This is a genomic window from Paenibacillus sp. VMFN-D1 (genome assembly GCF_003386155.1).
GTDB classification, from domain to species: domain Bacteria; phylum Bacillota; class Bacilli; order Paenibacillales; family Paenibacillaceae; genus Paenibacillus_AQ; species Paenibacillus_AQ favisporus.
This window is the reverse complement of sequence record NZ_QRDU01000002.1, coordinates 54,554-111,690: the sequence shown is the minus strand read 5'-3', so window position 1 is coordinate 111,690 and position 57,137 is coordinate 54,554. Positions and strand designations below refer to the sequence as shown.

The window sequence follows — 57,137 nt, the reverse complement described above, 5'->3', positions numbered from 1 at the left end:
TTCTCCCGGTTTGGCGTGCCGTCGACGTAGTGCAAGGTCAGTTTCTTCCCGTCCTTGGTCCGGACGCCGTCCGCTCCCTTGACCCATCCCAGCTCGTCAAGCAGCTGATTGGCTTTGGCGATATCCGGTTTGACCGAGTTTTCCAGCGACGGGTCATAACCGAAGGTGCCCGGGGTTAGCGGGGACCAGGCCCGCTCGTACGTGCCCAGGTACAGCGTTTTGACGATGGCGTCCACATCCACGGCCAGCTGCACCGCCTGCCTTGCCTTCAGCTCGTTCCACGGCGCGCGCTCCTGGTTGAAGAACAGCGTGTACGGCAGGCCGAGCGTATTTGCCTGCAGCAGCTGGAAATTCGGATCCTTTTTCAAGGTCAGGATGTTCTGAGGCGGCACCGTCTCGGCGGCCAGCACCTGCTTGCTCTGCACGCTGCCGATCCGGGTGGCCTCTTCGGGTACGATTTTAAAATCGATGCCGTCCAGGTAAGGCGCCCCCGCATTGGTCACGATCTCCGGCGCCCAGGCGTAGTCCGGATTGCGCTCGACCTTGATGTCGGCATTCTCATCCCACTTGACGAATTTGAACGGTCCCGTGCCGACCGGATGCTGCCCCAGCTGATCCCCGTATTGCTTGGCTGCAGTCGGTGACACAATGCCAAGCAGCGCCTGGCTCAGGTTGCCCAGAAAAGCCCGTGAGGGCGTCGACAAATTCAGCTTGATCGTGTACTCGTCAATGACCTCGGAGGACTTGTAGGGCTGAAGCAGGGCGGCCGCATTCGCCGCCTTGGTGGCGGGATCCAGAATCCGGTCGAAGTTGAACTTGACCGCCTCGGCGTTAAACGGCGTTCCGTCCTGGAACTTGACGTCCTTCCGCAGCTTAAACGTGTAGCTCAGCCCATCGTCTGAAATGGTCCATTCCGTCGCCAGCCACGGCTTGATCGTATTGTCCGGCAGCTGAACGACCAGACTGTCGTAGATGGTGCGGATGACACGGACCGCGACGGCCAGGCCGCTGCGGTGCGGGTCCAGTGTATCCGGCGACGTCGCCAGAGCGTAGGTGAGCTCCCCTCCCTTGGCGGATGCTCCCTGTACGGCCGGTGCCGCCCCGCTATCCGTCTGCCCTTGGGAGGCCGTCTGCTTGCCTCCGCAAGCGGACAGCAGCATAACCATGACCAGCAGAGCGGCTGCTGCCGATTTGCGCCTGTTTTTCGAATAAAACTTCATCTCTCTCAGACTCCCTTCAGATCCATATATCGTTTGCATGCAGGGTGCAGGGACTCCGCAGATTGGCAGAGACCCCGTCCCGTTTAGGACAGCGCTTTTTGCTTCGTATAGCGGTTCTCCGGCACCGGCAGACCCAGATTTCCCCGCAGCGTATCTCCCTCGTATTCCGTGCGGAACAACCCCCGCTCACGCAGAATCGGCACCACCAGCTCGACGAAATCGTCCAATCCGCCCGGCACGCCCGATCCGATAATAAAGCCGTCGGCGGCCTCTTCCTCAAACCACTGCTGCACCAAATCCGCCACCTTCTCCGGCGTCCCGATAAACACCGTCCGCGGCGTCGCTTCCTGCAGCGCTATTTCGCGCAGCGTCAAGTTCTCCTCTTTGGCGCGTCTCTTGATACGGTCGGTCGTGCTGCGGAAGCTGTTCGAGCCAAAGTCACCCAGGTCGGGAAACGGCTCATCCAGCGGGTATTGGGAAAAGTCGTGATGCTCGAAGTAGCGTCCAAGGTATTCCAAAGCCTTCTCAATCGTCACCAGCCCGGCGATTTCCTGGTATTTGCGCTCGGCTTCCTCTTCCGTGCGGCCCACGATCGGCCCGATGCCCGGAAAGATCAGAATTTCCTCCGGAGCGCGCCCGAGTGCGGCTGCCCGCTGCTTCACGTCCCGGTAAAAGGCCTTGGCCTCCTCGATCGTCTCCGGGCCGGTGAACACGGCGTCCGCCGTTTTCGCCGCCAGGCTGCGGCCGCTATCCGAGGAGCCCGCCTGGAACACGACCGGCTGCCCCTGCCGGGAACGAGCAATGTTCAGCGGCCCCTGCACAGAGAAGAACTCCCCTTCATGGTTCAGCCGGTGCAATTTGTCCGGATCGAAGAACACCCCGCTCTCCTTATCCCGCACAAAGGCATCATCTTCCCAAGAGTCCCACAGCCCTTTGACCACCTCAAGATACTCTTCCGCGATCCGGTACCGCACGGAATGGGCCGGATGCGGCCGGCCGCCGAAATTCAGCGCGGTCCCCTCCAGTGGTGAAGTTACCACGTTCCATCCCGCGCGCCCGCCGCTGATGTGGTCGATGGAGGCGAACTGCCTGGCGACCGTAAACGGCTCACTGTAAGAGGTCGACAGCGTGCCGACAAGCCCGATCCGGGAAGTGGCTGCGCCGAGCGCGGACAAGATCGTAATCGGCTCAAACCGGTTCAGAAAGTGCGGAATCGACTTTTCGTTGATATACAGGCCGTCGGCAATGAAAACAAAATCGAACTTGCCCTCTTCCGCCTTCTGTGCCTGCTGTGTATAGAACGAAATGTTTACGCTCGCATCCGAAGGAATTTGCGGATGTCTCCAGGCGGTGTGGCTGCTGCCCACGCCGTGTATGGTGGCCCCCAGTCGAAGCTGTCTGTTTTTGCCCATAGTTCACTCACTCCATCTTTTTTTAAATTTGGATTGATGCTTGGAATAACTCCAAAGATGACCCTCGACGGTTTCAATATTATTTTTCCAATGAGTATAGTCGGGATTATTGCTGATACTGTACCATCTATGCCTTTCGGGCTACAATACCGTATTAAAATCTTCTATTCAGGCTTTTTCATTCTCTATAAGGCTTTAACTTCGGGCTTTTCCGGGTATGTGAAAAACCCCGATCCGTGCTTGGCGGACCGCGGTTCTCAGGGTTGTTTCGAACAGCTCTGTATTATATGTGGAGTACAGGGGGTATGAAATAGAGGTCAGACTGCCTGCTCTTCAGCCGGCGTTAATACGGCGTAACGGGTAAGCTCGCTGCGAAGCTCGGTTAAAGCGGATTCCAGGCGATCTCTCAGCTCTTCCTTGATCTCGAAACCGCCGTTTTCCAGGCGCGTGATCCATCCGTCCACGGCGAATACACCGCCAAGAATATGCGTGCCTCCCAGTGCGGCTACCACCGGCTTCAGCGCATAATCCACGGCCAGAAGATGGGCGATCGTGCCCCCGATAAACAGCGGCAGCACCAGTTTGCCCTGCAGGCCTTTCTGCGGGATGACGTCCAGAATCGTCTTCAGCGCCCCAGAGTAGGAAGCTTTATATACCGGGCTTGCGATAATGACTGCGTCCGCTTCTTCCACGGCCGCAATCACCTGCCGGATCACCGGACTGTTGAAATCTGCGCGGAGCAAATCCTCTGCCGGCAAATCCGCCGCCGAGATGAAATCGATCCCGTATCCGGCCAGCGCCAGCTGGTCCTCGAAAAACTGGGTTAAAGCGAACAGGCGGGACCCATGCGTCGGGCTCCCCACAATAAATGCTATTTTCGTCATCATCATTCCTCCTCATGAGATGGGGTTGAGACTGCCAACTTCACCAATATCCGGACCCCGTGCACCAGGACGTCCTCGTCGAGGTCAAACCGGGGCTGGTGGATCGCATGCACGATTCCCGCTTCCTTGTTCCCGCAGCCGATAAAGGCAAAAGCACCGGGAACGCGGTCCAGGTACCAGCCGAAATCTTCGCCGGCCAGGCTGGGCGGATCGAGGCAGCTCACCCGCTCCTCGCCGAGCACCTGCCGCGCCGCAGCCATGATCCGCTGGACGGCGGCCTCATCATTCACGACGGCGATGCCCTCGCGCAGCTCCATGGCGTAACTTCCGCCGGCCGCTTCCGCGATGGTGGCGGCCAGACGCCGAAGCCCTTCCGTGATCGCCGCGACGGTTTCCTTCCGGAAGGCCCGGAAGGTCCCTCTCAGCTCGCTGTCGGCTGCAATGACGTTCACGGCCGACCCGGCATGCAGCGTGCCAAAGGCGAGAACGGCCGCTTCCGCGGGATTGACCCGGTTCGCCATCAGGCCGTTCACCTCGCTAACGAACCGCGCCGCCATCTGCAGCGCGTCCACCGCCTGGTGCGGGGCGCTGTGATGCCCGGACGCGCCCTGAAACCGGACGGTAAAATGGCTGGAAGCCGCCATTGCTTCGCGCGGATGCACGCCCAGCGTGCCGACGGGCAGCTCCGGCATGACATGCAGCGCGAAGCATTGGTCGACGCCGTCCAGCACACCGTCCTCGATCATGTCGCGGCCGCCCGACAGCAGCCGCCCGTCCAGCGGGCTTCGCAGCGCGCCTTCCTCCGCCGGCTGAAACACGAACCGGATCGTGCCCCGGATCCGGTGACGGTGCGCCGCCAGCGTCCGTGCCGCGCCGAGCAGCATCGCCGTGTGGGCGTCATGGCCGCAGGCATGCATGACGCCTTCATGGATCGAGCGGTACTCGGCGTCGTTCTCCTCTTGGATCGGAAGGGCGTCCATGTCGGCGCGAAGCAGCAGGGTCGGGCCGCTGCCGCCGGTACCGTGCAGCGTTCCGACGACCCCCATGCCAAAGTGCTTGCCGACGCCGCGTCTGACCTCGATCCCCCAGGATTCCAGCAGGCCGGCTACGATCCCCGAGGTGCGGACCACATCGTACAGAAGCTCAGGATGGCGGTGCAGGTCCCGGCGAATCCGGACGAGCTCCTCGCGGAGCCCTCCGGCAAATTCCATCAGTTCATCCGCCTGTGTCAGCCCGATCATCGTCCGCTCCTTTAAGAACGTCCGGCCGCGGCCTTGGCTCGGGCATACCGGTTCTCCGGCACCGCAAGCCCGAGATTGCCGCGCAGCGTGTCGCTCTCGTATTCGGTCCGGTAAATACCGCGTTCCTGTAGAATCGGTACCACCTGGTCCACGAATTCCTCCAGCCCTTTCGGCACGGCGGCCGTAATCATGAAGCCGTCGGCCCCTCCTTCCTCGTACCACTCCTGAATTCGGTCCGCAACCTGCTCCGCGGTTCCGATAAAATTGCCGCGCGGTGTAGCCGACTGGAGTGCCACCTGCCGGAGCGTCAGGCCTTTTTCCTTGGCATCCTTTTTGATTTTGTCCGTACCGCTCTGGAAGCTGTTCTTGCCGAGATCACCGAGATCCGGGAACGGCTCGTCAAGCGGATACTGGGAAAAGTCGTGATGCTCGAAAAACCGACCGAGGTAGTTCAGCGCATTTTCGATCGTCACCAGGCTGGCAACCTCCTGATATTTCCGCTCGGCTTCCTCCGGTGTGCTGCCGATAATCGGGCTGATGCCCGGGAAGATCAGCACGTCATCCGGATTGCGGCCGAAGGAGGCGGCGCGGGTTTTGACATCCTGATAAAAGACTTTTGCATCCGCCAGCGTTTCATGCCCCGTAAAGACGGCGTCCGCTTCCTTGGAAGCGTAGTTTTTGCCGACCTCGGACGAGCCCGCCTGAAAGATAACCGGCTGCCCCTGCTTGGAGCGGGCGATGTTCAGCGGTCCTTTGACCGAGAAAAACTCGCCTTCATGGTTCAAGGTGTGCATTTTTTCCGGATCGAAGAATACCCCGGTTTCCTTGTTCCGCACAAATGCGTCGTCCTCCCACGAATCCCACAGCCCCCGGGCCACTTCCAGAAATTCGGTCGCGATCCGGTAGCGCTTATCGTGTTCGGGATGCTCCTTCTTGCTGTAGTTCAGTGCCGACCCTTCCAGCGGGGACGTCACGATGTTCCAGCCGGCGCGCCCGCCGCTGATCATATCGAGCGAAGCGAACTGGCGGGATACGGTAAAGGGCTCGCTGTAGGAGGTGGATAACGTGCCGACAAGCCCGATGTTCTTGCTGACGGACGCGAGCGCGCTCAGAATCGTGATCGGCTCAAAACGGTTCAGAAAATGCGGGATCGATTTTTCGTTAATATACAAGCCGTCCGCGATAAAGATGAGGTCCATCTTCCCTTCCTCGGCTTTTTGGACCCATCGTTTGTAAATCTCAAAATTGACGCTGGCGTCGGGCTGGGCATCCGGATGGCGCCACATGGAGGTTCCCCCTCCGACACCGTGCAGCAGCGCGCCGAGTTTCAACTGTCTTTTTTTGGCCATCTCTTCCATCCTCCTTATTTAAAAAGCGATTCTATTATGGATAAAAATTCACGTAACCCGTGCCAAGCGTTGCCAAGCGCCGCAGCAGGTATGCTATTCCTCTTGCGGCTTCAAAGTTTTTAAGCTTCAATTGTGACTGCTATGGCTTTAAACGGTTGGCTTTTCGACTTTAGTTCTGCGGCTTTAAATAGCCTGTGCTCCGGCCTTTTTTGCGTCACAAGTCTCTGCAGTAACGTGCCTGGAAAGGGCTTAGACCAATGCTGCCGCCTGCTTAATGCGCTCGATTTGCCCCAGGTGGTTCTCCACGTGCCGGATAAATCCGTTGACCAGATCGGCGACGCTGACGGTTTGACCTCTAGGGTTCACGCCGGTTTTCGCCAGGTCTTCGGGCGTAAGCCGCTGGAGCAGCAGCGTGTTATACGTGAGCAGCGCGTGGAACGCATCGAGGATGTCCGGCGTGCCGCCTTGATTGGCATGCTGGCCGCTGACCCAGGCATCCTGTTCGAACGCTGGCAGCTGCGCTGCCGTGCCCGCAAGAATGTCGCGGATGCGAAACGAGGTTACGATGCTGTGATCGGTCAGGTGCGAGAGGACCTCCTGCACGCTCCATACTTCCGGCGCCCGCTTCCAGGTCAGCTGCTCCTCGCTCAGACCTTCGATGGCTGCGAGCAGTTGACGGTGTGTGCCGCTGAATTTGTCAATTTGAACCTCGCTCATATGAACGCTCCTTCCAACTGATTAGGATACAGGTGATGTTGGCGTGTCGGCGGGCGATGGATGAAACCGGGACAAGGAGAACGGCGCGATATTGTGCGGACTGCGGCCATCCAAGATCAGATCCGCCAGCAGGCTGCCGACCACGCTCGAAAATTTAAAGCCATGCCCCGAAAATCCGCCCGCTGCCCACACTTGCGGGTGCTCTGGATGCCGGTCAATGATAAAGCCCTCGTCGGGCGACATTTCGTATTTACATACCGCTCCCCGCTTCAACCGGCCCGAAGCTCCCGGCATGTAGGCGTCCAAGGCGCGCCTCAAGTCGCCTTCGTCCTCGGGGTGCGAACCAAAGGGTGCCAGCTCCTCGCCCGGCTGCCAGGCATGCCCGGTGTCGTGCCGGCCGATTTTGAGTCCGGCCCCGCCGATGCTCGGAAAGCCGTAATAAGAGCCCTCTGGCGCATTCAGCGTAAACCCGGGGAACCGTCCGTTATCGAAGGCAGGGGTGTTCGTCTCGAACCAGCCCACCGTTTTGCGGACGGCTCGAACCGGAAGGTTCACGAACGGGGACAGCGTGCCGAACCAGGCGCCGGCGCTCAGAACCGCGAACGAGGCATGGTAAGTGCCTTCCTTTGTCGACACAGTGACTCCGTCCTGATGCGCTTCAATGCCCCGGACCTTCGCGTAAGTCAGCAGCTCCGCCCCTTTGGAGAGAGCCAGCTTGCGGTAAGCTCCGACGCAGCGCTCGCTGTGCAGATATCCGGCGGCCGGCTCATACATTGCCTCGAATGAATCCGGCACGTGCAGCTCGGGCCAGCGTCTGCGGATCTCCGCCGCGTCCAGCCATTCGGGATGCAAACCATGCCGCTTGGCCAGTTCGATCCGCTCCCTGTAGGAATACAGGCCGCTGTCGGCGAGGTTCAGCACGCCGGACTGGACGAGCAGCTTCGTCTCGGTCAGGTCCTCGACTTCGTTCCAGAGTCGGTGCGCGCGGATCGCCATTTCCGTATAAACCGGATCACCGCTGTAAGCGTGCCGGATCAGGCGCGGTTCCCCGTGGTGGCTCCCCTCCTGATGCGGCGGGTCAAACGCATCGATCAGCAGCGTCTTCACTCCGCGGCGGGCCAGATAATACCCGGCGCTCATGCCGACCGAGCCCGCCCCTACGACAATGACGTCATACCATTTTCCCATGGCTATTTCGACGCACCCCCGTGGCCGAAATGCGCCAGGGCGTCTTCGGCTAACTGCGTAAAAAAGGCGACGCTGACCGGGAGCGCATTCTCATCCAGGTCAAAGGCGGGGTGATGCCATTCCTGCTTGCCGTTCGTCCCCATGAAGACGAACAACCCGGGAACGGCTTGCTGGTAGACGGCAAAATCTTCCCCGGCTGGCGAAGGAACCGGCACGATCGCCCGATATCCCGCCGCCTCAGCCGCGGCTGTGCCAAGCTCGGCCAGAGCAGGGTCGTTGTCCACCGGCGGCGGCCCTTCGATCCAGCGGACCGCGGCCGTGGTGCCGAAGGCTTCCGCCACGCCCCGGACAACCTGCTCGAACCGCGCCAGCACCTGCTCGCGCACCTGCTGGTCAAACGTGCGGATCGTGCCTTCCAGGAGCGCCTGCTCCGGAATGACGTTCCACGCCGTTCCGCTGTGCAGCTTCGTGACGCTGATCACCGCGCTGCTCAGGGAGCTGATGTTTCGGCTCACCACCGACTGCAGCGCCGTAATGATATGCGAAGCCGTCACGATCGGGTCCAGCCCGGCCTCCGGAACGGCCGCATGCGAGCCCTTCCCCGCGACTTCGACGACGAAGCCGTCGGCCGCCGCCATCAGCGGCCCTTCCTTGATGCCGATCGTCCCAACGGGAAGATCGGGCTTGTTGTGCATGCCGAAGATGGCCTGCACTCCTTCCAGCGCGCCGCTGCCGATGACCTGCTTCGCGCCCTTCGCCTTCTCTTCGGCCGGCTGGAAGATCAGCCGGATGGTGCCGCGAAGCCTGTCTTCACGGGCTTTCAGCGCGTACGCCGTCCCGATCAGGGCGGCGGTATGAAAATCATGCCCGCAGGCATGCATTCTGCCTTCAATCTCGGACGCGAACGGGAGTCCCGTCTCCTCCTGAACCGGAAGCGCGTCGATGTCCGCGCGCAGCGCGATGACCGGCCCGGGCTGCAGGCCGCCGACCTCGGCCACCACGCCGGTGGCCAGCGGAAGGTCCAGGATCCGGATGCCTGCTTCGCTCAGCCAGCCCCGGATCCGGCGCGTCGTTTCATGCTCCTCGCCGGACAGCTCCGGAAAGCGGTGCAGCTCCCGGCGGATTTCGATCAAGCGGTCCACCCCCGCGGCGGAGGGGATCCGTACAGCATCGCTTGGCATGTCGTCATCCTCCTTTTACTTGTGTCTATGGGTACTTAGGCGGATTCAACCCGCACCCTTCCCCGCTCATGGCCTCAAGCCTCCGCTGGCACCTCGGCCAGCGCTTCCGCCAACAGTTCAAACGAACGGAGCCGCTTGTCGAAAGGCTGGATGTTGGTCGTGACGACGAACTCATCGATCCCCGACGCCTGATGAAGCTCAAGCAGCTTCTCGCGCACGGTTTCCTTCGTGCCCTTCAGCACCGAAGGCTCCTGCTCCTCGACCGTATACGGCTCATTGGCCTGGCGGCCGAACTCCTCGGCCTGCTCCAGCGTACCGACTGTCAGTGTACGGCCGCTGGCGAGGTGAATCTTCACCAGCTTGTGGGATCCGGCCAGCTCGGCAGCTTCTTCCACGCTGTCCGCAACGACGACGGACAGCGCTACGATGACCTGCGGCCGGGTTCCGTGCGAATCGTCAAATGCGTCCCGGTAGGCGCGGATGGCCGCCAGCGCGGTCGCTTCATCCCCGTTGATGAACAGGGAGAATACATAAGGCAGCCCCAAGCCGGCTGCGATCTCTGCACTTCCTACGCTGGCGCCCAGCACGTACAGCTCGGGAGCCGTTTCCGGCAGCGGCGTGGCGCGCAGCCCGTGCAGCGGATGGTCCGCTTCCAGCCGGTTGTGGATGTACTTGCCCAGCTCCACGATTTTATCCGTCAGGGAAGCGGAATCCCCGGCTCCGCGCTGCAGCGCCTGTGTGCTCCGCGGCAGCCCTCCGGGCGCGCGGCCGATGCCGAGATCGACCCGGCCCGGCGCCAGGGACGCCAGCACGTTGAAGTTCTCCGCCACCTTATACGGGCTGTAATGCTGCAGCATCACGCCGCCCGATCCGATGCGGATTGTTTCGGTTTTGGCCAGCAGGTAAGAAATCAGTACCTCCGGCGAAGAGCCAGCCACATGATCGGAGTCGTGATGCTCCGACACCCAGAACCGCCGGAATCCGAGCGCCTCGGATTTCTGGGCCAGCCGTATCGTATGCTCAAACGCCTCCGCTGAAGTCTCTCCGGGGTAAACCGGGCTTTGATCCAGAACGCTAATCGTAATGCTCATATGGCTTTCCTCCTAAATGCTGTAGTTCAGTTCCGGCGTAATCCGCTTCAGAAACTGCTTGGTCCGTTCCTCGCGGGGATGGTTGAACAGCTGGGCCGGCGGCCCTTCCTCCACGATGACTCCCCCGTCCATGAACACGACATGGTTCGCCACATCGCGGGCGAAGCCCATTTCATGCGTCACGACGATCATGGTGATGCCTTCTTTGGCAATTTTGCGGATGACCTCCAGCACTTCGCCGACGAGCTCGGGATCCAGCGCCGATGTCGGCTCGTCGAACAGGATCACCTCCGGTTCCAACGCCAGCGCCCGGGCGATGCCGACGCGCTGCTGCTGCCCTCCCGACAGCTGGCTCGGATAGGCGTCCAGCTTGCCCGCCAGCCCGACCTTCTCCAGGAGTGCCGCACTGCGCTTGCGCGCTTCGTCCTTCGGTATTTTTTTGACGATGACGAGTCCCTCCATCACGTTCTCGATCGCCGTCTTATGCTTGAACAGATTGTACTGCTGGAATACCATCGCCGTTTTTTGCCGGAGTGCGTGAATGTCCTTCTTTGCCGCATGCTCCGCATTCATCCGGAAGTCGCCGATGGCAATCTCTCCGCCGCTCGGCTTCTCCAGGTAGTTCACGCACCGCAGCAGCGTCGTTTTGCCGGAGCCGCTCGGCCCCAGAATGACGACGACTTCCCCTTTGTTCACGGTCAAATCAATCGATTTCAGCACCGGGTTCCGGCCAAAAGACTTGGATATATTCGTGAGCTTGATCATGCCACTCCCCCCCGATTGTACAGATTGATGCGTTTCTCCAGCAGCGCCGTCAGCCTTTCGATCAGAAGCGTCAGCCCCCAGAAAATAGCCGCAGCCGCCAGGTACGCCTCAAAGAACTTCCAGTTGGTCGACGCCACAATTTGCGCTTTGGCGTTAATGTCCACGACGGATACGGTAAAAGCGAGCGTCGAGCCATGCAGCATTCCGATCACCGAATTCGACAGGTTCGGCAGGCTGACGGCCAGCGCTTGAGGCAGCACGATGCGGCGCAGTGCCTGCGGCGTCGTCATGCCGATGGAATAGGCGGCCTCCAGCTGGCCGCGGTTCACGGCGAGCAGGCCGGAACGAATGACCTCGGACATATAGGCCCCCGCCGTGATGGAGAAAGAGATGAAGGCAAAGCCGATCATCGGAATGGATGAGGATTTGAAGCCTAGGCCAAGAGCGGCGGATACCGCGTCAACGATGACCGGCAGCCCGAAATAGATGAGCAGCAGGTGCGTGAGCATCGGCGTACCGCGGATAAAGGTGACATAAGCCGTGGAGATCTGGCTGAGCACCGGGACTTTGTAGATGCGCACCACGGCTCCGATCAGCCCGATGATAAAACCGGCCGTCACAGAGACGGCGGTAATGAGAAGGGTGGTTGGTATGGCGGACAGCAGGTGGACAAAGGCGGTCCAAATAAACGTAACGTCGATTTTCACAGCTCAGCGCCTCCTTTTTCCGTTCCGATCCCTGCGACTACGCGCCGGTAGGACCCTTTCTTGTGGATCCGGAAGCCGGTGCGTGCCGGTGTATCCGGAAGCTCATGTCGCAAAAGGCGAACCTCCGTGGCTTTGAGCACCTTCTCCAGCGTAAAGCTCACAACCAGGTAGATGAGCGCCAAAGCGATGTAGGACTCGATAAAATGCTGGGTGACCGAACCGAGCGTCTGCGCTTTTCCAGTCATCTCCATCACGCCGAGCGTGAAGGCCAGCGACGTATCTTTCAGCAGGGCGATCACCAGGTTCGAGAATACCGGGACGGCGATCGCCAGCGCCTGGGGAAGAACGATCCGGGTAAACGCCTGACGGCCTGTCATCCCCACGGCATAAGCCGCCTCAAGCTGCCCTCGGTCCACCGCCATGACCGACGCCCGGATCATCTCCGACATGAAGGCCCCGGTGTGAAGACCGTATGTCAGGATGACAAACACGAGCACAGGCGCTTTGGACATGTCGATTCCGATGAGCTTCAGGATCTCCGGCAGCCCGTAGTAGAACAGGAACAGCTGGATCAGAATCGGCGTACCCCGAAAGAACGAGACGTACACCTGGGAGAACGTGCGCAGCGCCGGTATCCGGTACAGCCGGGGAAGGGCGATCAGAAAACCGACCAACATCCCCACCACCAGCGAGCCTGCGACGATCAGCAAGGAGATGCCCAGCGTCGATGCCAGCTTCGGAAAAAAGCTGAACACAAATGAGAAATCGAACGGTGCACCCATATTACAACCTGCCCCCTTCCTGGTTTAGTCCGGACTATTTATCCGCCGTAAAGTCGCTGCCGAGCCATTCCTTGCTCAGCTTGCCAAGCGTTCCGTCCTGCTTTAGTTCCTTGATCGCCCCGTCAACCGCATCGGCCAGCTTCTGCTCTTCCGGATCGTCCTTGCGGAAGACGAACAGAATGTCATGCTCGGACAGATCGTCGCCAGTGACTTTGAGCTTGCCTTGCGGGTCGATCAGCGGCAGCGAGAAGTCCGCTCCGATCGTCGCGTCCACCCGTCCGGTCGTAATTTGATTCACAGTATCGTTGGCGGCGCCGTTTTGATAGACAATTTGGATTGCATTATCATGTTCCTTGTTGTAGTTCTCAAGAATTTGAGCTTCCGCGCTTGTAGCGCCGGTTAACACTTTTTTGCCCTTCAGGTCGTCCAGCGAGTGGATCGAATCGTTGTCCTTGGCGACGATGATCTTGTTTCTCCAGTGGGCATACGGCTCTTTGTTAAAAAGGTACTTTTCCGTCCGCTCCGGGTTTTTCTCCATTTCATGCGCCACAAAATCGATCTTCTTCGTCTCCAAGCTGAGCAGCAGATTGGAAAATTCCTGCGTCTGGATATCGAACTCGTAGTCCGGCAGGCGCTTGTCGATCTCGCGCACCAGCTCTACGTCGAAGCCGGTCAGCTTTCCGTTCTCATCGATAAAGCAAATTTTCGGAAAGGCCGTGCCTGTGCCTACGACGATTTTTTTGACGGCTCCTCCTGCGGCGTTCGCCGCCGTATCCGCGGACGTTTCCCCGCCCTTCGATCCGGATCCGCACCCGGCAATCACCCCTGCCAGCATGATCCCTGCAACGACTGCTAATGTTTTTCTCACGACCTCATCCCCTTTCATATGGCTCCCATTTTTCCTTGATTGATAATTCCTATAGATTTAGTAAGAATTATGTTGTCACTAACTTTACCGCGATTTGCACAACGCGTCTAATAGAGTTTTTCTATCCAATCATGTAATTCATTAATGGGACGGACGACTGCTTCAAATCCAACAGAAATTCAAGGATATCCGTGTTCTCGCCGGTGAGCGAAATCAGGTTGGTCTGCAGGGAGACGCCCGCCGTTTCGGTGATGTCCACGGGAACGAGGCTGCCTATCTCCTCCTCCTGCCTTGCGCAGAGGCCGGGGAGAAAGCAGATGCCCGCCCGCTCCAGAACGAGCTTCTTCGCCGTCTCGGAGTTGTCGACCTGATAGACGATGTTCGGCGGCTGATCCAGGCTTTCGAACACCCGGTGAATCCGCAGCCAGTCCAGGGAACCGCACTCGAAAAACACCAGCGTTTCGTGACGGATTTCCCGGATCGACGCCCGGCCGGCCGAGGCGAGACGGTGATCGGGGTAGACATACAGGCGAATGGGGTCTTCGTAAAAAGGATAGGACTGGAACGCCGGGTTCATCATTTTGCGAACGAAGGCCAGGTCGAGCTCCCCCGCAGACAGCTTGGCGGCCAGCTCGTCGGTCGGCGCCGTGGTCAGCTTGAATTTGATTTCGGGAAAACGCCGGGTCAGTCCCATCAGCAGATGGGGCATCAAATAATTGGATACCGAGACGGTGCTGCCGATCCGCAGTTCGTTGGGCATGGCCCGTTTGGATTGGAGGTGATGCTTGCCCTTCTGGTAGGTCTGGAGAATTTGCTGGGCATAGGGGAGAAACTGCTTGCCTTTTTCCGTCAGATGGATCTGTTTACCCAGACGGTCGAACAGTCGGCAATCGAGCTCGCGTTCAAGCGATTGAATGCGGGCAGTAACTGTGGGCTGCGACAGGAACAGGACATCCGCCGCCTTGTTGAAGCTGCCGTAATGGTTGATGTACACAAAAGCCTCAATGTTTTCGATGTTCAAGGTAACACCCCCGAAGTTTTATCACTCACTATTCCAATGAATTTAGGTGGTTTTAAACCTGAAAAAGGGTATAAATTATCCTTATCTTAGGCAGTTGGCAAATTATTGTCAATCGTTTATTTTCGTAACAGGCTGTTTCTCCAGGGTGGGAAAAGGCCGAAATGACGCCCATTTTCGGGCACGAAGGGAAGTACTCGGGTCTGCCCTAGCGGCCATGGTGAAGCCTGAAAGCTTATAGATTTTTTTAATATCCGAATTAATTATTTTATTTTCCGATGCGAATAGTAGGTATTACCTGCTATACTTAGCTCACACCAAATTACCTGAATCCCTTCCAAAAGGAGTGAAAGCGATGAATTCAGAAGAATTGATCCTCCGGGACGCCAAGGATTCCGAACGCGAATTGATTGCCGAAGTGATGCTGGAATCCTATCAGCAGTATGCCTTTGATATGCCCCAGGAACGTTGGGAGCAGTACCGGGACTCCATCCGGAATTCCGTGTATGGAAATGCTCCCTATGCCCGAATCGTTGCCGAAATCGACGGCCGGATCGTCGGAAGCGTCCAGATGTTCCTCTCCTCGGAAGCCGCTTACGGCAATCCGGAGATGGGGATTCACTCGCCGATCATCCGCCTCCTGGCCGTTCATCCTTCCGCGAGAGGACGCGGGGTGGCCACCGCGCTCATCCGGGAAGCGGCACGCCGTGCGCTGGAGCTTGGAGCCACGACGCTAAATCTCCACACTTCCGACATGATGGCCTCGGCCGTGAAGCTGTATGAGAAGCTCGGGTTCCAGCGGCATTACGAGACCGATACGACTAATGGAGAGACGCTGGTCAAAGGATACCGGATCGACGTTCCCGGTTCCCTGCTGCTTCAGAACGCGGTGTAGCCCTCATCACTTCCATACTTCCATAGAAAATACGAAAAGGCGGTCCGGCTGAAGCCGGAACCGCCCTTGCTGCTATATGCTGTTCCTGGTCCTACCAGGTCATACCGCAGATCCGTCCAATGCCTCGCGCACCAAAGCGAGCAGATTGGCCTTCTCGGCTTCCGGAATCCATTCCGTCAGCCGGGCCGCCGCCACCGGCAGCCGCCATGCATCCACATCCGCTTGGCTGAGGCTCCCGCTTTCGATGTACTGCCGGGTATACTCCTTAACGAGCTCCTCCCTCATCCGGTCGAATTGCTTCACCACCTCATCCGGCGTGCCGTCGGGCATGGTGCCCATTTGGAGCAGCACCAGGGTTCGGGCGACGTCTCCGGCCGGATTGCCGCGCATGCCGGTCATCCAGTCAATGACCCATTCCTTCTCTCCGAGAATGATGTTGTCCGGATGAAAATCCCCATGACACAGCTTCGATCCTTCCGGAAGCTGCATCAGATAGGCCACAATCCGCTCCTTGTCCTCTTCCGCCAAGGAAGGCGCATGCTGAATGCGGTTTTTCAGAACCGTCTTCTGCTCCGGCAGACCGTGAATGTCCCGGGCATGCAGCTCCAGATGAAGCCTGGCCATCCGGGCTGCTTCTTCGTGCAGGATGTCCGGATTAACGGAAATGGCCTGGAGCATCGTTATGCCGGACGCCTGCTCGTAGACCACCCCAAAACGGGAGCTGTGCTCCTCAAGCCGAATCGGCCGGGGTGTCGTCACCCCCGTGTTATACACCTTCAAGCTGATTTGATATTCCTCTTCCGCCATGCCGCGCGGCATGCCTTCCCGGTACAGCTTCAGCACCTGGCCTGGCTGATAGGACAGAACCTCCGCCGTTCTGCCGGCAGCGACCACCGGACTTCCCCCCATATGTACACAGCTCCTCTCTGCCGCCCTGCTCCCTTTCCCAAAACCGATGAACATAGGCCGCTTGCAGGTCCATTGTACCTTATCCCCTGCAGAGATGGATACGGGGATTTTGCGCTGCACCGTATTCGCGCCTCCCGTCGGGACAGACGTAAGAAAAACGTCTATCGACGTACTTTCAAAGAAGACAGACCGCGTATAGAGGAAGTTTCTCTTGCGAGATCAGGAAGCAGAAGCTCCGAAACTTATACTTTCTGATCTCTTCAAAAAAGCCGCCAGGGCGGCAGTATCCTCTCTGCAGCCCAAGCGGCTTGCTCCGAATCCATCTTTTCCTTCACATGAGGATGGATGACGGGAAATCTGGTCAGGTTTACCCTTCCTGTAGACGTTCCACATTCACCGTCTGGGTGTCGGTAGGCCGGGTGCCAACCTGAACCGTGGCCACCCCGTTGTCCACATCCACCTTTTCGATCCATACCGGTACCCCTTCCAGGTTTACGGGAATGGTGTCCTTAGCCTGATAAATATCCAGCGCGCGCTGAGCATCCATGTTGGTTTCAGCCTCCTGTGTAATAGAATCATAAGCTATCATTGTGCGCACAACCTAGCATTCTTCGCTAGAGGTCTGCCGCTCTTCTGACATCTTTTACTTGGAAAATCTTCATTGCTTGTACATTTCAGCTTGCCCGGGCTATCAGCCTTCCTCGGGATCTCCCTCTTGCGCGGGACCGATCATGCCCGGCTCAACGACGATCGTGTCGGTCGTGCTCGCCCCGATGTAGCCGTTGTCGGCCGTAATGTTGCCGCCGCCCAGTCCCTCGTTGACCATCCGGTCGATATCGAGCATATGGGTATCCAGCGATATATCCTCATCCGGAGAGGTTACGTTATGCCAGTTGACGTTGTCCGCATCGATATAATCCGAAGATTCGATCGCGTCTCTGGCCGCCTCGTAATTTTCGAGCGCTTCCAGCGTCAGCTCCTTATCGTCGTCCGGGTCCTGTCTTCTGTCCTTCAACCTTGCTCCCTCCTCGCTACAGCATGCATGTGGTCATGGGTTCAATATGCCCTGCAGGCAGCTAAACCATTCATTTTTTCCCTGGCCAAATCGAAGGCGGGCCTTATAGAAACGGGATATTTTCCCCATACTAGTAGGAAAAAGCGTTAAAGGAGCGATAACTATGCATACCGTCTGGAAGGGAGCGATCAGCTTCGGCCTGGTCCACGTCCCGGTGAAAATGTTCTCCGCCACGGAGGACAAAGATATTTCCATGAGGTACGTCCATAAAGAGTGCGGCAGCCCCCTCTCCTACGTCCGCAAATGCCCGGTCTGTGACGAGGAAGTAGGCTGGGAGGAAATCGCAAAGGGTTATGAATACGAGAAGGGAAAGTTCGTTTTGTTTGAAAAAGAGGAGCTCGAGCAGATTACCGAGCAGGCAAACAAGGCGATTGCCATCCTCGACTTCGTCGATCTGTCCGAAATCGATCCGATCTACTTCCAGAAGACGTATTACCTCGCTCCGGATCAGGCCGGGGGCAACGCTTACCAGCTGCTGAAAGAGGCGATGCAGCAGAGCGGCAAGATCGGGATCGCCAAAATCTCCATCCGCTCCAAGAGCAGCCTCGCGGCGATCCGCGTGCTGGATGAGTGCCTTGCGATCGAAACGATGTTCTACCCGGATGAAATCCGCCCGGTCTCCCAGGTGCCGAACCTTCCGGAAAATATCCAGGTCAACGATAAGGAGCTCGGCATGGCGCAAATGCTGATCGAGCAGCTCTCCACGCCGTTTGAGCCGAAAAAATACGGGGACGACTACCGCGAACGCCTGCTCGATCTGATCGAGCACAAGGTGGCCGGCGAAGAGATCAAGATCGCTCCGGCGAAGCAGGAGACGAATGTGATCGACTTGATGGCCGCCCTGCAGGCCAGCATCGAAGCGGCCAAGCCTGTGGCGACCGACCCGGGTCCGGCCAAGAAGACCGCCAGAGGCAAAGCCAAAGCCAAGCCTGCGGAACCTGCCGCCGCTGCCGGCGAAGGGCCCAAGCCAAAACGCCGCAAGACGGCCAAGAAAAACGAAACCGTTTCGTAACGGTTAGATCGGAGGATCATCGATGCCCCTTACCCCGATCGTCCCTTTCGAACCCGTCATGACGGACGTCCTCCCTTCCGGAGAGCAGTGGATCGCCCAGATCAAATGGGACGGTGTCCGGATGATCACCTATTACGACGGCGGGGAGGTCCAGCTCGTGAACCGCAAGGGGAACAACCGGACGCGCCAGTATCCAGAGCTGCTGGATATCGCTTCTTACTGCCGTGCCGATTCGGTCATTCTGGACGGCGAAATCATCGCTCTGATCGACGGGGTGCCTTCCTTTCATCAGGTCATGAAACGGGACAGCCTCCGCGTAGAGCAGCAAATCAAAGCCCGCGTCCAGCAGGTGCCGATCGTCTATATGATCTTCGACATCCTGTATTATAACGGCGAATGGGTAACCGGACGGCCGCTGCGCGAGCGGCAGCAGCTCCTGACGGAAACCGTGATCCCCAGCGGGCACGTCCAGCTCGTGCCGAGCTATACGGACATCCCGCTGCTGCATGACGTGTCGGTCCAGCACCGGCTTGAAGGCATCGTCGTCAAAGACCTTAACAGCGTCTACGCCCTGGGCGGCAAGGACAAGCGGTGGCAGAAGCGGAAGAACATCCAGGACGTGAACGCCGTGGTCGGCGGGGTGACGTTCCGGGACGGCATCGTGAATGCGCTGCTGCTCGGCCTCTACGCCGAGGACGGGAGCCTGGTCTATATCGGCCATGCCGGAACGGGCAAGCTGAAGGTGGCCGACTGGCGCAGCATCACCGAGCGGGTCGCGAACATGGCGGTGAAGGACCGCCCCTTCGTCAACCAGCCGGAGCGGCAGAAAGGGGCGGTCTGGATCCGGCCCGAGTGGGTGGTCAAGGTGAATTTCCTGGAATGGACGCCCGGCGGCACCCTGCGCCAGCCCAGTATTCAGGCGTTTGTCGATGTGTCCCCCGCGGACTGCCGGCTGGATCCGTAGCTTCCAAAGGATCACGGCGGGTTCTTATGCCCGTGACGTTCCATCATGCAGCTCAGAAATGGCATCCCGCCTAAATATGATTGGAGGTATCCGTATGCCGCGAACCGTGAAAGGCACGATTTCGATCGAGGGACAAGACATTCCCATTACCAATCCCGACAAGCCGCTGTGGCCGGAAATGGGCATTACCAAGGCGATTTATTTGCAAAAGCTCGCGGCGCTCGCTCCTTATTTGCTGAAGTACTGCCGGAACCGGCTGCTCACGACGATCCGCTATCCGCATGGGGTGCCTGGCGAATTTTTTTATCAAAAAAATGCGCCGGAGCCGCTCCCTCCCTATGTCCAGACGGCCGAGAAGGACGGGATCAATTACATCCTGCTGAACGGCCTGCCCGAGCTGCTGTGGCTGGGCAACCTGGCCGCGCTGGAGTTTCACCCGTCCCTCCATTACGCAGGGAGCACGCTCCCCTGTGAATGGATGATTGACCTCGACCCGTCGCGGGAGGTCGAACCGCGGATCATGGAAGCTGCGTCCATCGTCGGCAAAGTGCTGCGCTCGCTCGGACTGCAGTCGGTGCCGAAGACGTCCGGGGCGACGGGTATTCAGATCATCGTACCGATCAATGAAGGGATCACGTTCGACGAGCTGCGCACCGTCGGGCATTTCGTCGGCATGTTCGTGACGGAGAAGCACCCGGAGCTGTTCACCCTGGAGAGGCTCAAAAAAAACCGCGGCGATAAAATCTACTTCGATTACCTCCAGCACTATCAGGGAAAAACGCTCGCCGCTCCTTACACCCCCCGGGCACGTCCAGGCGCGACGGTGTCAACCCCGCTGCACTGGGAGGAAGTGGACAGCAACGTTGCCCCGACCGATTTTCACCTGCTTAACATCGAGGAGCGGCTTGCCCGCCACGGCGACCTGATCGCCGCGCTCGCCCCGCAGCCGATCGAGCAGGTGATCCGCCATTTAAGCGCAGCAAAGCCCGGAAGGTAACCTTCCGGGCTTTGAAGCATTTCACGGGTCAGTCCAGCTTCGCTGCCCCGCTAATGGATATCTTTTTTCTTGAAACGGCCGCCCTTAACGTCATGGATATTACCAACCGCAAGGAAGGCATCCGGATCCCAATCACCGACGATGGCCTTCAGCTTGGCCTCTTCCAGACGGGTGATGACCACGAAGATCACTTTCTTGCTGTCTCCGGAGTAGGCTCCTTCCCCTTCCAAATACGTAACGCCGCGTCCCAGGCGCTGGGTGAGGGCATCGCCGATGTCCTTGTATTTCTCACTGATGATCCATACCGATTTGGACTGGTCGATCCCTTCGTTGGTGATATCAATCACTTTAAAGGCGATAAAGTAGGCGATCAGCGAATACATCGCGTTATTCCAACCGAATACGAAGCCCGCACTCGTCAGGATAAAGAAGTTGATGAACATGATGATCTCCCCGACGGAGAACGGCGTCTTTTTGTTGATGAGAATCGCGACGATTTCGCTGCCGTCCGTGGAACCCCCTGCCCGGATGACCAGGCCGACGCCCGCACCGAGGATCACGCCTCCGAAGATGGCCGCCAGCAGCGGATCGAACGTAATGGGTTTAACGGGTTCCAGCAGCGCGGTGCCAATCGACATCACCAGGACGGCTGCCAGCGTGGAGAAGGCAAACGTCTTGCCGATTTGCTTGTAACCCAGAAACAAGAAAGGAATATTGAGAACCGTAAGAAAAATACCGAGCGGCAGATGAAAAAGGTGGGACAGCATAATGGAAATGCCGGTAATCCCGCCGTCAATGATGTTATTGTTTACGAGGAATACTTCCAGTGCAACAGAGACCAATCCGGCTCCGATCAGCATGACCAGGATGCGCATGAACACTCTGGCTTTCGAGGTCGGCGCCTTGAGCTGCTGCAAATCCTGCGGCAGGTTTGGCCTATCCGTGGATTGCGGGTTTGAAGGTACAGCCATCGAATCCCCCCGATTCTATAGATTGTTGTAGCATAAAGGGACATGAAACGCCCGGGTAGCATCGTGTACAGCCTAAGAAATCTGGACTTCCGTGATTATTCCCTTACTTTATTATATCATAGTTTTTAGCTGCATATTATCAGGATGGGAGTTTTTCTGTCATGAAATCCTTATTATTATTTATAGCGGCCGGGCTGGCCGAGATCGGCGGCGGTTACCTGGTATGGCTGTGGATCAAAGACGCGAAGCCCTGGTGGTTCGGCGCGGCGGGCAGCCTGCTTCTGATCTTGTATGGGATCATTCCCACCCTGCAGAATTATCCTTCCTTCGGCCGGGTTTATGCCGCATACGGGGGCATCTTTATCGTCCTGGCCCTGCTGTGGGGCTGGTGGATCGACAAAAACACGCCCGACGTCTACGACTGGATCGGAGCGGCTCTGTGCATGGCCGGCGTATCCGTTATTCTATGGGCTCCACGGCACTAGGCTTGCAGCAGCAGATTCAGGACCGCGCAGTCATAGCAGCGGGGATAGCATCCGGCACAGCACTTCCGCCAGCTTATGCCGAAACGGCCGTGCCTGAAACTCTTCGGTTACGATTTGATGGCTCTGGCTCATATCTTCCTTGAAATCTTTCACCAGCCGGTCGATCGAGGACTGCTCGAACAGCGCTGCCGTCAGCTCGAAATTGCAGAAAAAGCTCCGCATGTCCATATTAGCGGTACCTACCGAGGCCATCAGGTCGTCGACGATCATGACCTTGGCATGAATGAAGCCTTTCTGATATTCATAGAACTTCACCCCGGCCAGCAGCAGGTCTTCAATATAGGAGAGCGAAGCGAGATGCACCAGCCTTGAATCGGCTTTCAACGGAATGATGATCCGCACGTCCACTCCGCTGACCGCAGCGGTTTTGAGTCCTTCATAGATGCCCTGATCGGGAATAAAGTAGGGCGAGGTGATCCAGATCCTTTTTTTCGCGACCGTAATCGCGCCAAAGCACATCTCCTGAATAGCATTCCAATCCTGATCGGGTCCGCTGCTGACGATTTGAACCTGTTCATCGGCTTCGCATTGATGCTTGGGAAACAGCGCAGGGTCCGACAACCGCTCGCCTGAAGCGAGCTTCCAGTCGCTCAAAAACACATTTTGCAAAAAATAAACGGCATCTCCCTCGATCTCCAGGTGCGTGTCGCGCCAATACCCCATTTTCTGATATTTCCCCAAATAGTCATCGCCGACATTCAGCCCGCCGACAAAGCCTTTGGTTCCATCAACGACAATAATTTTGCGGTGGTTGCGGTAGTTGATCCTGCGGTCGATCATCGCCAGAAGAGGCGGCAGGAAGAAGTGGAGCTCCACGCCCGCTTCCTTCAGCTCCTGGATGAACCCGCGCCTGCGGCCAAGCCTGTAGCTTCCGAAGCCGTCGCAGAGCAGCCTCACCTTGACCCCGGCTTTCGCCTTCCGGACCATGATGTCCTTGAACCGGTTCCCGATATCGTCGTCCCGGAAAATATAAAATTGAATATGTAAGTGATCTTCTGCTTTGTCCATGGCCGCGAGCATCGCGCCGAAGGTTTCCTCCCCGTCGGTCAGCACCCTGCTCTTGTTGCAGCCGGTAATCGGGCTCTCGGACAGATGGGACAGCAAATTAAACAAGCGCTCCTGATGCTGAAAATCCTTGCTGTGCATATCCCTGGCACGCTTTACCAAGGACGCCTGACTCCATATCAAGGGACGGATCTCTTGAAACAGGCGCGAACCCTGCGTACGGACCTTCTTCCTCGCTTTATAGTCCTGAGCCACAAAATAATAGACCACAAAGCCGATCAACGGGCAGCAAAACAATATAAACAGCCAGGCGACCGTCTTGTAAGGATTGCGGAATTCCAGAAGCAGAATCGTTGCCGTTTGAAAAATAAAAACGAGTAGTGCGATAAGCAGCCACAGCATACGTCAGCCTCCTTGCGGGTCAAAAGCAATCTGTATGTTCAGGATTGACCACTTTCAACCTGCTTTATTCAGTATTTACCCGGATCGGCCTCATGCAGACGCAGCGTCGGCAAAGATCACATTTTTGACATGTTTTAAGAGATCAGAGAATACATAGAAGATAAGACAAGTACAATCAAGCCGAGGAAAGGAGCCGCCATGAAAAATGCCAAAGGCAATGGGCGGGTGACGCTCCTGGTCATGCGGGACGCCCAGCATTCCGTCAAACAGCTGCATCTCTCCAAGCCCTTGATGATGGCCGTCCCCGCCGTGGCCGTTCTGTCGCTGTCCGGACTCGTTCTTGCACTGCAGGCCCACTCGTCCCAGGTGATCTCCCAGCTGGAGCAGAAGGTCACCGCCGAAAGCCTGAAGAACGTCCAAATGCAGCGTACGGTGAACAGCCGGGAGCAGTCCATCGAGCGCCTGCAGAACGAAATCGTCAACCTGTCGAGCCAAGCCAAAGATATGAAGCAGAAGATGGACCGCGTGGATGAACTGGAGAACCAGCTGCAGCAGTTCATTGACAAGCACGGGACCACCAGTATGGCCGAGCCTGCTTCCGGGGCCAAAGCGTCTTCCCTGTCCTGGGATGCCTCGCAGCATGTCGGTGGCGAATATATCGCTGTGCATGAGAACGATATGCTGGACCTGGCCCAGGAGACGAAAGATGACTTTCAGGAGATGCAGACGCTGCTGCGGTCCATGGAGAACCAAATCCCTTCGACCTTGAAAAAAGCGGAGGAAACGCAGGATCGGATCTCCGGGCAGCCTGACCTGTGGCCGACCGAGTCCCGTGTGACAACCTCAAGCTTCGGCTACCGGACGGACCCTTTTACCGGAAGGGCGTCCTTCCATGCGGGGATCGATATTGCCGGGGATAACGGAAGTCCCGTATATGCGGCGGGAGCGGGTACGATCGTGACGGCTGAGAACAGCGGCGGTGCGCGGGGACGGTATATCGTCATTGAGCATCCGAACGGCCTGCAAACCTGGTATATGCATCTCAGCAAAATCCAGGCCAATGTCGGCCAAACCGTCGACAAAGGCGAACAGATCGCCGAGCTCGGCTCGACCGGGCGCAGCACCGGCCCCCATCTTCATTTTCAGGTCGTGAAGAAGGATAAGCCCGTTAACCCGCTGCCCTATATTCAGTAGTAGGGTTTGATCGTAAGAAAAACGTCTATCGACGTACCTTCAAAGAAGACAGACCGCATTTAGCTGAAGTTTTTCTTGCGATTATAGAATGGTTCAGCTTCGCTGAATTTTATAAATTCTATAATCTTAAGAAAAACGTCTATCGACGTACCATCAAAGAAGACAGACCGCGTTTAGCTGAAGTTTTTCTTGCGATTATAGAATGGTTCAGCTTCGCTGAATTTTAAATTCTATAATCTTAAAAAGGAGGGATTTCAAACATGAGCAGATCCAAAGCGAGCCGGCACCAGAGCGCAACGGACACTTTGATCGGCAAAGGGACAGAAATCGAAGGGACGCTGGCCTGTGAGGCCAACCTGCGCATCGAAGGCAAATTTAACGGCGTCATTGAGAGCAAAGGCAGCGTCATTGTCGGGGAGCATGCGGTGGCAAGATCGCACATTCATGCCAGAGAGGTCATCATTGCCGGAAAAGTGTACGGTGATGTGACGACGCTCGGCCGGCTGACCATCACAGCGACCGGACAGATGTTCGGTGACGTGCTGGGGGCAACGTCGCTGGTCATTACCGAGGGCGGCATCCTCCACGGATCCAGCAAAATGGAGCTGAAGGACGCCCCGGAGGAAACGGCGCAGGAGACCGCCCCCACCCCGCGGTATTTGGAATCGGAAGCCGGCTGATGCGGCCCGAAGCTTCTGCTTTCTTATCTCTGTAAAAAACGCAGTCGCAAGTGAACGGATCACGTCCACATGCACTGCGTTTTTTTGGCTTTTAATATCGTGACAGGTCAGGCCGCGACGTCCCGTTTGCCGAACACGGTCCAGGCGATGACCAGAAACAAGACGTAGTAGATGGCCAGAATCAAGATCGAGAACCCAAGCGTCACACCCCCAGGCCCCACCGAAGAGGCCAGATACTGCGACAGGTCCATGTGCATAAACGGCAAAAACTTTGCCCAGCTGTAGCGCTCAGGGTTGAACAGCATATTAAAGATGCCCTTCGCGAACATGATGAACAGCGACAGCCCAATGGCGAGCCCGCTTGCCCGGAACACGGCCGAGAGCATAAAAGCCAGCGCCACGGTCATGAACAGGTCTACATAATCGCAAAGCATAATCAGAAAGTAATGACGCGGCCCGATGCGCTCGCCCATAAGGGACCCGCCCGCTCCTCCCGAGAAGAAAATCGCGGAGACCCCGTATGACACGACGATCAGCAGCACCGTGCACAGCAGGCTGAACAGCACTACGGCAATATATTTGGAGAGCAGAATCTTCGATCGGCTCCATGGGCGGATCAGCAGCAGCTTGATAGTCCCCCAGGAAAATTCGCCTGCAACGGAATCCGAGGCGACCACAACCGAAAATATGGTGCACAGAAAAAACGTAAACGCCCCGGTCTGAAGCACGCTTTCCCACAAGCTGATATTGCCCCCGCCATCCGCCAAGTGAAACAGGAGCGGCATCAGAATGTTGACGATGGCCAGGATCGACAGCATGATCCACGTCCGGGCTCTCCGGTATATCTTCATATTCTCGTTCTGCACGAGATGGATAAAGCTACCCAATCTGATCACTTCCCGTCATTTCCAAGAATTGGTCCTCCAGCGACCGGGTTATCTTCTGAATCCCGTACACCTTGAATCCGCTCTGGACAAGCCGGGCATTCGTGTCGGCAATGCCATTTCGGTCGAGCCGGACGATCAGCAGTCCATCGCGTATCGTACCGCCCCCAAGCAGCTCTTGCGCCTGCTCCGGCCGGTCCAGCGCAAATGCCGTTTCCACGGTCGTCTCCTGCGCTCCCTCAACACCGGCCAGCGTGCGTACGTCAATCAACCGTCCGTTCTGGATGATCGCCACGGCGTCGCACATCAGCTCCATCTCGGACAGCAGATGGCTGGAGACGAATACCGTCGTCCCCTCTTCCCTGCACAGCCGGCGCAGGTAGTCCCTCAGCTCGCGGATTCCCTGCGGGTCCAGCCCGTTGGTGGGCTCGTCCAGGATCAGCAGCTTCGGACGGTGCAAAATCGCCTGAGCTACGCCCAGGCGCTGCCGCATGCCCAGCGAATACGTCCGCACCGGGTCCTGAATCCGGTTGCTCAGCCCAACGAGCTGAACCACTTCCTGAATGCGCTCCTCGGTAATCCCTGACATCATCCGGGCAAAGTGCCGGAGGTTTTCATACCCCGTCAAAAACTTATACATCTCCGGGTTTTCGACGATCGCCCCCACGTGGACGATCGCCTGCTCAAAATGATCCTTGATGCTGTAACCGCAAATTTTAATATCTCCCTTGGTGATCTTGGTCAGCCCGACCATCATGCGGATAGTCGTCGTTTTTCCGGCCCCGTTCGGACCGAGAAAACCAAAGACCTGCCCGGGAGGGATGTCCAGCGTAACATCCTCAACCAATGTTTTGGATGAGACTTTCTTCGTGACACCTTCCAGCCGAACCACCGGTTCCTGCTGCATTTCTATCACCCCTTCTGCCCAAGTCTGGCCCCATTGTAGCATATTCGCCTTGCAGATGCCCATCATATGGGAAATCTGCCTCTGATTGTGTCTGCGAATAACATAGGGTACAGCAGCCCAGGGGAATCACTGTGCGGTAAAATCCCGTCCGGAACACAAGTGCCGTGTCCGACATAGGGATGACCTGCTCACATCGCAAGCAGAATACGGATAGCTGACTGTTCAAGAGAATCGACTTCCCTTCCATGAAGTGTGTCTTTGCGCTTAAAATTATGACCAACGACTTATTATAGATACATTCTGTAACATGCACACCAAGAAATCTACATGAATCTGCATCTTTTGTCAAGGAAACTGACAGTTTTCGTCGAAAAATAACCCCACAACGTGGGGCTTATGAATCAATTCGGGTTCCGAGATGCTGCAAAGGACGCCGGAATTGAAAAAGCAAGCGTGACATCCAGCCACGCCTGCCTCTTATTGTAAATGCTCTTTAATGACATTATGGATACGCTGCCGCTCCTCATCGCTGACCATGTAATACCAAATTCCGTTGATCTTCTTGCCTTGGCCCTTGATCTCCACCTGCTCGATTGTCTTCAGATCGGACCGGTAATCGGTCACGAAGGTCTTCATATTGTCGAAAGTGATGTCTGTTCTGACACTGTCGCCTACCTGGTTCAGTAGGGATTCGATTTTTACGACATTCGATATTTTGAGCGCATTATTGATCACCTGCTCCAAAATTTCCCGCTGCCGTGCATTACGCCCCAAATCTCCACGCGGATCGTCATACCGCATCCGGGAGAAGGCCAGCGCCTCGGAGCCGTCCAGCTTCAAGTCGCCCTGTTTGAAATCGTATCCTTCATATTGGAAGGCAAACGGATTATTCACTTCCACCCCGCCTAGCAAATCAATGATTTTGGCGAAGCCCTCCATATTGACCTTGATGTAATAGTTAACCGGGTAACCGAGGAAGTGCTCTACCGTCGCGACCGACATGTTTACGCCGCCAAAGGCGTAAGCATGGTTGATCTTGTCCGTCGTCCCGTGGCCGACGATTTCGGTTCTCGTGTCACGCGGGATGTTGAACATCAGGATACTCTGCTTGGCCGGATTTACCGTCAGCAGGATCATCGAGTCCGAACGTCCCGGGTCGTCCTCTCGCTGATCCACACCCATGACCAGAACGGTAAACGGCTCCCTTTCATTCAAATGAACCGCCGGCGGGTTTTCGGCGCTCTTGGACGTATCCGCCTGGCCGCCTGTCTTGCCATCCGAGCTGACGGTTACCGGTACAACGGATGGTTCCCGCTTTTCATATATTTCGTTAGCCGTCGCTTTGACCGAATTGTAAATATACAATCCGTATCCCGCGACACCGACCACCAGCACCGATACGACGGCGATGGTCGAAACGACCCATTTTTTCATGATGCATCTGCCACCTTCCTAATGGACACAGCTGCGCCCTGCGCACTTGGACACGCAGCGATTAGTACGCATTATCCGCGCCGAACAGCACCTTGACCGTTTTACAAATGATGATCATATCCATCCGGATCGACTGTTCGTTTATGTATTTGAGGTCCAGCTCGACCATTTCCTGAAATCCCACATGGTTCCTTCCGCTGACCTGCCACAAACCTGTACACCCCGGGACAACGAGCAGCCTCTGCATATCGTAGGAAGTATAGTCGCTTACCTCCCGCGGCAAAGGCGGTCTTGGCCCGACCAGGCTCATATTTCCTTTCAGCACATTCACAAGCTGGGGCAGCTCATCAATGCTCGTTTTGCGGATGAACCGGCCGACCCGGGTGACCCGCGGATCGTTTTTCATTTTGAACATTGCTCCGGTCACATCGCTTTGCTGGATCAAATTGCCGAGCATCAGCTCGGCTCCGCTGACCATCGACCGGAATTTGTACATCTTAAATGGTGTGCCCCCACGGCCGACGCGGACCTGAGAGAAAAACACCGAGCCTTTTGGATCCTCCAGCTTGATAAGCAAGGCAACGGCCAGGAATACCGGACATAAAAAAATCAGCCCTATAAGCGATAAGCTAATATCCAGGGTTCGCTTGGCCCAAAGGTACAATATCCTGTCTTTCCGGGGAGTGATCGGAAGGGGCTTGCCGACGTCCACCGTTTTGTTCAGCGGATTCATGCTGCTCATAAATGAACATCCTCGTCCCTTTGAAGCATCTGCATCAGGAAATCCAAAGTCAACGTACGTCCCATGACTGATCCATCCCCCGCTCTCAATATAAGTCCAACCGGACGATCACATGACAGGCTTATACTTCAGCCTTTTTAAAGCAAAGCACTATGCAGCCCTTTGATAAATAGTGTAAAATGTCTGTATCCCATTACGAAAAAACGTAAGATTTTTATGCTTTGATATCAAAATGGTGTCCTGGGCCGGGGAAAGAATCGTGGTCACAGGGACTTTCATACGGTGTGGAGGCCGCTCGGCCGCCTCGTTGCGGGCGGTTGTGGTGTTTTGTCATGCGCTCCGGCTCCTGCTGCGGGGATTCAATACGAATGCCGTATTGGTGGGCCTTAAAGGAGATGCTGCTTTCTTTCCAAGCCACGGTGCCGTACACCTGACGGGCAGGGGCATTTGGAACGTGGATAATGAACCCCAGCCTGAGCTCGGGCACGACGGGGAGATCCAAGTCGCTGATGATTACCATTCGGCTTGGCTCGTATTCCCATAAGATGACAGGACGGGTCCGATGCAGAAAAACCGTCTGGTTCCCGACCTGATGGATATACATATACGTTTGAAGATGTATGCCATGTGCTGTTAACATATTCATCGGATTATTCCTGCCTCATGGTATGAAAATCGGGATAACGCCTTATACTGCTAAAGGATACGCAACGTCTCAACAATTGATACAAATGGTATCATTTCCAATTTTCACTTTACGATACATTTTGTAACTAGTCAATACTTATTTCCTATATGAATCTATTTTTGCGACATTTTGTTTCTAATTTTATGTATTTTTTCAGGTATTCGGAGGAGGTTAATTCATGAATCATGGTAATCGCATCGCAGAATTGCGGGACCAACGCGGCTGGACCCAGGAGGAATTGGCCCAATCCATAGGCATTACGCGAGCCGCACTATCCCACTATGAAAAGAACCGCCGTAAACCTGATTTTGAGATTCTGACCAAACTGGCTGACAAATTTGACGTTTCCATCGATTATCTGATCGGCCGTACGAACCAGCCGAAGATTGTCATGGATCCGGAGGTCCGGGATTTTGTCGATCAACTGGAGCTTTCGGATGAGGACTTGCTGGAGAAGTTCAATTTGACGATTGACGGCCGCCGCTTGTCTGAGGAAGAAGCCAAACGTTTTATCGCTTTTGTGCGGATGGAACGGTCCATGAAATAATGAAAAACCTCAGCTTTCCTTGAACTTAGGAGGGCTGAGGTTTTTATAGGTTCGGTTACCGTAATTCGACGGGGTCCCCTTTTGGAGCATATGGAAGACAACTGCTGCAGGGCGGTCTCCCTGTCTAAAATCGGAATGATAAAACGTTTTCTGTCCCTCCTTGTCGTTTTATGCGAACCCCCCGGACACGATCTGCGAAATTTCCGCTAATCCGTCCCCTTCTCCATCTTTTGAACAAAGCGCTTCCAGTTGTCAGGATGAATCCCGCATTGCTCCAACACTTTCATGATGTCCAATTGGGTTTGCTCCGGAAGTTCTTGGTTGGACCGGGCCTCGGCACCGAACTTTCTCTCATCTCTCATCGAAGATACCCTCGCTCCACTCAACATATTATCCAAAATGATTACCACGGCTACTCTTTTGTTGACAAATACAACGTCTGTTCCAAGTATGAATGTCAAGAATCAGCCAAGTGACTAGGTCTTTTTTATTATATCCCAAGCCTCTTCTGGATGTTGTCGTCTAATGGGACAATTGCTTTTTGAAGCAGGTTCTATTTTTGTCGAAAAAAATGGGCATACGATTTATGTCTCCAATTGAAAACATTTCGTATGCCCTTTCCAGCAATTATTGCGCAAATATGAAAAATTCAACCTTGTTGATAGGAATTCTGTCTTTATAACATCCGGTTTGGAAGAATTAGTTGTTTCCCGCTCTCGCGAGCTCGCGCATGTTGGCTTCGAAGGCGGCCAGCAGGGCAGCTTCGCCGCTCAGTCCATTCTCCTGAACCTTGCGAATTTGCTGTGTCATCCGTTTGTAATCCTTCGGAATGACGCGGACAAACTGGCCGAGGCTGTTCTCCCAGTCTTCCAGCACACGCTCGCCGACAGCACTCTCCGTGTAGTTGACATGCTTCTCGATCATGCTCTTCAGTTCTTGAACTTCCTCTGGATCCTCAACGCGCTCCAGAAGAATCATCTCCAGGTTGCAGCGGTCGATAAACGTACCCTGCGGATCATAGACGTAGGCGATACCGCCCGACATGCCGGCGCCAAAGTTACGTCCCGTTTCCCCAAGAATGACGACGCGACCGCCTGTCATATATTCGCATCCGTGATCGCCAACGCCTTCAACGACGACATTCACGCCGGAGTTGCGGACCGCAAAGCGTTCGCCGGCGATGCCGCGGATGTACGCCTCGCCGCTTGTCGCGCCATAGAAAGCCGTGTTGCCGATAATGATGTTCTCTTCGGCCTTGAACGTCGATTTCGGCGACGGCTTCACGATCAGCTTCCCGCCGGAGAGCCCTTTGCCGGTGTAGTCATTCGCGTCGCCAACCACGGTCAGCGTGATGCCCTTCGGAACGAAGGCGCCCAAGCTTTGGCCGGCCGTTCCCGTAAAGGTCAGCGAAATCGTATCTTCCGGCAGGCCGGCTGCCCCGTACTTCCGCGTGACTTCGCTGCCGAGAATCGTGCCTACGGCGCGGTCTACGTTCGTAATCGAAAGCTCGCCGGTAACCGGCGTTCCGTCTTCCAGCGCCGGTGCCGCCAGCTTCAACAGCTCACGCATATCCAGCGTCTCTTCGAGACCGTGGTTCTGGGTCTTCGTGCGGTAGCGCGTGCTACCTTCCGGAAGCTCCGGTGTGTGGAGCAGAACGGACAGATCGATGCCTTGCTTCTTCCAATGTCCGTTCGCCTCTTCGGCATCCAGACAGTCCGTGCGTCCGATCATCTCTTGGATCGTACGGAAGCCGAGCTCCGCCATAATTTCACGCATATCTTCAGCCACGAATCTCATGAAGTTAACGACATGCGCCGGATCGCCCATGAAGTTTTTGCGCAGTTCCGGATTCTGGGTAGCTACCCCCACCGGACAGGTATCCATCTGGCAGACGCGCATCATGATACAGCCAAGTGCCACGAGCGGAGCCGTAGAGAAGCCATACTCTTCGGCACCCAGCAGCGCTGCGACGGCCAGATCGCGTCCGTTCAGCATTTTGCCGTCCGTTTCCAGGACGACGCGGTCGCGCAGGTTATTCAGGATGAGCGTCTGGTGCGTTTCCGCAACGCCCAGCTCCCAAGGAAGACCCGCATGGCGGATGGATCCCTGCGGCGATGCACCGGTACCGCCGTCATATCCGCTGACGAGGATAATGTCGGCACGGCCTTTGGCCACCCCGGCCGCGATCGTTCCGACGCCAACCTCGGACACGAGCTTCACGTTGATGTTCGCGCGCGGATTGGAGTTCTTCAGATCATAAATCAGCTCCGCCAAATCCTCGATCGAGTAAATGTCATGATGCGGCGGCGGAGAAATCAAACCTACCCCAGGCGTAGAACCGCGCACTTCGGCAACCCAAGGATATACTTTACGGCCCGGAAGCTGTCCGCCTTCACCCGGCTTCGCTCCCTGCGCCATCTTGATTTGAATTTCGTCCGCGTTCACCAGGTAGTTCGACGTCACGCCGAACCGGCCGGACGCCACCTGCTTGATCGCGCTGCGGCGGGAATCGCCGTTCGCATCCGGAATATAGCGCGCCGGATCTTCGCCGCCCTCACCGGTGTTGCTCTTGCCGCCGATGCGGTTCATCGCAATCGCAAGGCTTTCATGCGCTTCCTTACTGATGGAGCCGAAGGACATGGCACCGGTCTTGAAGCGTCTCATAATGGACTCGATCGGCTCGACTTCCTCAATCGGAACCGGAGCTCCTGCCGGTTTCAGCTTCAGTAGCGAGCGGATCGTCAGATGCTTCTCGTTCTCACCCTGAACAAGCTTCGCGTACTTTTTGTACACCTGGTAATCCCCGGTGCGTACGGCCTGCTGAAGCAGGTGGATCGTCTGCGGGTTGAACAGATGCTCCTCCCCGTCCTTGCGCCATTGATAGTCACCGCCTGAATCGAGCACCTTGTCGCTTCCGTCCTTGTCCGTAAAGGCACGGTTGTGGTGGGCCAGCGCTTCGGCCGCCACTTCTTCCAGGCCGATGCCGCCGATGCGGGACGGCGTACGGGTAAAGTACTTCTCGACAAAATCCTCTTTCAAGCCGACGGCTTCAAAGATTTGCGCACCGCGGTAGGACTGGATCGTCGAGATGCCCATTTTGGACAAAATTTTCACCACGCTCTTCGTCGCGGCTTTGATATAGTTTTTAACGGCTTTCTCGTGCGTCACGCCGCGCAGCAGCCCCTGCTGGATCATGTCGTCCAGCGTTTCGAACGCCAGGTAAGGGTTGACGGCACTCACGCCGTAACCGAGCAGCAGCGCGTAATGATGCACTTCACGAGGTTCGCCGGATTCGAGCAGAATGCTGACTTTGGTCCGCGTTCCTTGGCGGATCAAATGATGATGCAGGCAGGATACGGCAAGAAGCGCCGGGATCGCCGCATTTTCTTTGTCCACGCCGCGGTCGGACAGGATCAGGATGTTGTGGCCTTTCTTGATCACGCGGTCGGCCGCTTCACACAATCCGTCAAGCGCCTTACGCAGGCCTTCCGCCCCCTCCTCAGCAGGGAAGAAGATCGGAATCGTCATCGACTTGAAGCCAGGACGGTGCACGTGGCGGATCTTCGCGAAATCTTCGTTCGAGAGAACCGGCGTGTCCAGACGGATCTGGCGGCAGCTCTCAGGCTCCGGATGCAGCAGGTTGCGCTCCGGTCCAATCGTCGTTCCGGTCGCAGTGATAATCTCTTCGCGGATCGCGTCAATCGGCGGGTTGGTCACCTGCGCGAACATTTGTTTAAAGTAGTTGTACAGGCGCTGCGGCTTGTCGGACAGCACCGCCAGCGGCGCGTCGTAGCCCATCGAGGCTACCGCTTCCTGGCCGGTCGAAGCCATCGGCTCCAGCACCTTGCGCAGATCTTCGAACGTATAGCCGAAGGAGAGCTGCAGCTGCTGCACGTTGTCATGCTTCGGATTCGGCAGCTCTGGCGCGTCCGGAAGCTCATCCAGATTGACCAGATGCTCGTCGAGCCACTCGCGGTACGGCTGCTCGGCAGCGATCTGGGCCTTCACTTCCTCGTCGGAAATGATCCGTCCTTCCTTCGTATCCACGAGCAGCATTCTGCCCGGACGGAGACGGTCCTTGTACAGGACATCCTCAGCTGGAATGTCGAGCACGCCGGCTTCCGAAGAAAGAATAATCAGGTCGTCCTTCGTCACGTAGTAACGCGACGGGCGGAGTCCGTTCCGGTCCAGGATGGCGCCGATCTGAACGCCGTCGGTGAACGCCATGGCCGCTGGTCCGTCCCACGGTTCCATCAGCGTGCTGTGGTATTCGTAGAACGCTTTTTTCGTTTCGTCCATGCTTTCATGGTTGTTCCAAGGCTCCGGCACCATCATCATGGCGACGTGTGGCAGGGAACGTCCACTCAGGTACAGGAACTCAAACGTGTTATCGAACATGGCGGTATCCGAACCGTCCGGATTGATGACCGGCTTGACCTTCTCCAGGTCATCCCCAAAAATATCGCTCTTAAACAGCGACTGGCGCGCATGCATCCAGTTCACGTTGCCGCGGAGCGTGTTGATCTCCCCGTTGTGGATCATGAAGCGGTACGGGTGCGCCCGTTCCCAGCTCGGGAAGGTGTTCGTGCTGAAACGCGAGTGAACGAGGGCGATCGCCGTCTCCACCAGCTCGTTTCTCAGGTCCAGATAGAACTGCCCCACCTGGTTGGTGGTCAGCATCCCTTTGTATACGATTTTCCGGCACGAAAGGCTGGAAATATAGAAGGAATCCGCCTGCGGAGCGTCGCCATAACGGATGGCCAGCTCGGCGCGTCTGCGGATGATGTACAGCTTGCGCTCGAAGTCCATTTCGTCCTTCACATCGATGCTGCGTCCGATGAAAATCTGCCGTACGTACGGCTTGGCTTCCTTCGCGGATTTGCCCAGCATCTCGTCATAGGTCGGAACGTCGCGGAAGCCCAGGAACTGCTGCCCTTCTTCCCGGATGATTTCGACGAGCCGGCTCTCATGAGCCTCCCGAACGGCTTCGTCGTGGGAAAGGAACAGCATGCCTACGCCATATTGCCCCGGTTCAGGCAGCTCAAAGCCGATCCGGGCCGCTTCTTCCGCAAAGAAGCGGTGAGGAATTTGCAGCATGATCCCGGCGCCGTCACCGGAATTGGGCTCGCTGCCCTGTCCGCCGCGGTGCTCCATATTCTCGAGCATCGTCAGAGCCTGGCCTACGATCTCATGGGAGGCCCGGCCTTTGATATGAGCGACGAAGCCCATGCCGCAGGCGTCTTTTTCAAACTGCGGATCATAAAGTCCCTGCTTAGGGGGAAGTACCGTATGTTTCATGGAAAGCAACCTTTCTATCTTCAGAATAAATAAATGCAAGTAAATCCAGATACATCAAAATAAACCAGTACGAAGACGACATTGGCTACAAGAATAATACTTCATGCTCACTAGGGGAATGGGGTATGCGACAACGGCGGAAATCCTCGTTGCATGGGGGAATGGTTTTCTTTTTGTTATAAAACGTCGATAATTATTCAAAATGAATTGGTTATATTATTTTAACACCCACTAAACCTCTGCGCAATTTAAACTTTTTATGAATGTGATAAGAAATGTTTTGCAGTGAAGCATTAAAGCGGCATGTTGTAATTAACCTGAAAAGCGTATGATTATTCATTTCAACTCGGTTTTTTCCAATATACAGAAAAACAGCCTCCCCCAACTCAAGAGGGAAGCTGTTTGTCGGCGATGCCAATGGTGCCCTTGTGCTTCATGTCGCCGTTTTCGTGGAAATAATTGCTGTACAAAAACTGCAGCCGGCTGACCCAGCGCATTTCGCTGTTCATCGCGCGCAGCATCAGCTTCTGGACCTTCGGGTCCGTCGCCGTCAGCATCAGGTCCGAATAATTCCACGCGGCTTCGAGTGCGTCATCGACGGTCGCTTTCAGTCCGGTTACATACGCCCTGGGCGTTTCAACCTTGCTGAAGACCGGATAGCAGCCGGTATGCTCATAATAGATACGGGTCAGCTCGGCGAGACGGCCCTGCCGCTCCTCTTCGACCACGCGGCTGAAATATATCCGGTGGTCCGGGGGAGCCAGCTCCTGAAGCCTTCGTCCCTTACGGATCGCTTCGTACTCGCCCTGTATGGCTTTCTGCAGCTCGCCGGCCGGCAAATACCCGTTATGTTCACTAGTTCGGTAAAACAATCAACCCCCGCCTTTCCGATAGGCTAATGTTACGATACTGTATGCCCGGATACGGCGGGGGGTGCCATTTGTCAAAGCCACCGCTTCATCAGCGGTCAGATCTCAATGCTCTCTCCCGGCTTGAGCGCGTGTCCTTCAATGCCTTCCTGATGAAGACGGTCGCAGAAGAGCGTACTGTTCTGGTTAATGGCAGGGAAAGTGTTGTAATGCACCGGAATGACGCGGTCCGCCCGCAGCCATTTGGCCGCCAGCAGCGCATCGTCCGGTCCCATTGTCAGCACGTCGCCAATCGGCAGCGCGGCAGCATCGATCTGATTCATTTCACCGATAAGCCGCATGTCGCCGAACAGCGCCGTATCTCCCGCATGGAAGAACGTTTTGCCGCCCATGGTCAGCAGGATGCCCGCCGGTTCTCCGGCATAGATCAGTGCTTCGCCGTCCGGAACCGCAGAGCTGTGGAAAGCCAGCGTATATTTGACCTTGAATCCGTCAAACTGCTGCTGGCCCCCGATGTTCATGGCAAAGGTTTTCGCGCCCTTCTTGCGGCAGAACTCCGCCAGCTCGAACACGGCGACAATCGAACAATCATTCGCTTTGGCAATCTCCAGCGCATCGCCAAAGTGGTCGGAGTGCCCATGGGTGAGCAGCACCGCATCAACACGGATATCCGCAGGCGCAATACCCGATGCCGGATTGCCCGAGAGAAACGGATCGATGATCACGCTCCGGCCGCCTTCCTCCACCACCACACAGGAATGACCATAATACGTAATTTTCATATAAACGCCACCTCCTCATTATCCTTTACCCATAAACATTTTAAACTTACGGGATTTATTTGTAAAAGGAGTGGTTGCCGATCGTCTTGGCCAAGGTCCGCGTATGGTGAACCGTCAGGTCGTCGGCCAGCTTCAGCGACAGAAAATAATACGTATCATCCGAGACTTCCTTGCGTCCGTTAAGCGCCTCATTGACGGCATGAATCGAATCCTCGTTCGGCTTCACACGGTCAAAACGGCCGTTCGCCACAGGACTGAACTGATATCTCTGGTATATGACTTTTCTAATCGTATCGGGAAAATTGGCTGACCGCAGCCGGTTCAAGACAACATTGGCCACAGCCACTTTGCCTTTGTACGGTTCGCCTTCGGCTTCTGCCATCACGATTCTACGGAGCAGAAGCACGTCCTCAGCGGTTACCTTGTACTGTTTGGTCGCTTCCGACTTCTGGGAAGGACTGAGCAGTTTGGTCCGGCTGAAGAATAACGTGGTGGGGGGATTCAGTTTTGGATCCAGCTTCGGCTTGGCTGCAACAGCTACAGCTTTCTTCGCCTTAGGCTTCGCTTGCACAGCTTGGGCCTTTTTGGCGGCAGCCGGTGTTTGTGCTGAAATCCCTTCAACAAAAAGGGGATGATGCTTAACGTTCCATTTTTTCAATAAATTTACATTCAAAAGCTGCACGGAGTTTTCCGCGGTTAACGGGTGTTTTGCCCCCTGTATGGATAAATGCTGCGGGCTTGCGCCTGCTTCATCGTTCTTGCTGTATGTTACGGCCCCCAGTTGATTCGTGCTGTCGTTATACTGCATTTTATGCATCTGCTCGTTTTGCAGCAGCATGCAAATTGCAGAGAAACACACCAGAAGCACACCGATCAGCAGTGCCATCCAGCGGTTTTGACGTAATGTGTACATGTTTCTCCTCCTATATTTCCGGCACATTCCCTCTTTAAGTAACCAAAAATACAGGTTTTGAATAACCTTTGGAAACATTTTCAGTCAATTGCTGTATCCGAGAGCGTACAATAACTGACAAACAGGACAGTCTTTACAACACATGTTGCTTAGGAACGGCACAAATTTACTTCACAGGATACGGCAACAAAGGGAATTCGATATTCGATCATGTGCGGAAAAATATATTCGATTTCTATTGCTATTTATTTCCAATCTACGAATCTTTCATTTGAACGGCCTCTAGTATCTCATACATTGGCTTTTCGTGCAAATGCGTGGAAAAAAGTACAAATTCATCGACCTCCCAAATCAGAGGCTGATTTTTCCCTTCAGAACCGGATTTTTCCACGGTCAAAGACGGTAAATTGGAGCCTGTAAAAGGCGATTTTCCCGCGTATTTACGGGCAATCGTAACATGGGGACGGTAAGGCCTCGCCTCTTTTGCGAACCCCAGTTCCCCCATCTCGGAAGTGACCGCTTCATAGAGCTTGTCCAGGCCGCCGGATTGGTCAATTACTCCAGCCCATAACACCCGGGGAGACTCCGCTGACCCGAAGGTGCCGAACGCTCCAAATTCCAGCTGAAATGGGTTTATTTTCAAGGAAGCCCTTTTTAAGGCAGCCGCGATTTCCGGCACTCTTCCAGCATCAGCGTCCCCCAGAAACTGGACGGTAATATGGTAATCCTCCCGGTGCGTCCATTTTTTAAAAGCAAGCTCCTTCTCGTTCCGGTGCCTCCATTCTTCCAGTAAAGATCGGATCGATTCCGGTATCCGGACCGCGACGAATAGCCTTAAAGGCTTAGCTTGAACTTGTTTATCTTTCATTTCCATGCAAGTACATCCCCTTTCTTCCCCTTTGCGCCGCATAAAATGATCCTGTAAAAATTGGTACCGAAGGTATAATTCGCATGAATTCCTTCATTAATATAGTTTCACCTTTCGGGCCCATTGTCATGCAGCAGAGTTACGCAAAAGCATACGCTTAGGAGGGCGTTTACTTGACCGCTGCTCCCTTTCATTCACTTGGCCTCGGGGGACCCTGTTGTATATCGTTTCAAATCTGTTATCCTGAATATATTCATAATATATAGATTGAACTAAAGTTGCACAAACGCCACATCAAGGGTACATACATGAAGGAGGCTGAAACGGTATGAAGCAAATTGTTTGTCTGCATTCCCTGACTCCGGAGCAGACCCGCTTGATTGAACAAGCCGCTCCCGGCTATAAGCTGACCGTCGTCAAAAGCACCGATGCGGATCCCGCACTCGTGAACGAAGCGGAAATATTGGTCGGCTGGTCCAGGCAGATTGCCGACCAGGTGCTGAATCAAGACAGCCGGCTGAAATGGCTGCAGGCCTGGTCGGCCGGCGTGGACACGCTTCCGCTGGACAAGCTCAAACAGAAAGGCGTGCTGCTGACAAATTCCAGCGGCGTCCATGCGATTCCGATCTCGGAAACGATCCTCGGCATGATGCTCTCCTTCTCGCGTCAGCTGCACGTCTCGGTCCGCAATCAGCTCAAGCACAGCTGGGAGACGAAACTGGCCGCACCGGGACGGGACACCTTGTCCGAGCTGCACGGCCGAACGGCCGTCATCGTCGGCGTCGGCGAGATCGGCAGCGAGGCAGCCCGCCTGGCCAAGGCGTTCGGGATGCGTACCGTCGGCGTCCGCCGTTCCGGTAAAGCCGATCCTCATGTGGACGAGATGTTCACCATGGACGGGCTCCACAAGGCGCTGAGCCAAGGCGATTACATCATCAGCGTGCTGCCGCTTACCGATGAGACACATCACCTGCTGAACGCCGATGCCTGGGCGGCGGCCAAGCCGGGCGCCTGCTTCATCAATGCGGGCCGCGGGCCAACGGTGGATACGGCATCCCTGCTCGAAGCGCTCCGCAGCGGGCAGATCAGCTGCGCCGGGCTCGATGTGTTTGAGAAGGAGCCACTCCCTGAGGACCACCCGTTGTGGGACATGGAGCAGGTCATCATTACGCCACATGTTTCCGGAAGCACCGACCGGTATACCGAGCGGGTCATCGATATTTTTGTCGAAAACCTGAAGGCCTACGTGCAGGGAAAAGAGCTTCCGCGTAATCTCGTCAATTATGAGCGTGCTTATTAATACGGACATCTCCCAGCAGCTGTCCCCCGCAAGGTGGAGTTTTGCCTCCGAAATTTTCACGCATGCTATGCGAGCGTCCTGATATATTCAGAACACGAAAAAAGGCTGTCCCGCGTTACCGGTCGATTCAGACCGGATCGTGAGACAGCCTTTTTTGGCTTAAAGTGCTCATGATGAGCACTGAGATGATTGACTTGACTTCAATTCATAATGGTAATCTTCTTCTATTCTAATGAGAAATTTCTACTGCTAATAGGGTGAGAAACTTTCTTCTATTATATAGTAGAAAGTCATCGCAAGCCGGATGGCTTATCCGCCTCCGTCATCCGCAAAGCCAGACGTTCCGGACAAAGCTGCCCTTCCACACCCGGGCGCTGTCCAGAATGGCAAAGCCCGCCTGCTGAATCGATTCCGCCGCTTCCTCCGTCGATACAATGACAGCCCGCTTCGCCATACGGCGCAGGCTCTGCAGCATGACGAGCCGCTGATCCGTGCTGAGCACCGAGCACAGGTTGTACGGCATGTCCAGGACAGCCGCATCGAAGCGATCCGTCACCTGCGTCATATCGCCGAGCGTCACCACCTCCGGATAGCCGAAGTGCTTCAGGTTGGCCCGGGCCCCCCGGGTGGCCAGCGGATTGATGTCCCAGCCCCGGATGTCGATGCCCATCGACAGGGCTTCGATCAGCACGTTCCCCATGCCGCAGCAGGGATCGGCTGCCCGGACACCCGCGGGCTCCGGCACAAGGATGTTCACAAGCGAACGGGCGGTCGTGACGCTAAGCCCGGTGGAATAATTGTTCGGCTTGTCCTTGTGCAGCCGCCAAGCGCGTTCGGGATGCCGGCACCATCCGAGCATCCACTGTCCCTCGGCGGACAGAAGGCCGAACTGCACGTCCGGATGCTTCATCTCCGCCTTCCCCCGGATGCTGCTGCCGACGCGCCGCTCTAGCATCCGCTGGTCCTCGTAGGAGCAGGGATCGCCGGATTTTACGTAGGTTACTTTGAATGTGGCGTCCCCAAGCTCTAATTCCGAAGCCTGCCGGGCAATTTCTTCGACCGAGTCGCCCTGCATCAGCACGTCCAGACGCATCGACACATACGGACTGCGGTCCGGGTCAAGCAGCCGGGAGCTGCGCAGCATTGGGCCCCTCCCTTTCAAGGGTTTCGCCTGCCCGAGCAGAGCATTCAGCTCCATCCGGCACAGCTCCGTTTCCGACTCGTGGCTGGCGTACATATAAATAAACTCCGATGGTTCGGATGTCAATTCCATAGTTCCTCCGTTCGTTCTTCCTATCTTCGGGCTCCATTGCGGTCTTACCGTTCAGCACCGCCCTTACTCTACATTCCCAAATTCCCATTCCCAATCAAGAACTGCGTGCGCAGAATGGCAGGCGAGCTAGCCTGGCTCCCTTTTATAAGCACACCGACGCCAGCAGCCGGTAAGATTCCAGCCGCTCGGCATAACTCATCACCGGCGTGGTGACCAGGAACTCGTCGCACCCGAAGGAATCCGCCAGCTCCAGCAGCTTCGACTTCACCTGCTTCGGCGACCCGGTGATCAGCCGGGTCGCCTGAGGCTGCGGCTCGCTGGCCTCAGCTCCCGGCCGCTCGACTTCCGGCAGGGCTGACCGGCGGGACAGCGCCAGTGCCTCCTGCTCGGTCGCGGCGCAAATGACGCCGATGGCCGCGATGCTTCTCGGCCGCTCCAGCAGCGCCGACGGCTTGAAGCCCTCCCGGTAGGCCGCCAGCACCTCGGCGCCGTCGCGGTCGCTCATGAACTGGCCGAACACATAGCCCGTGCCGTTCTCCGCCGCGAAGCCGGCGCTTTTGTTGTTCGTCCCAAGCATCCACAGCTCCGGCTGGATCCGCGGGACGGGCTTGGCCGCGACCGGCACGTCTTCATAAGCATAGCGGTCTTCCAACAGCTCAATCAGCGCGCCGACGCGGGCCGGCATCTCGGCCACATGCTGCAAATAATTGCCGCTCAGCGCCATCGACGCATGCGCCGAGCCGCCGGGCGCCCGGCCGATGCCAAGATCGACGCGGCCGGGATAAAGCGCAGCCAGCATGCGGAAGTTCTCCGCGACCTTCAGCGGGCTGTAATGCGGCAGCAGGACCGCCCCCGACCCGATGCGGATCCGCTCGGTCCGGGCTCCGATATGCGCCAGCAGCACTTCCGGTGCGGCGCAGGACAGGTTCACCAGGTCGTGGTGCTCCGCCGCCCAATACCTGGTGTAACCCCACTGTTCTGCATGGCGGGCCAGGCTGGCCGCTTCCTGCAGTGCTTCCTCAAAGGACGCCTCTCCTATTTTTGGTACAAGATCCAGCACGCTAAGTTTAAGAGCGCCCATCCGGTCTTTCCTTCCCTTCTATGGCTGCCTAATCCAGGTCGTAAATGGAACCTACCTTCAAACCGTACAGCTCATTGTAAATTTTTTCAGCAAACGCATCCGTCATGCCCGCAATATAGTCGATCACCATGTGCTCCCACGTCCAGATCGGATTCGGCCCGGCCTGATCCTTCTCGAACCGCTGCAGCCAGTCGGAGGGGATAATCGATTTGGAGGCGACCGGATCGAGAAAAGCGTCCCACAGACGCTGGATCATCCACTCGCTGCGCTTCTGCAGCCGCTGCACCCGCAGGTCACGGATCATTGTCACCCACGCGAAGCTTTTCAGCACGCTGACGGTGCGGAGCATATCCTGATCCTCCTGGCCTTCCTTGACGAAGGTCACCTTCTTCCAGTCCCCGTCGTCAATGACGCCGAGGCTGCTGACGAACAGGCTTACCCAGTAAGCCTTGACCTCGCGGCGTGTACGGGAGTAGTCAAACTCGCAGTACGGAAGCTTCTCATTCCACACTTTTAAAAAGGACGTCAGCACTTCCTCCACCTTGTAGCGGATATGCTCTTCCGGGCAGTTGTCCCAGAACGCGTCCTCCAGCGTCATGACTTTCTCGACAATCAGGCGCAAAATATGCGGATCCTTCAGAAAATGCTCGTGCACTTCGATTTTCCCGGCCTTGATGCCGTCTTCGAGATCATGGGCCGAATAGGCGATATCGTCGCATAAGTCCATCAGCTGGGCTTCGAGCGTCTTTTTGCCTGCGGGAATGCCCCAGTCCTGGCGGATCTGTGAAATATAGCCCCATTCGTGCTGGTACAGCCCCTTTTTGAGCAGGGTGCCGGGATATGGATATTTATTGATGCCAAGCAGGATCGCGTCGGACAGGTTCAGGCCGTCCACATTTTCCCGTTTCTCCAAAAACATAATCAGCCGGAAGTTGTGCGCATTGCCTTCGAAATGCTCGTATTTCTTCCGCAGCCTGGCGCGGACATCGTTCACTTCATCCGGGGACAGATGCAGCCCCTTCACGGCTTCTTTCGTCCGGTCCCGGATCAGCTGATCCAGAATGCCGTCCAGCACCTCTTCCCCTTTATGTCCAAAAGGAGGATGGCCGAAGTCATGCGCGATCGCCGCGCACTCCACCACCTCCGGATCGATCACGAGCCCCGGATTGTCCGCCTGCTCGTCGCTGACCTCCGGATGCGCCCGCAGCAGGCTGCGCGCTGCTTCCCGGGCGATTTGCGCCACCTCAAGCGAGTGGGTCAGCCGCGTCCGGTAATAGTCCCCCGTACCCGCGCCGAACACCTGGGATTTGCCCTGCAGCCTTCGGAACGTCGGCGAATGGATCAGCCGCGAATAATCCCGCTCATATGGCGCTCGGGACGCGTCGGATTTCACTTGTTCGGGGTACTGCCGATGCTCTCTTTTTTCTTTAATGTTCATGTACAGCACTCCTCTCACGACAGTATGGTTTTTTTATTATAAGCGATTTTGCCGGAGGTGTACTAACATGGGACGCGGGCGAGTGTCTATTTTCCATAAAAATGCAAAGTTTATCGCAAATATCCGAACAGTTGGTGTAAACATCACTGACAGTGGATTGACAGGAAAGCATCGTATTCTCATTGATTCTCTGTCACCGCCGAGGCCAGGAGGTCTCTGAATTTTAGTGAGTCCAACTCACGCTAAAAAAGGAACCTTTCATCCTGGGGATGAAAGGTTCCTGATAGAAATGCTGCACTCGACTGCCTAATATCCGCTCAATCGGATTCCGCCGGTTCCACGGCCTCCAGCAGCGCACGGTCGAGATCGGCCGCGTACGCTTCCTTCGCCGCAGGGCTCCAGTTCAGCACGCTGCCCATATATTCGATGACCGGTGCCTTCCAGGTGCGCACGAGCTGAATATCGAACAGCGTCGCACCGAGCCGGCGGGTAAAAAAGTCCACCGGCGTCGCCGCCATCTCCGCTTCCAGCGCATAGGCCAGCTGGCCGAACAGCATCAGCGGCAGCCCGTGCGCTTCCGCCTCCGCCCGGTAGCTCTGGATCAGCCGGAAGACGCCGGATGCATTCGTGCCGTATTTGCCGGCGATCGCGAGGGCTTCATCCGGGGCCAGCCCCGCCTCGATTCCGGTCTGGGCGGTCTTCCGCACGAAAGGCTCATACTGTGCCGAGCCACCGAAGTCCCCGCCCGAAATCGGCAGATGCTTTGTCTGGCATGCTTTAAACGGACGCCCTGTTTGTTCAGTCAGCTCCCGGGACAGCACGTCCACAATCGTCTCGGCCATCTTCCGGTAGCCCGTCAGCTTGCCCCCGGCGATCGTCAGCAGCCCCGAGCCGGACTCCCAGATCTCGTCCTTGCGGGATATTTCCGACGGATCCTTGCCCTGTTCAAGAATGAGCGGCCGTACCCCGGCCCAGCTGGACTCCACGTCCTCCGCCGTAATTTGCAGCTCGGGAAACATATAATTGATTGCGTTAATTATATAGTCGCGGTCTTGGTACGTCATCCGGGGATGCGCCGTATCCCGGTCGAAGAAAGTATCCGTCGTCCCCACATACGCCTTGCCGTCGCGGGGAATGGCGAACACCATTCTTTTATCCGGCGTGTCGAAGTACACCGCCTGCTCCAGCGGAAACCGGGACTGGTCGATGACCAGATGGACGCCTTTGGTGAGGCGCAGCGTTTTGCCCTCCTTCGACGCATCCTTCTCGCGGATGCGGTCAACCCATGGCCCTGCAGCGTTAATGACCTTGGCGGCGTGGACTTCGTAGGTGTCCCCGGTCAGCTGGTCGTGGACCACCGCACCGCACACGTTATTCCGGGCGTCGTACAACAGCTCCTCGACCTTGCTGTAATTGAGCGCCGCAGCCCCGTGCGCCACGGCCGCTTTCATCACTTCTATCGTCAGGCGGGCGTCGTCAGTACGATATTCCACGTAGTACCCGCCGCCCTTCAGCCCCTCCTTCTTGATGAGCGGCTCCTTCGCCAGTGTCTGCTGCGGGGAGAGCATCATACGGCGCTCCGCTTTTTTCACGCCGGCCAAATAGTCGTACACCCGCAGTCCGAAGGACGTGCTGAATTTGCCGAACGTGCCGCCCTTGTGGATCGGCAGCAGCATCCACTCCGGCGTGGTGACATGCGGACCGTTCTCGTACACAACCGCCCGCTCCTTGCCGACCTCGGCGACCATTTTGACCTCAAACTGCTTCAGGTAGCGGAGCCCGCCGTGCACCAGCTTCGTCGAGCGGCTGGATGTGCCTGCGGCAAAATCCTGCATTTCCACCAGCGCAGTCTTCATCCCGCGGGTCGTCGCGTCCAGCGCGATGCCTGCCCCGGTGATACCGCCGCCGATGATTAGGACGTCAAACTTTTCCTGCTTCAAGCTCTCCTTGATTTGTTCGCGATTCGTATTGGACCATATCATCTGTGCTTATCTCCCTCCAGATCGAAAAAGAGACCCCCCAAGATATGTTTCTGTGTTTATTTAAAAGCCATGGCTGCATGTACGGCCTTCTTCCAGCCTTCGTACAGCCCGGTTCGCTCCTTCTCTTCCATCACCGGCTGGAACTCGCGCTCGATCGCCCACTGGCCGGAGATGTCGTCCTGGCTCTTCCAGTAGCCAACGGCAAGCCCCGCCAAATACGCGGCCCCCAGCGCCGTCGTCTCGTTAATGACCGGCCGTTCGACCGAGACGCCGAGCACGTCGCTCTGGAACTGCATCAGAAAATCGTTGTGCACGGCACCGCCGTCGACGCGCAGCGTGGTCAGCTCGATACCCGAGTCGGCCTCCATCGCGGACAGCACATCCTTCGTCTGGTAGGCCAGCGATTCCAGCGTCGCCCGGATAAAATGCTCCTTGGACGTGCCGCGCGTCAGGCCGAACACCGCTCCGCGCACATCGCTGTCCCAGTACGGGGTGCCGAGCCCGACGAATGCCGGGACGACGTATACACCGTCGGTCGAAGCCACGCGTGAGGCATAAGTCTCGCTCTCCTTCGACTCCTTCAGCATCCGCAGTCCGTCGCGCAGCCATTGAATGGCCGAGCCCGCCACGAAAATGCTGCCTTCCAGCGCATATTCCACTTTGCCGTTGATGCCCCATGCGAGCGTCGTCAGCAGGCCGTGCTCCGAGCGGACCGCCGTTTCGCCGGTATTCATCAGCATAAAGCAGCCGGTGCCGTAGGTGTTCTTGGCCATGCCCTTGCTGTAGCACGCCTGCCCGAACAGGGCCGCCTGCTGGTCGCCCGCAACGCCGGCGATCGGCACCTCTGTGCCGAAGAAGTGATACGGCACCGTCAGGCCGTATACCTCGGAGGATGGACGCACCTGCGGCAGCATGGAGGCCGGAACCCCCAAAATCTCCAGCAGCTCGTCGTCCCATTTTAACTCGTAAATGTTATACATCAGCGTGCGCGATGCGTTCGAATAATCGGTCACATGCGCGCGGCCGCCGGTAAATTTCCAGATGAGCCACGTATCGATCGTGCCGAACAGCAGCTTGCCCTGTTCCGCCTTTTCCCGGGCGCCTTCGACTTCGTCCAGAATCCACTTGACCTTCGTACCGGAAAAGTATGGATCGATCAGAAGCCCTGTTTTGGCGCGGATGGTATCGTCGAGCCCTTGGGCCTTGAGTTCTTCGCAAATGCCGCTCGTCTGCCGCGACTGCCACACAATCGCATGGTACACAGGATCGCCCGTTTCCTTATCCCACACCACCGCGGTCTCCCGCTGGTTCGTGATGCCGATCGCCGCAATCTGCTCGGGCTTCACGCCCGATTCCGACAGCACGGACGCGATCACCGACAGGACCGATCCCCAAATCTCGTTGGCGTTATGCTCCACCCAGCCTGGATGGGGAAAATGCTGCGTTATCTCCCGCTGGGCCGTATGTACGGCTTCTCCTTTTTCATTAAATAAGATAGCCCGGGAACTCGTCGTCCCCTGGTCCAGTGATAAAATGTATTTTTCCATAGAACCCTCCCTGCTCCGTCAGCGAACGATGCGCTCGTTGTGGTTGTGCACATTCGGGATGTTGCTGGATGTATATCCTGTAAGGAAGACGTCTATCGACGTACCTTCAAAGGAGACAGACCGCGTTTAGCGGAAGTTTTTCTTGCGAGATCAGGAAGCGGAGGCTCCGAAACTTATACTTTCTGATCTCTTAAGGAAGACAAACCATGTCGCTTGGTGACGTTTACATGGTTTTCCTTAGTGACATCATACTATATTTGGAGCGAGTTCGGGTTAACAAAATCGAAGATTGGCGAAGGAAAAGGCGGAGTACAGATGATGGGACTGATGAGGTGCTTGGGGAGAATTGAAGGGCGAGAAAGGGAGCGGTAAAAGAGGAATTTAAGACAGGGTGAGGGTGTTGTGATGACGTAGTGAGGACTTGGCGATGACGAAGCGGAGAACATTGTGGGGACGTGGCGAGGACTTGACGATGACGAAGCGGAGACATTATGGAGACATGATGAGGACTCGACGATGACGAAGTGGAGACACTTGTGGGGATCTGCGAGGACTTGACGATGACGAAGTGGAGACACTTTTGGGGACCTGGCGAGGACTTGACGATGACGAAGTGAAGACACTTGTGGGGACCTGACGAGGACTTGACGATGACGAAGTGGAGACACTTGTGGGATATGACGATGACGTAGTAAGGACATTGTGAGGACCCATTACAGAGGAGTGGAAGATATATCAAACGGATAAAATTATTATATTGTAATGCGTATCGATACACTATATAATAAACAACAAATATCCAAGGAGGTCTTTTGCATGAACTATTCGATTAACCTGTTCGGCTATCACGTGGACTGCAGGCTGAATGTCGAAGAAGACTGGCTGCAGCTGGACATCGCCGAGGAAGACCAGAAGTCGCTGAAGCAGTATTTGATCCGGGTGCTGCCAAAATACGGCCGCGAAGCATCTCAGACTTCGACGTTGGACGAGCTGGTGAAGCTCGCAATTGATGCGGAAAAAACGATGGAAGGCCACATGTCCGAACCGAAGCTCAAGCTGCCTTACGAATTCCAGCCTGAAATCAAAGAGAAGCTGATCGAAGCGGCGGCGCTGCAGGACATGTCCGCAACCCAGCTGCTGATCCGGATTATCGAGCGTAAATACCAGGAAGTTATGGGGTAAAGGGGGTTTTGGTTATGCCATACGGCAACAAGGTTAAATTTCATTACGACGTACCTGCCTACATCAAAAAGCAGCTTGCCGAAGCGGCCAAGAAGCTGAACATGACCGCCACGGAGCTGCTGTCCAAAACGATCGAGGAAGAATACGAGCGGGTCAAACGCGAGCAAGCTTCCGCTAACTCCGGGAAATAACGGGGATCTGGGCTGCGAACCTTTCCACGGAACGGGCCTGTTCCACGGAAAGACTCAGGTATTCATAGTCCTGACCGATCCGGTCGCATGACAGCAGATGGCACTCTGTATAGTCGTCAACCGAATCGTGTTCCAGGAGATACACACGGATGCTCGGGTTCAAGTCCTCGATTTTACAAAAAAACACCGCTTCCGGGGCGGCGTCCATAATGGCCTTGATGCGTTCCCGCACACACCCCGGGAGCAGCGGCTCTAACAGCGAAAACGTCTGGATGGTCGGTTGGTATTCATAAATCAGCATAAGCGGATGCCTCCCTTTTAGTATGAAAAAAATTATGATTTCCCTCCTGCCTGACTTGTCTCTATCTATGGTAGGTACTCGCGTTTTCGTTAGAGCACCTTTAGCCGCTGTAAAATCGTCAGCACCCTGTACAGATCGTAGCTTCCATTCACCGGGGTGCTGATGATCTTCGCCTCAACCGCCGCATTTACCGCGGATTCCGCCCAGGCCGGAACCTCCATCTGCTGCCGCGCCTCCAGTGCGGAGATCCGCTGCTCCACCTTTTGCAGAAGGACCTCAAGTTGGGTCAGGCGTTCCGCTTTTTTCTTCAAATCTTCCAGCTGCTGTGCCAGCTCAGTGATGTTAACATTCATTTCGGTGTGTTCTCCTTTCCATGTGTCATATTGAGGCAGTCCATACTGCTCCATGATCGCGATTAGCTTGGACGGGTATTTCGGATCGGTCGCGTAGCCGCCTTTCCAAACTGCTTCGGCCGCCTGCCGGTATTCTGCGTGCAGCACGCCGTGGTACCGCATCGGCTTATCCTTCGTGCCGTTCAACAAATGCTTGGAATGGTCGGCAATGGACTCCGTCCAGGAGTGGTATTTGCGAAAAGATGCCGCCACCTTCACCGCCTTGCCGTTGACATACTCCGTGGTGGGCATTTCTACGCTTCCTGCAGTGCCCTTACCTTTGATGCCGAACAAATTGTTCGCCTGCCGGGCAAGACCGCTTGTCCCCCAGTTGGATTCCAGAATCGCCTGGGCGATCGTTAAGGAAGCTGGAACACCAGTTGCCTGCATGTCAGCGATGGCGCAGGGGGCGAGGGTGGCGATGAATTCATTTGGGTTCATGGGTGGCGGACTCCTCCTCTTCCGATTTACTTTCCAATATTTCAATGGCCCGCTGAAATACCTTGGGGATTGGAAGCCCCATACGGCCTACGTTCTCCAAAATGCTGAGCAACTCATTCGCCAGATAGAAGAAGATCACTGCGTTCTGAAAGTACTTCAAGTTTCCCAGCACGACATCAATAAAGTGGGCAACGGTAACCATCATAAACACGGCGATCTTACGGGCAATGCCGTAAAATCCCTTCCGGCTCATCAACTGCCCGTTTACCCACGCTACGCCAAATCCGGTAAGCCAATCGACCACAACGAGAATGAGCAGCAGGTTGATCAGTACGTTCCAGCCTCCGAACAGATACCCGGCAACCGCACCAAACGCCGTTGACAGCGTCTTGACCGTCAGGGTGATGCGCTCTTCCATGGGGATGACCTCCTTTGGATGATGGATAAGAAAGCCCTCGGCTTGTTGGCCGAGGGCATAAAAAATACGCCTTACGGCGCTACTGTTACATTTCATAAATGGTATCTGTAATTTCTTGATACTGTTCAGGGGTAAGCATATTCGCTATAACAAACACTTTAATATCCTCTTTTGTGTATAGCGGATGTTTGTTATCATAAAACTTTTTAATTGTATCAAACCAATTAAACATCATGGTTACTGGCCTCCTTTAATGATAGCAATATCAAATAGAAGATTTCCAAGCATGCCTTCAACCGAGGCGATTTTTTGCTTATCTGTCGCATTTTCGTAGAGCAACGCTGCCATGTTGTTTTCGATTTGTACCTGTGGATCTTGCTTAATGTATTTATGGGCTACGTTGGTATAACCAGGAGGGAACACATCTCCTTTTTTAAGATCGAGAAACGAATCAACAACTAAAATTTCTGCGACATCAAAGTTAATCCCGTGAATGCTCCCTCTTTCCCCCTTCATACTGTTCCCATCAATTTCTACTAATTTGGGGATTACACCCGCGACTCTGCCCTCTCTCGTAATTACATACCCCGTTGCCATTCATATCCCTCCTTTTTTAGCTGTAGACTGGGCCCGAACTTGTGAGTATGATAGCCCTATTTATACTGTATTTGTACGTCGCAGATATTCCATCTCCACTAACATCTGTAACGATTGCCCCATCACTAGCATTAATAAAACCAAAATTATTCGAACCCGTTAATAAAAGAATATAAACCTGTGAATTTGTCATTGCTTGTATTACATCTCCATAAACAGCGTTTGAACATTGACAATTCGAAACCGTAGCTCTTGCGCCTCCACCGAACCATAACCAGTCACCTGCGTTTGAAGCAGTTTTCTGGCAACCCGATATGGATATTGCACAAGGACTTTGACAATTCACCATAGAATCTTTGTGATTAAAAATTATATTTCGTATAAAAATGGGGGCTGTTGTATTACTAACATAAATACCATATCCAGCCGAACCGATCTTTGACTTGTTAGTTGATGATGCACCTGTTATTGAAATGGTCCCACCAATAAATCCGATAATCCCATATTGTCCGGTCCATGGATCATCGAAACCAGCATCTATTTGAACTGTTCTTGGCCCAGCGTTGACCTTCTTAATAGCTTTAAGTGCTTCATTGACGTTTGGATATTGCGACGGAACATAGTAGAAAACCTCTTCCGTCCGACCATCGTAATTTTCTACTTTCACATTTTCCATAGCCGTTTTCACCGCATATTCGGTAGCAGCTACATTTTGTCGAGTTCCGTTTATGGCATTTGATAACATCGTCTTACCTGCGACAGTCAAGGAAGCGTCTGGGACACTACTTAGTGACTTATCCAATGCCAACTTTACAGCTTTTTCAGTGGCTGCTACATTCTCTCGCGTACCGGTAATGGAATTGGAAAGCATTGTCTTACCTGCAACAGTTAAGGATGCATCCGGGACTGTTATGTTTCCTATTTCATCACTCATCTGACCAACTTTATCATCAATCTTATCCCAGTTATCATTCAGCATCGTTTGGATATTAAATGTCTCATTTCCATCTGTCATGGGATCCTTTTTCAACAGTCCCAAATTCGGCGTGTTGCTCGACATGCTTAGACACCCCCTGCAAATTTATTAAGTAATACTTGTTCTAGATCATGAATTTTCATAACCTGGTCCACTTCACGGATCAGTAAATATTTAAATTCAAATCTGACCGCCAAATGAGCCGGCTTGATCTCCTCAATCACTGCCTTCAGATCCGCCAAATTCGGTGGAATGCCAAGCGTATCCTTGAACTGTACGGTAAAAGTCCATTCAGCTGGCTGAAAACTAACCTCCACCGTCCCGCCGTCGTAAGCCTCAGCAACGCTTTTAACCAATCTCCCGGTAAACGTCCCGGCACCGCGCAGCTTCGACTCAATCACGGCCCGACGCTGGTCAAGCGGCTTGGTGCGGTCTGTCGGTATACCCAGCTCAACCTCCCAACGATCTAACCCCCATGTGGCAGTTCGCACATAAAATTGATCAGCGGCCTCGTTCAACGCTTGGTATAAAGCATCCAGCTCACTTCCCTTGGCGTCCATGTCCGTCTGCATAATGCGTGAGGATTCATAATACGCCGGCAGGTAAGAGAACAGTTCGCGCCCTCGCGTGCTGACGATCTCTGCACTATTCACTTACGCTCACCGTCCCCAATACGGCCACTTGTCCGGCGCTGATTTCGATATTTTGCTGATTGCTATTGCCGTTGATTGTAAGATCGGAGTAATCAATAATGATGGGGATATCCAGCAGCACTGCAGCAATTCGTGTATATCGAACCAGCGGGTCATTACGATTAAAAGCGATCTGTTCCAAATAGGAGCGCACGCCGTCCTCGATCATATGCTGAATTTCCTCTATCGTTGAAGGTGTTTCCTGTGTCCGCTGGACTTTAACCGTAATGTTGATCTTTACCTCTTCAGCTGGCATCACGGTAATCACAGGCCCCGCCGGAGCTAATCCTTCCCCCTGTCCATCTTGCGTAGGATCGATATGATGCTGTACCGCTTCTACAATTTCAGAGCTTGCTGCACGTTTGTCGGTATCAAGCAGATACAGACCAACGGTTCCGGGGCCACGCCATAAAGGCACCACCTCAACGCCACCAACACCGGCAATCTCATTCGCCCACTGTATATACTGGGTTTTGTTACCGCTCGTCCCCTGGTTACGGACCTTAGTATAAAATCTATCAAGCAACGATTGGTCTGTCTCCACATCCGCTCCACTTTTGGTTGGCTCCGGATTCGTAACTGATGTCACACCGCTAATTGATGTGGACATCACTTGGATTACTCTGGCGGGGACATTTCCATTTTTACCAGGGTTGACAGCACGAATCTGGACGGTACCCGTTCCGGCATCGCTTAACGTAATATCTGCTGTAGTGAAATACTCTAAGGAGGATTCTCCGGATACGTCATCGGCAGGTGTTGCTACAAACGTCCCTTTCGGAATCTTCGTTCCCGGCTTGCCAGTAAAAACGACCGTCCCGGTAGAAGCTACCGCCTCCCGTCGAGTAATTCCATGCTCCGCCGTCCGAAGGTCAAGCTCTGCAGAACGGATTTCCGGATTATCGCTGGCAGCCGTACTCGCAAACCCCCGCCTCAACACCTCCTGCGCCCACAGCGCCGACTCGGACAGCATAAACGCCACCGGGGCCTGCGCGTCCCAAATAAAAGAGCCCTCGGACTTGTCGATATCCGAAGGCACCCTGGCCAGCATGCGGTTCATAATGTTCTCTTCCGTCTGATCCTGCAAAAAAAGCGGCAAGTCCGCCATCAGATCACCACGCTTTCTATGATTTCAATCTCGTCCCGGACGCTTTGAATGCGGCAGCTGAAGCGGCAGGCCTCGCCTTCCCACGCAAACATGAACTGATCCACGCTCTCCGTCCGCTCATCCGCCAAGAGCGCCTCGGAAACCATGCGCCGGATTTCGCTCTCGAGCAGAGCGTGATCGTAGCCGCTCCCGACCAGATCCTCCAGCTCGCTGCCATAGTCCCTGGAATAGATGAGATGGCGGTAGCGCGGAGTACGGATCGCTTTTTCGCACCAGGTTACCCAGGCTTCCCTTTCATCCGCGACGGCGATTTTACGGGTGGGGGACATGACGAATTCCCCGGCGTCAAAATCGAACCGCCAGCTCCTCCCAAACACCGCCCCGCTCCCCTCTAGTAGTTCCGTCTCCGCATCCTCGGTCCAGACCATGTCCTCCGTCTCCGGAAACAAATTAGCCACGGCCGCTCACCACCCTGCAGACGACGACCACGTCATCCCCGCCATTTACGCGGACGGCCAGCACCCGGTCCCCGGGCTTAAGCCCGGCACCCAGCTTCAGCGCAGCATCCGGAACTTCGATTTCGTCAAAATAAAACGACGTATCCATCGCCACGCTCCCCCAATTCGGGGTATCCGTTCGCGTCCCAGATGCTCCAACCGCCATATAACGCGGCAGCGCAAGCAGCCCGGGCAGCTCGGCCACCATGTAGTCCTGCATTTCGTGCTTGAAATCGTCCAGCTTCAGCCCCGTCGACGTGATCGTCCCCAGCACCGCCCCGACGCCGCCGAGCGCCTGGCGCGTGTGCTTGCCGACCGAAGCGTACAAAGAGGATGCAAGCTGTCCATACGGGTCTTTATTCAAGGTAAAACCTCCTTTTGACGTCGTCATAGGTTCCGAGCTCCAGCGACATGCTGCCCGGGTTGCCCAGCTCGCGGCTGACTGAGATGACGAGCAGCTGCACTTGGCCCAGCATAACCGCATCTCCTGCCCGAATCGTATTGATATCCGGCGCGTTGACGGTGATCGTCTCCTGGATGCCGCGCAGCTTGCTGCGGGCGAGCTCGCGGGCGGCTGCTCCGTTTTTCACCTCGTCGTCCTGGATAATCGCCTGGAGCTGGCCGTACTTGGCCACGTCCTTTTCCTCAATGGCGAGGACTTTGGACGGAACCTCTTTGCCTGTCTCGCTCGCCGCGGTCGCCAGCACCTTCACCTTCGTCGCCGCTCCTTCCAGCGTGCGCGTCTGCATCGTATCGGTTACCGCCTCAAGAACGTACACATCCGGGTTTGTACCCAGCTCGTACAGCTCCAAGCCGGAGGCGATCATCCGGGGATGATACAGCTTGCCGCCGGCTTTGGCGGTCGCCCGCAAATCAGCAAACATGCTGGCATACAGCGACTGCGTCCGGTACACGGCCCGGCCCAGCTCCTTGCCGGTATCCGGCAGCTTGGCGATTTTCAAATTCCAGTCGGAGGCATATTTTTTAAAACGCTGCGTCGCCGTCTGCTTCGCCGGGAACAAATACTCGTCCTCCGATTTGTCCAAATAAACGGTCCGGTCGTACAGTGTTATAGTCATCCGCTTCATGCCGTTGTTCGTCGTCTCGACCTCCCACACCACCGCAGGATGCAGCAGGGTGACGTAATCCTTTTTCCCGTAAGGAATGCCGCTGATGCGGATCGCCATACCCGGTGCGATTGGAGGCAAATCCGGTGTCACCACCAAGTTGACCGTGCCCTGGTAAGCAATCTGCTCCAGTGAGTCCCGCAGGTTGATCGCCTCCACCAAGGGGGTCAAATCGTATTTGTCCTGCAAAATCACCTTGTAACTCATGACAGCACCAGCTTCTGCCCCGGCTTAATAGCGTTCGGATCCTTGCCGATTACCTTCTGGTTCAGCTTGTAGATCTGGTTCCATTTCGAGCTGTCGCCGAGCTCCAGTTTGGCGATTTTGGAAAGGGAGTCCCCCGCCTTGACCGTGTAGGTTTTGTTTTTCTCCTTCATGTCGGTGCGCTGCTTTTTGTTGACTGCCGTCCCGCCGCCGGTGCCGCTGCCAGCCGTTTTCGCCACCTTAAGCTCTCTCCACGTGCGGAGCGTGATGTCGAAATACACGTCCCCCGGCTCCCCGCCCCGGAACGTCGTTTGATGGGAGGCCACGAACACGGGCACATTGATCCCGGCTTCGCTGATGACAAACCGGAGAGGGGTTTTCATCACCAAAAAATCGTTCAGTTTGTTCATCGCCACCTGCGGATCAGGCAGCTCGCTCTTTCCCCCTTTGCAGAAGGATTCGTCGTACACTTTCGGAAAAAAGGAGGAAAACGAGATTTCCTTAATCCGGTCCCCCTGCGGAAAATCGAACTCCCCGGACGAGAGAATGTTGGCGGTATCGTAGCCCTTTTGCCTGGAAATGATCACTTCCTCCGGATTGACCGGAAACGTGAATCGTTCACCCTTCCCGGTCATTAACACCAAATCCACAGCAGTTCCTCCTCTCTGGAAACGTCGTTACACATATGCTTTCGCCCCCGGCTTGCGGTTCTGCGCAGCTTTGGCAAACTCCGAACGCAGGCGCTGCCCGATCTGCAGGATCAGGCCCTCCACATCTATGGGAGTCTCTTCATGCACAGTCACCTGCACTGCACCCGCCGGCAGATTGTAGTTGGTTTCCGTTTTAAAATCCTTCAGAAACCCCGACAGCGCCGACATCTGCTCCGGACTGATCTGCACTAGCTGCGGCGTCGTTTTGCCGCCTCCGTTGCCCCCGATTCCCGGCTTCCCGCTCCCGGTTGCGGCCTGCAGCCGTGGGCCTGTTCCCATCGGAGCGGCCGGGCCTTGGGCTCCGGGCAGGTAGGGACCGTAAGCTTTGCTGGTTAATGGGAGAGGAGATGTTGGGGGCACATACCTATTCGGGTAGATCATTCCCGGTAACCCTTTTTGGGCTGTCCATGCAGGTGAAGCATATTGTCCGTACGGCAATCCTGTAGAAACAGCTGGTGCAGATCCTATGCTGGATTCAGGTTTTACGGGAGCCGGCTTGTCCTTTTTCTTCTTTTTCGAGAACAGACCCGAGACCCAGCCGCCGACCTTCTCTCCTATATAACCTCCGGCTGCACCACCCAGCATTGCTCCGACCGCCGTTCCTCCACCAGGAATAACCGATCCTAAAAAGCCTCCCAAAACCGTTCCGACGCCGCTCCCGACGGAGGACCCGATG

59 protein-coding genes (2 of these 59 running past the window's edge) are annotated in these 57,137 nt (G+C 55.8%); 11 read left to right on the top strand and 48 right to left on the bottom strand.

Annotated elements, in window-relative coordinates; all coding sequences use genetic code 11:
* From C7820_RS15710 to C7820_RS15645, 14 genes are all read right to left on the bottom strand, one after another.
* Positions 1-1,220, bottom strand: partial view of an ABC transporter substrate-binding protein gene (locus C7820_RS15710; protein WP_116231882.1) — the 5' portion only. It extends 436 nt beyond the left edge of the window; the window shows 1,220 of its 1,656 coding nt (coding positions 1-1,220); it begins with the start codon at positions 1,218-1,220; its stop codon lies beyond the left edge, outside the window.
* A gap of 83 nt (positions 1,221-1,303) precedes the next feature.
* Positions 1,304-2,632, bottom strand: a complete 1,329-nt coding sequence (locus tag C7820_RS15705; protein ID WP_116231881.1) for an LLM class flavin-dependent oxidoreductase — start codon at positions 2,630-2,632, stop codon at positions 1,304-1,306.
* 317 nt (positions 2,633-2,949) lie between these two features.
* The gene (gene ssuE / locus C7820_RS15700; RefSeq protein ID WP_116231880.1) at positions 2,950-3,516 is read right to left on the bottom strand and encodes an NADPH-dependent FMN reductase; all 567 of its coding nucleotides are present in this window, start codon (positions 3,514-3,516) and stop codon (positions 2,950-2,952) included.
* Between the two features lie 2 nt (positions 3,517-3,518).
* Entirely contained in the window at positions 3,519-4,757 is a 1,239-nt protein-coding gene (locus C7820_RS15695) for a M20 metallopeptidase family protein (RefSeq protein ID WP_116231879.1), read from the bottom strand.
* Between the two features lie 11 nt (positions 4,758-4,768).
* Positions 4,769-6,106, bottom strand: a complete 1,338-nt coding sequence (locus C7820_RS15690) for an LLM class flavin-dependent oxidoreductase (RefSeq protein WP_116231878.1) — start codon at positions 6,104-6,106, stop codon at positions 4,769-4,771.
* Between the two features lie 249 nt (positions 6,107-6,355).
* Positions 6,356-6,823: a DinB family protein gene (locus C7820_RS15685; protein ID WP_116231877.1), complete on the bottom strand. Its 468-nt coding sequence runs from the start codon at positions 6,821-6,823 to the stop codon at positions 6,356-6,358.
* 21 nt (positions 6,824-6,844) lie between these two features.
* Positions 6,845-8,011, bottom strand: a complete 1,167-nt coding sequence (gene solA / locus C7820_RS15680; RefSeq protein WP_116231876.1) for an N-methyl-L-tryptophan oxidase — start codon at positions 8,009-8,011, stop codon at positions 6,845-6,847.
* Positions 8,012-8,013: 2 nt separating this feature from the next.
* Entirely contained in the window at positions 8,014-9,192 is a 1,179-nt protein-coding gene (locus tag C7820_RS15675; RefSeq protein WP_116231875.1) for a M20 peptidase aminoacylase family protein, read from the bottom strand.
* Between the two features lie 74 nt (positions 9,193-9,266).
* Positions 9,267-10,283 (bottom strand): LLM class flavin-dependent oxidoreductase, encoded by a 1,017-nt coding sequence (locus tag C7820_RS15670; RefSeq protein ID WP_116231874.1) that lies wholly within the window; start codon positions 10,281-10,283, stop codon positions 9,267-9,269.
* A 12-nt stretch (positions 10,284-10,295) separates the two neighbouring features.
* Positions 10,296-11,048, bottom strand: a complete 753-nt coding sequence (locus C7820_RS15665; protein ID WP_116231873.1) for an amino acid ABC transporter ATP-binding protein — start codon at positions 11,046-11,048, stop codon at positions 10,296-10,298.
* Positions 11,045-11,755 (bottom strand): amino acid ABC transporter permease, encoded by a 711-nt coding sequence (locus tag C7820_RS15660; RefSeq protein ID WP_116231872.1) that lies wholly within the window; start codon positions 11,753-11,755, stop codon positions 11,045-11,047. Before C7820_RS15660 ends, C7820_RS15665 begins: the two co-directional genes overlap by 4 nt.
* Positions 11,752-12,537, bottom strand: a complete 786-nt coding sequence (locus tag C7820_RS15655) for an amino acid ABC transporter permease (protein ID WP_116231871.1) — start codon at positions 12,535-12,537, stop codon at positions 11,752-11,754. Before C7820_RS15655 ends, C7820_RS15660 begins: the two co-directional genes overlap by 4 nt.
* 34 nt (positions 12,538-12,571) lie before the next feature.
* Positions 12,572-13,423 (bottom strand): transporter substrate-binding domain-containing protein, encoded by an 852-nt coding sequence (locus tag C7820_RS15650; RefSeq protein WP_076174995.1) that lies wholly within the window; start codon positions 13,421-13,423, stop codon positions 12,572-12,574.
* 103 nt (positions 13,424-13,526) lie between these two features.
* Positions 13,527-14,426, bottom strand: a complete 900-nt coding sequence (locus tag C7820_RS15645) for a LysR family transcriptional regulator (RefSeq protein WP_116231870.1) — start codon at positions 14,424-14,426, stop codon at positions 13,527-13,529.
* A 352-nt stretch (positions 14,427-14,778) separates the two neighbouring features.
* Here C7820_RS15645 and C7820_RS15640 point away from each other — a divergent pair, with 352 nt between their 5' ends.
* Positions 14,779-15,318: a GNAT family N-acetyltransferase gene (locus C7820_RS15640; RefSeq protein WP_116231869.1), complete on the top strand. Its 540-nt coding sequence runs from the start codon at positions 14,779-14,781 to the stop codon at positions 15,316-15,318.
* Between the two features lie 99 nt (positions 15,319-15,417).
* Here C7820_RS15640 and C7820_RS15635 read toward each other — a convergent pair whose 3' ends face one another.
* The 3 genes from C7820_RS15635 to C7820_RS15625 form a co-directional block, all read right to left on the bottom strand.
* Complete coding sequence (locus C7820_RS15635) at positions 15,418-16,227, bottom strand: phosphotransferase family protein (protein ID WP_181909079.1); 810 nt, start codon at positions 16,225-16,227, stop codon at positions 15,418-15,420.
* Positions 16,228-16,594: 367 nt separating this feature from the next.
* Positions 16,595-16,774, bottom strand: a complete 180-nt coding sequence (locus C7820_RS15630; protein WP_076175007.1) for an H-type small acid-soluble spore protein — start codon at positions 16,772-16,774, stop codon at positions 16,595-16,597.
* Between the two features lie 144 nt (positions 16,775-16,918).
* Positions 16,919-17,242: a hypothetical protein gene (locus tag C7820_RS15625; RefSeq protein WP_105442064.1), complete on the bottom strand. Its 324-nt coding sequence runs from the start codon at positions 17,240-17,242 to the stop codon at positions 16,919-16,921.
* Between the two features lie 163 nt (positions 17,243-17,405).
* Between C7820_RS15625 and ku the strand changes: the two genes are divergently transcribed.
* From ku to ligD, 3 genes are all read left to right on the top strand, one after another.
* A complete protein-coding gene (ku, locus tag C7820_RS15620) occupies positions 17,406-18,314 on the top strand; it encodes a non-homologous end joining protein Ku (protein ID WP_105442063.1) in 909 nt (302 codons plus the stop codon).
* A 22-nt stretch (positions 18,315-18,336) separates the two neighbouring features.
* Positions 18,337-19,278: an ATP-dependent DNA ligase gene (locus C7820_RS15615; RefSeq protein ID WP_116231867.1), complete on the top strand. Its 942-nt coding sequence runs from the start codon at positions 18,337-18,339 to the stop codon at positions 19,276-19,278.
* Positions 19,279-19,372: 94 nt separating this feature from the next.
* Entirely contained in the window at positions 19,373-20,275 is a 903-nt protein-coding gene (gene ligD, locus C7820_RS15610) for a non-homologous end-joining DNA ligase (protein WP_089549926.1), read from the top strand.
* A gap of 50 nt (positions 20,276-20,325) precedes the next feature.
* Here ligD and C7820_RS15605 read toward each other — a convergent pair whose 3' ends face one another.
* A complete protein-coding gene (locus C7820_RS15605) occupies positions 20,326-21,150 on the bottom strand; it encodes a YitT family protein (RefSeq protein ID WP_240913448.1) in 825 nt (274 codons plus the stop codon).
* Between the two features lie 257 nt (positions 21,151-21,407).
* Between C7820_RS15605 and C7820_RS15600 the strand changes: the two genes are divergently transcribed.
* Positions 21,408-21,731: a YnfA family protein gene (locus tag C7820_RS15600; protein WP_076175017.1), complete on the top strand. Its 324-nt coding sequence runs from the start codon at positions 21,408-21,410 to the stop codon at positions 21,729-21,731.
* A 30-nt stretch (positions 21,732-21,761) separates the two neighbouring features.
* Here C7820_RS15600 and cls read toward each other — a convergent pair whose 3' ends face one another.
* Positions 21,762-23,198, bottom strand: a complete 1,437-nt coding sequence (gene cls / locus C7820_RS15595) for a cardiolipin synthase (protein WP_116231865.1) — start codon at positions 23,196-23,198, stop codon at positions 21,762-21,764.
* A 198-nt stretch (positions 23,199-23,396) separates the two neighbouring features.
* Here cls and C7820_RS15590 point away from each other — a divergent pair, with 198 nt between their 5' ends.
* Both C7820_RS15590 and C7820_RS15585 read left to right on the top strand, forming a co-directional pair.
* Entirely contained in the window at positions 23,397-24,392 is a 996-nt protein-coding gene (locus C7820_RS15590) for a M23 family metallopeptidase (protein WP_116231864.1), read from the top strand.
* Between the two features lie 260 nt (positions 24,393-24,652).
* Complete coding sequence (locus C7820_RS15585; RefSeq protein WP_116231863.1) at positions 24,653-25,072, top strand: bactofilin family protein; 420 nt, start codon at positions 24,653-24,655, stop codon at positions 25,070-25,072.
* Positions 25,073-25,179: 107 nt separating this feature from the next.
* Here C7820_RS15585 and C7820_RS15580 read toward each other — a convergent pair whose 3' ends face one another.
* From C7820_RS15580 to C7820_RS15560, 5 genes are all read right to left on the bottom strand, one after another.
* Positions 25,180-25,959: an ABC transporter permease gene (locus C7820_RS15580; protein WP_116231862.1), complete on the bottom strand. Its 780-nt coding sequence runs from the start codon at positions 25,957-25,959 to the stop codon at positions 25,180-25,182.
* Positions 25,952-26,863 carry an ABC transporter ATP-binding protein gene (locus tag C7820_RS15575; protein ID WP_116231861.1) on the bottom strand — a complete coding sequence of 304 codons (912 nt, stop codon included), beginning with the start codon at positions 26,861-26,863 and terminating at the stop codon, positions 25,952-25,954. Before C7820_RS15575 ends, C7820_RS15580 begins: the two co-directional genes overlap by 8 nt.
* Before the next feature lie 477 nt (positions 26,864-27,340).
* Positions 27,341-28,297, bottom strand: a complete 957-nt coding sequence (locus C7820_RS15570) for an LCP family glycopolymer transferase (RefSeq protein WP_076175029.1) — start codon at positions 28,295-28,297, stop codon at positions 27,341-27,343.
* Positions 28,298-28,358: 61 nt separating this feature from the next.
* Positions 28,359-29,030 (bottom strand): sugar transferase, encoded by a 672-nt coding sequence (locus C7820_RS15565; protein WP_244867701.1) that lies wholly within the window; start codon positions 29,028-29,030, stop codon positions 28,359-28,361.
* A gap of 223 nt (positions 29,031-29,253) precedes the next feature.
* Positions 29,254-29,685 carry a hypothetical protein gene (locus tag C7820_RS15560; RefSeq protein ID WP_076175032.1) on the bottom strand — a complete coding sequence of 144 codons (432 nt, stop codon included), beginning with the start codon at positions 29,683-29,685 and terminating at the stop codon, positions 29,254-29,256.
* A gap of 220 nt (positions 29,686-29,905) precedes the next feature.
* Between C7820_RS15560 and C7820_RS15555 the strand changes: the two genes are divergently transcribed.
* Entirely contained in the window at positions 29,906-30,274 is a 369-nt protein-coding gene (locus C7820_RS15555; protein WP_076175034.1) for a helix-turn-helix domain-containing protein, read from the top strand.
* Positions 30,275-30,480: 206 nt separating this feature from the next.
* On the opposite strand, the gene C7820_RS33475 is transcribed toward C7820_RS15555, so the two are convergent.
* The 6 genes from C7820_RS33475 to thpR form a co-directional block, all read right to left on the bottom strand.
* A complete protein-coding gene (locus C7820_RS33475; RefSeq protein WP_163882458.1) occupies positions 30,481-30,636 on the bottom strand; it encodes a hypothetical protein in 156 nt (51 codons plus the stop codon).
* A 337-nt stretch (positions 30,637-30,973) separates the two neighbouring features.
* Positions 30,974-35,572 carry a glutamate synthase large subunit gene (gltB, locus tag C7820_RS15550; protein ID WP_116231859.1) on the bottom strand — a complete coding sequence of 1,533 codons (4,599 nt, stop codon included), beginning with the start codon at positions 35,570-35,572 and terminating at the stop codon, positions 30,974-30,976.
* A 386-nt stretch (positions 35,573-35,958) separates the two neighbouring features.
* Complete coding sequence (locus tag C7820_RS15545; protein ID WP_116231858.1) at positions 35,959-36,444, bottom strand: ferritin-like domain-containing protein; 486 nt, start codon at positions 36,442-36,444, stop codon at positions 35,959-35,961.
* A gap of 95 nt (positions 36,445-36,539) precedes the next feature.
* Positions 36,540-37,223 (bottom strand): metal-dependent hydrolase, encoded by a 684-nt coding sequence (locus C7820_RS15540; RefSeq protein WP_116231857.1) that lies wholly within the window; start codon positions 37,221-37,223, stop codon positions 36,540-36,542.
* A gap of 55 nt (positions 37,224-37,278) precedes the next feature.
* Positions 37,279-38,136 carry a cell wall hydrolase gene (locus C7820_RS15535; RefSeq protein WP_105442053.1) on the bottom strand — a complete coding sequence of 286 codons (858 nt, stop codon included), beginning with the start codon at positions 38,134-38,136 and terminating at the stop codon, positions 37,279-37,281.
* A 256-nt stretch (positions 38,137-38,392) separates the two neighbouring features.
* Positions 38,393-39,010 (bottom strand): RNA 2',3'-cyclic phosphodiesterase, encoded by a 618-nt coding sequence (thpR, locus tag C7820_RS15530; protein ID WP_181909078.1) that lies wholly within the window; start codon positions 39,008-39,010, stop codon positions 38,393-38,395.
* Between the two features lie 322 nt (positions 39,011-39,332).
* Here thpR and C7820_RS15525 point away from each other — a divergent pair, with 322 nt between their 5' ends.
* Positions 39,333-40,304, top strand: coding sequence for a D-2-hydroxyacid dehydrogenase (locus tag C7820_RS15525; protein WP_116231855.1), 972 nt, complete (start codon positions 39,333-39,335; stop codon positions 40,302-40,304).
* Between the two features lie 322 nt (positions 40,305-40,626).
* Here the strand turns inward: C7820_RS15525 and C7820_RS15520 are convergent, their stop codons facing one another.
* The 5 genes from C7820_RS15520 to glpK form a co-directional block, all read right to left on the bottom strand.
* Positions 40,627-41,577: a TRM11 family SAM-dependent methyltransferase gene (locus tag C7820_RS15520; RefSeq protein ID WP_116231854.1), complete on the bottom strand. Its 951-nt coding sequence runs from the start codon at positions 41,575-41,577 to the stop codon at positions 40,627-40,629.
* A 142-nt stretch (positions 41,578-41,719) separates the two neighbouring features.
* Positions 41,720-42,658 carry an LLM class flavin-dependent oxidoreductase gene (locus C7820_RS15515; protein WP_116231853.1) on the bottom strand — a complete coding sequence of 313 codons (939 nt, stop codon included), beginning with the start codon at positions 42,656-42,658 and terminating at the stop codon, positions 41,720-41,722.
* A gap of 28 nt (positions 42,659-42,686) precedes the next feature.
* The gene (locus C7820_RS15510; protein ID WP_089549916.1) at positions 42,687-44,096 is read right to left on the bottom strand and encodes a deoxyguanosinetriphosphate triphosphohydrolase family protein; all 1,410 of its coding nucleotides are present in this window, start codon (positions 44,094-44,096) and stop codon (positions 42,687-42,689) included.
* A 317-nt stretch (positions 44,097-44,413) separates the two neighbouring features.
* Entirely contained in the window at positions 44,414-46,078 is a 1,665-nt protein-coding gene (locus C7820_RS15505; RefSeq protein ID WP_116231852.1) for a glycerol-3-phosphate dehydrogenase/oxidase, read from the bottom strand.
* Between the two features lie 56 nt (positions 46,079-46,134).
* The gene (glpK, locus tag C7820_RS15500; protein ID WP_089549914.1) at positions 46,135-47,625 is read right to left on the bottom strand and encodes a glycerol kinase GlpK; all 1,491 of its coding nucleotides are present in this window, start codon (positions 47,623-47,625) and stop codon (positions 46,135-46,137) included.
* A gap of 816 nt (positions 47,626-48,441) precedes the next feature.
* Here glpK and C7820_RS15495 point away from each other — a divergent pair.
* Both C7820_RS15495 and C7820_RS33470 read left to right on the top strand, forming a co-directional pair.
* On the top strand, positions 48,442-48,807 hold the full coding sequence (locus C7820_RS15495) for a hypothetical protein (RefSeq protein WP_116231851.1): 366 nt from the start codon (positions 48,442-48,444) through the stop codon (positions 48,805-48,807).
* A gap of 14 nt (positions 48,808-48,821) precedes the next feature.
* Positions 48,822-48,998, top strand: coding sequence for a hypothetical protein (locus tag C7820_RS33470; protein ID WP_163882478.1), 177 nt, complete (start codon positions 48,822-48,824; stop codon positions 48,996-48,998).
* Here C7820_RS33470 and C7820_RS15490 read toward each other — a convergent pair.
* The 13 genes from C7820_RS15490 to C7820_RS15430 all read right to left on the bottom strand — a co-directional run.
* On the bottom strand, positions 48,982-49,299 hold the full coding sequence (locus C7820_RS15490; RefSeq protein WP_116231850.1) for a hypothetical protein: 318 nt from the start codon (positions 49,297-49,299) through the stop codon (positions 48,982-48,984). The two genes, C7820_RS33470 and C7820_RS15490, sit on opposite strands and share 17 nt — an antisense overlap.
* Positions 49,300-49,388: 89 nt before the next feature.
* Positions 49,389-50,132 carry a glycoside hydrolase family 73 protein gene (locus C7820_RS15485; protein WP_116231849.1) on the bottom strand — a complete coding sequence of 248 codons (744 nt, stop codon included), beginning with the start codon at positions 50,130-50,132 and terminating at the stop codon, positions 49,389-49,391.
* Positions 50,119-50,550 (bottom strand): phage holin family protein, encoded by a 432-nt coding sequence (locus C7820_RS15480; protein WP_116231848.1) that lies wholly within the window; start codon positions 50,548-50,550, stop codon positions 50,119-50,121. Before C7820_RS15480 ends, C7820_RS15485 begins: the two co-directional genes overlap by 14 nt.
* An 85-nt stretch (positions 50,551-50,635) precedes the next feature.
* Complete coding sequence (locus tag C7820_RS15475) at positions 50,636-50,785, bottom strand: XkdX family protein (RefSeq protein ID WP_258875270.1); 150 nt, start codon at positions 50,783-50,785, stop codon at positions 50,636-50,638.
* Between the two features lie 2 nt (positions 50,786-50,787).
* The gene (locus C7820_RS15470) at positions 50,788-51,147 is read right to left on the bottom strand and encodes a hypothetical protein (protein WP_116231847.1); all 360 of its coding nucleotides are present in this window, start codon (positions 51,145-51,147) and stop codon (positions 50,788-50,790) included.
* Between the two features lie 16 nt (positions 51,148-51,163).
* A complete protein-coding gene (locus C7820_RS15465; protein WP_116231846.1) occupies positions 51,164-52,207 on the bottom strand; it encodes a tail fiber protein in 1,044 nt (347 codons plus the stop codon).
* A gap of 2 nt (positions 52,208-52,209) precedes the next feature.
* Positions 52,210-52,776, bottom strand: coding sequence for a YmfQ family protein (locus tag C7820_RS15460; protein WP_116231845.1), 567 nt, complete (start codon positions 52,774-52,776; stop codon positions 52,210-52,212).
* Complete coding sequence (locus tag C7820_RS15455) at positions 52,769-53,923, bottom strand: baseplate J/gp47 family protein (RefSeq protein ID WP_116231844.1); 1,155 nt, start codon at positions 53,921-53,923, stop codon at positions 52,769-52,771. Before C7820_RS15455 ends, C7820_RS15460 begins: the two co-directional genes overlap by 8 nt.
* Positions 53,923-54,381, bottom strand: a complete 459-nt coding sequence (locus tag C7820_RS15450; RefSeq protein WP_116231843.1) for a DUF2634 domain-containing protein — start codon at positions 54,379-54,381, stop codon at positions 53,923-53,925. The genes C7820_RS15455 and C7820_RS15450 overlap by 1 nt, the downstream gene beginning before the upstream one ends.
* Complete coding sequence (locus tag C7820_RS15445) at positions 54,374-54,784, bottom strand: hypothetical protein (RefSeq protein WP_116231842.1); 411 nt, start codon at positions 54,782-54,784, stop codon at positions 54,374-54,376. Before C7820_RS15445 ends, C7820_RS15450 begins: the two co-directional genes overlap by 8 nt.
* The gene (locus C7820_RS15440; RefSeq protein WP_116231841.1) at positions 54,777-55,754 is read right to left on the bottom strand and encodes an XkdQ/YqbQ family protein; all 978 of its coding nucleotides are present in this window, start codon (positions 55,752-55,754) and stop codon (positions 54,777-54,779) included. Before C7820_RS15440 ends, C7820_RS15445 begins: the two co-directional genes overlap by 8 nt.
* Entirely contained in the window at positions 55,751-56,386 is a 636-nt protein-coding gene (locus C7820_RS15435) for a LysM peptidoglycan-binding domain-containing protein (RefSeq protein ID WP_181909136.1), read from the bottom strand. Before C7820_RS15435 ends, C7820_RS15440 begins: the two co-directional genes overlap by 4 nt.
* Positions 56,387-56,428: 42 nt before the next feature.
* On the bottom strand, positions 56,429-57,137 hold the end of the coding sequence (locus tag C7820_RS15430; protein ID WP_116231839.1) for a hypothetical protein. It continues 944 nt past the right edge of the window; 709 of the gene's 1,653 nt are visible here — the last part of the coding sequence; its start codon lies beyond the right edge, outside the window — the gene reads right to left on this strand; the stop codon is at positions 56,429-56,431.

Coding starts and splice junctions, on each gene's coding strand:
- C7820_RS15540 (WP_116231857.1), bottom strand. CDS start 37,223: ATGAAAATTACGTATTATGGTCATTCCTGTGTGGTGGTGGAGGAAGGC.
- C7820_RS15565 (WP_244867701.1), bottom strand. CDS start 29,030: ATGAATCCGCTGAACAAAACGGTGGACGTCGGCAAGCCCCTTCCGATC.
- C7820_RS33475 (WP_163882458.1), bottom strand. CDS start 30,636: ATGAGAGATGAGAGAAAGTTCGGTGCCGAGGCCCGGTCCAACCAAGAA.
- C7820_RS15665 (WP_116231873.1), bottom strand. CDS start 11,048: ATGATCAAGCTCACGAATATATCCAAGTCTTTTGGCCGGAACCCGGTG.
- C7820_RS15705 (WP_116231881.1), bottom strand. CDS start 2,632: ATGGGCAAAAACAGACAGCTTCGACTGGGGGCCACCATACACGGCGTG.
- cls (WP_116231865.1), bottom strand. CDS start 23,198: ATGCTGTGGCTGCTTATCGCACTACTCGTTTTTATTTTTCAAACGGCA.
- ssuE (WP_116231880.1), bottom strand. CDS start 3,516: ATGACGAAAATAGCATTTATTGTGGGGAGCCCGACGCATGGGTCCCGC.
- C7820_RS15630 (WP_076175007.1), bottom strand. CDS start 16,774: ATGGATGCTCAGCGCGCGCTGGATATTTATCAGGCTAAGGACACCATT.
- ku (WP_105442063.1), top strand. CDS start 17,406: ATGCATACCGTCTGGAAGGGAGCGATCAGCTTCGGCCTGGTCCACGTC.
- C7820_RS15480 (WP_116231848.1), bottom strand. CDS start 50,550: ATGGAAGAGCGCATCACCCTGACGGTCAAGACGCTGTCAACGGCGTTT.
- C7820_RS15470 (WP_116231847.1), bottom strand. CDS start 51,147: ATGGCAACGGGGTATGTAATTACGAGAGAGGGCAGAGTCGCGGGTGTA.
- ligD (WP_089549926.1), top strand. CDS start 19,373: ATGCCGCGAACCGTGAAAGGCACGATTTCGATCGAGGGACAAGACATT.
- glpK (WP_089549914.1), bottom strand. CDS start 47,625: ATGGAAAAATACATTTTATCACTGGACCAGGGGACGACGAGTTCCCGG.
- C7820_RS15505 (WP_116231852.1), bottom strand. CDS start 46,078: ATGATATGGTCCAATACGAATCGCGAACAAATCAAGGAGAGCTTGAAG.
- C7820_RS15475 (WP_258875270.1), bottom strand. CDS start 50,785: ATGATGTTTAATTGGTTTGATACAATTAAAAAGTTTTATGATAACAAA.
- C7820_RS15510 (WP_089549916.1), bottom strand. CDS start 44,096: ATGAACATTAAAGAAAAAAGAGAGCATCGGCAGTACCCCGAACAAGTG.
- C7820_RS15575 (WP_116231861.1), bottom strand. CDS start 26,863: ATGCAGCAGGAACCGGTGGTTCGGCTGGAAGGTGTCACGAAGAAAGTC.
- C7820_RS15490 (WP_116231850.1), bottom strand. CDS start 49,299: ATGCTGATTTATGAATACCAACCGACCATCCAGACGTTTTCGCTGTTA.
- C7820_RS15650 (WP_076174995.1), bottom strand. CDS start 13,423: ATGAAAGGGGATGAGGTCGTGAGAAAAACATTAGCAGTCGTTGCAGGG.
- C7820_RS15600 (WP_076175017.1), top strand. CDS start 21,408: ATGAAATCCTTATTATTATTTATAGCGGCCGGGCTGGCCGAGATCGGC.
- C7820_RS33470 (WP_163882478.1), top strand. CDS start 48,822: ATGCCATACGGCAACAAGGTTAAATTTCATTACGACGTACCTGCCTAC.
- C7820_RS15535 (WP_105442053.1), bottom strand. CDS start 38,136: ATGTACACATTACGTCAAAACCGCTGGATGGCACTGCTGATCGGTGTG.
- C7820_RS15555 (WP_076175034.1), top strand. CDS start 29,906: ATGAATCATGGTAATCGCATCGCAGAATTGCGGGACCAACGCGGCTGG.
- C7820_RS15635 (WP_181909079.1), bottom strand. CDS start 16,227: ATGGGGGGAAGTCCGGTGGTCGCTGCCGGCAGAACGGCGGAGGTTCTG.
- C7820_RS15560 (WP_076175032.1), bottom strand. CDS start 29,685: ATGAATATGTTAACAGCACATGGCATACATCTTCAAACGTATATGTAT.
- C7820_RS15495 (WP_116231851.1), top strand. CDS start 48,442: ATGAACTATTCGATTAACCTGTTCGGCTATCACGTGGACTGCAGGCTG.
- C7820_RS15590 (WP_116231864.1), top strand. CDS start 23,397: ATGAAAAATGCCAAAGGCAATGGGCGGGTGACGCTCCTGGTCATGCGG.
- gltB (WP_116231859.1), bottom strand. CDS start 35,572: ATGAAACATACGGTACTTCCCCCTAAGCAGGGACTTTATGATCCGCAG.
- C7820_RS15605 (WP_240913448.1), bottom strand. CDS start 21,150: ATGCGCATCCTGGTCATGCTGATCGGAGCCGGATTGGTCTCTGTTGCA.
- C7820_RS15485 (WP_116231849.1), bottom strand. CDS start 50,132: ATGAACCCAAATGAATTCATCGCCACCCTCGCCCCCTGCGCCATCGCT.
- solA (WP_116231876.1), bottom strand. CDS start 8,011: ATGGGAAAATGGTATGACGTCATTGTCGTAGGGGCGGGCTCGGTCGGC.
- C7820_RS15675 (WP_116231875.1), bottom strand. CDS start 9,192: ATGCCAAGCGATGCTGTACGGATCCCCTCCGCCGCGGGGGTGGACCGC.
- C7820_RS15685 (WP_116231877.1), bottom strand. CDS start 6,823: ATGAGCGAGGTTCAAATTGACAAATTCAGCGGCACACACCGTCAACTG.
- C7820_RS15525 (WP_116231855.1), top strand. CDS start 39,333: ATGAAGCAAATTGTTTGTCTGCATTCCCTGACTCCGGAGCAGACCCGC.
- C7820_RS15435 (WP_181909136.1), bottom strand. CDS start 56,386: ATGACCGGGAAGGGTGAACGATTCACGTTTCCGGTCAATCCGGAGGAA.
- C7820_RS15465 (WP_116231846.1), bottom strand. CDS start 52,207: ATGTCGAGCAACACGCCGAATTTGGGACTGTTGAAAAAGGATCCCATG.
- C7820_RS15670 (WP_116231874.1), bottom strand. CDS start 10,283: ATGAGCATTACGATTAGCGTTCTGGATCAAAGCCCGGTTTACCCCGGA.
- C7820_RS15695 (WP_116231879.1), bottom strand. CDS start 4,757: ATGATCGGGCTGACACAGGCGGATGAACTGATGGAATTTGCCGGAGGG.
- C7820_RS15440 (WP_116231841.1), bottom strand. CDS start 55,754: ATGAGTTACAAGGTGATTTTGCAGGACAAATACGATTTGACCCCCTTG.
- C7820_RS15515 (WP_116231853.1), bottom strand. CDS start 42,658: ATGGGCGCTCTTAAACTTAGCGTGCTGGATCTTGTACCAAAAATAGGA.
- C7820_RS15690 (WP_116231878.1), bottom strand. CDS start 6,106: ATGGCCAAAAAAAGACAGTTGAAACTCGGCGCGCTGCTGCACGGTGTC.
- C7820_RS15655 (WP_116231871.1), bottom strand. CDS start 12,537: ATGGGTGCACCGTTCGATTTCTCATTTGTGTTCAGCTTTTTTCCGAAG.
- C7820_RS15455 (WP_116231844.1), bottom strand. CDS start 53,923: ATGGCGGACTTGCCGCTTTTTTTGCAGGATCAGACGGAAGAGAACATT.
- C7820_RS15585 (WP_116231863.1), top strand. CDS start 24,653: ATGAGCAGATCCAAAGCGAGCCGGCACCAGAGCGCAACGGACACTTTG.
- thpR (WP_181909078.1), bottom strand. CDS start 39,010: ATGGAAATGAAAGATAAACAAGTTCAAGCTAAGCCTTTAAGGCTATTC.
- C7820_RS15520 (WP_116231854.1), bottom strand. CDS start 41,577: ATGGAATTGACATCCGAACCATCGGAGTTTATTTATATGTACGCCAGC.
- C7820_RS15640 (WP_116231869.1), top strand. CDS start 14,779: ATGAATTCAGAAGAATTGATCCTCCGGGACGCCAAGGATTCCGAACGC.
- C7820_RS15570 (WP_076175029.1), bottom strand. CDS start 28,297: ATGAAAAAATGGGTCGTTTCGACCATCGCCGTCGTATCGGTGCTGGTG.
- C7820_RS15615 (WP_116231867.1), top strand. CDS start 18,337: ATGCCCCTTACCCCGATCGTCCCTTTCGAACCCGTCATGACGGACGTC.